Here is a 42577-nt window from a genome sequence, read left to right on the forward strand (position 1 = left end):
ATCGCCTTTTCCGGCGACCAGTCGGGCGCGCGCTTGTTCGGCATCTGTGCGGCGAGCACGTCCATGCCGACGGCGTTGATATAGGTCTGCGGAAAGAAATGCTGATGCGTGTCGATCTTGCCGAATGGCATGGCGTCGTATCCTGGTGGCGCCACCGCTGGGCCGCTGTCGCAACGGCCGCTCGGTAGCGTGCAAGGTTGGAGATGGGCCGGAGTGGCCGCTTACGAGATCTTGTATTGGCCGCCGTCGACCGGAACCGCCTGCCCCGTGATGAAGGCCGCATCGTCGCTCGACAGGAAGCACACAGCGCCGGCGATATCGCTGGGCTCGGCAAAGCGCTTGATCGCCTGTTGCTGCCAGGTCTGGCGCTTGACCTCTTCAGGCATGTCCTGGGTAAGGCGCGTGTTGGTAATCGCAGGCAGCACGGCGTTCACGGTGATGCCCGAATCCGCCACGTCGTTGGCCAGCCCGCGAACGAAGCCGATCACACCCATCTTCGATGCCATGTAGTGGCTCATGCCGGGGATCGCGATGCCGATCGAATTGGACGAGATGTTGACGAAGCGGCCCCAATTGTTGCGGCGCATCTGCGGCACGAACTGCTTGGCGCTCAGGAAATGCGAGTCGAGGTTGATTGAGAAGGTGCGCTTCCACTGCTCGAAGTCGAGTTCGTCGATGCGCTTGTTGCTGCCGATTCCGGCATTGTTGACGACGATGTCGGTCTGACCGAAGCGTTCCTGCACCATGGTATCGATACGCGCCCAGTCCGCTGCGCTGGTCACGTCGCCGGTGGCAACCAGGCTCTCGTCGCCAATCATCCGCGCCGTCTCCTGCGCTTCCTCGATATCGACGAGAACCAGCCGGGCACCGTGCGCGGCGAGCTTGACGGCGATCGCCTGGCCGATGCCGCGCGCCGCGCCGGTGACGATGGCAACACGGCCTTCATGGCTCAATCTTGAGTCGTTCATGGGAATGCCTTCGCGTTGGGAAAGGTGCGGCGCCACCCGAGGGGCAGCGCCGCCGTTTCGGTCAGAATGCGTATTGCGGCGCGTTCGCGCTGTGGCGGGCGTTGATCCAGATCGTGTCGCTGAAATCGTTCATGCAATCGGGGCCAGTGCGGCCCCAGCCGCTGTCCCGCACCCCGCCCAGCGGCACATGCGCTTCGTCGTTGACGGTGGCGGTGTTGACATTGACCACCCCGGCTTGGATGCGCGGCGCCAATTCTAGCCCGCGATAGCTGTCGCCGCTGAGGATCGAGGCGACCAGGCCGTAAGACGTGCGATTGGCGACGCGCACCGCATCCTCCACCGAATCCACCGGCTCCACGATCACGACTGGGCCGAATGTCTCTTCGTTCGAGATGGTCGCTTCATAGGGCACGTTGGTGAGAATAGTCGGGTGATAGACCTGCCCGTCGAACGTGCCGCCGGTCTCGATCTTCGCGCCCAGCGCCACCGCTTCGGCGATACCCTTGCTGACCTTCTCGATCGCCGCCTTGTTGATCAGCGGCCCGATCAGCGTTTCCGGGTTCGACGGATCGCCCATTGGAAGCTGCCGCGCGCGGGCGACGAACCTCTTGAGGAATTTCTCGTACAGCGGGCGGGCGATGATCACCTTGCGGGTGTTCATGCAGATCTGGCCCTGGTGGAAGAATGCGCCGAACGTCGCGGTGCGCACCGCAAAGTCGACATCGACATCGTCGAGCACGATCAGCGGGTTATAGCCGCCCAGTTCCAGCACGGTGCGCTTCAGCGTGCGGCCGGCCCGCTCGGCAAGGATGCGCGCAGTGCCGACGCCGCCGATCAGGTTGATGCAGCGGACATGCGGCGAGGCGAATACCGCGTCCGCAATCGCGCCCGCGCCGCCGGGGGCGTGCGGCACGACGTTGATGACGCCGGCAGGGAAACCCGCTTCTTCCGCAATCCGCGCCACCATCAGCCCCGCCGAGACCGGGGCGAATTCGGAGGGCTTGATGACCACCGAGTTGCCCGCTGCCAGCGGCCCGAGCGCGGCGCGCCACGACAGGATGTTGGCACCGTTCCAGGGCGTGAAACAGGCGACCACCCCCAGTGGACGACGGATGCTCATCGAGAGCCGGCCCTCGACATCGGTCGGGAAGGTCTCGCCTTTGGGCTGATGCACCCAGCCCGCCGCCGCTTCGAGGTTTTCGACAACGAGGGTTTGCTGGAACCGCGCGAAGGAAATCGTGCTGCCGGTTTCACGCGACAGAATATCTGCGATCTCGCCGGAGCGTTCGCGGTAGAGGGCGGCGGCCCTCAAGAACAAGGCGGCGCGCTTGGTGGGCGCCATGGCGGCCCATGCGGGAAACGCAGCCTGCGCGGCGTCGATCGCGGCCGTGGCATCGGCCTGGCCGCCAGACGCGATGCGCGCCATCAGCTTGCCGCTATAGGGTTCGTGCACGTCGAACGTGGCGCCGTCCGCTGCGTCTTTCCATTCCCCGCCCGAATAGAGGCGGTGGGTTTCGATCTCGCGCATGGTCTACCTTTCAAGCTACGCGGTTGCACGCTCCCGTCGCCGGAATCGCTGGTCGATCCCGCCGGGGCGATGGTGTGGGCGGCTAGGCCGCCGATAAGGGGGACGGTCAGGCGCGCGCGGCGCCCGACCGCGCGGGGATCAGAAGCCGCCGCCGCCCATCGCGGCCAGGAACGCCTGCGGGTTCCAATATTCGCGGTAGTTGACGATTCTCCCGTCGCGGAACGTTACGAAGGTGGCATAGCGCATCTCATAGGGATTGCCGTTGGCCAGCACCGTGCCCGATGCGCTCCAGTCGGCGATCGCCACATTGGGATCGTCGGTCGCGTAGATCTTCACGGTCGGCAGCGCGCGGATGTCGATCGCATCGGGATAGCCGCGAAGATAGTCGTACAGCGCGGCGCGGCCCTCGATCCGCGCGGGCGCGCCCGGGGGGGCGAAGGGGAACTCGGCGACGACGTCGTCGGCGCAAAGCTCGGTCCAGCCCTTCATGTCCTTGGCGAGGAAGGCGTCGAGGCTGCGCTGGACGCGCTGCGCGGAGGTGAGCATTTCGGTCATTGGTGTATCCTTGGTTTCGGGAGTGGCAGGTTCAGGCGATCGTGGAGGCGATGCGCTCGGCCAGCATCATCGTCGGGAAGGCGGTGGCGACCGAGGGAACATCCGGCCAGATCGAGGCATCGACCACGCGCAGCCCGGTGATACCGCGCACGCGCCCGTCGATATCCACCACGGCCTTCGGATCCTTCGATCCGCCCATCGGCACGGTCGAGGTCGGATGCTGATAGGTGAGCACCGAAGCGGCCAGCGTGGCGTTGATCGCCGCCCGGTCCTTCACCGCCGCGCCGGGGGCGAGTTCACCGCCGATCATGTCGGCAAACGGCGTGTTGCGGGCGATGTCGCGGATTATCTCGACGCCGTCGACCAGCCGCTCGCGGTCGCTCGCGTCCTTCAGGAAGCCGAGGTCGATCACCGGCGCCGCATGGGGATCGCGGCTGTTGATGGTGAGCGAGCCGATCGAGCGCGGGCGCACCAGGGCTGCGAACAGCAGGAACATCGGCGGCGCCTTGGGATCTTCGGGCAGGGTCGCGGTGCTGATATTGAGGTCGGCCTCGTCGCCCAGCGCATGGCCCGATGCGGTCCACAGCATCGCGCCGATCGGCGGATAGGGTAGCCCCACCGCTTCCTTGCGGATCGACCACACCGTCGGCACCAGCGGGTGGTCCTGCAACTGGCGGCCCACCGGCAGGTCGGCGACCACCGTTATGCCCAGCCCGCGCAGCGTGGCGGCCGGGCCGATGCCCGAACGCATCAGGATCGCGGGGCTGACATAGGTGCCCGCCGACAGGATCACCTCGCCGGCTATGACGATCTCGCCGCCCGCCAGCCGGACGCCAGTGGCGCGACTGCCCTGCATCACCACCGCATCGACCAGCGTCTGGTCGCGGATCGTCAGGTTCGGACGCGCACGCACCGCATCGCCCAGCAGGGTCATACCCGTGTTCAGCCGCACGCCCATCCGGGTGTTCATCACATACGGCCCGACGCCCAGCGGACGCTCGGTCGCAAACCCCGCCGAGCGCGCATGGCCGGCGGCGAGCGCGGAGGCGATGAAGGCGCGGTGCTGGTCGGAGATTTCCTCCTCGCCCAACTGGTGCAGCGGGAACGGGCCGTCATGCCCCTCGCCGCCGGTGCCCGAGGTGCGCTCGAGCGATTTGTAGAAGGGGTGCGTCGCGTCCCAGCTCAGTGCGGCGAGATCATGGTTGCGCGCCCAGCGGTCATGGTCGTTCTTCGGCAGGCGCATCGCCACCGCACCGTTGATCGCCGAAGAGCCGCCGAGCACCTTGCCGCGGTTGAGCGGGATCTTGCGGCCCAGCACACCGGGCTCGCTCTGGAAGCCCCAGTCGTGCTGCGCATCGCCGCCGACCAGATCTTGGCGGCGGACGGCATCAGGGTAGGCGTTGGGCGGATAGGCCTTGCCCGCTTCGATCAGCAGCACCCGGCGCGCCGGATCGGCGCTCAGCCGGTTGGCGAGCACCGCCCCCGCGGATCCACCACCGACGATGATAATGTCGAAGCTGACGCGCCCGGCGGTTTGTGCAGTTGCTTCGGCGGCTGCGGTCATCGCCAACGCTGCAGCGCCTCCAGCGAGAATATCCCGCCTATGCAGTCCCTTGTCCGATCTATTGGCAGCACTCATTTTCGGTTCCTTGGTCGTACGATGCGGGGAGCACGCTTCATCGATTCGGCGTTTGATGTTCGTTTCCGGGAACATGCGTGAGGCTATTCTCGGTTAAGGCTTTTCTCGGTATGCTTTAATGGTACGACGCGCGGTGCGGTCGAAGAAGCCGCTATTATTCGATGGAAACCATCGGAATGCCCGATACCTGATCCTCGCGATATGCTGATGCAGGTTGATGCTGTGGGGGCGGAAAGCGTTCGGCGATCGCGGCGCACCGTCGAGAACCCGCTTTGTAGCCTTGGAACGGCGAATTACGACACAAACCGCCCTGCGAAGTTTGGTGCCATGTCCGGCATTGTTGGGCCTTGCCGGAACGGCGGCTCCGTGAAGGACTGAGTACAGGATCGCAAAAATTTACCAGCAGAACTCTAGCCGGGTGGGGTGGGCGCCTCGCGCCGGTGAAGCGGCGCGACCGCGCTCTACGGCTCGAAGCCAGGCTTCTCGCCGCCGAGCCCCGTTGCCGGGTCTCGGCCTGACGGCAACGATCGGCTGGCGCGGGTCAGCGATGCTGACCTGATGGAGCGGGGCTGAGGACGCACACTGCCGGGCGGCTTCGCCTTGCCCGGACAGGGTGCGGCGCCCGATGGCGGCCCCGCAGGCACTCCGGCCTCTCGGTCGGGCGGTGCGCCCGGTTTCGCGAGGCCGGCGACGAGTGCCGCCCTGGCCACGGACACCCCGCAAAGTCGTACTTTGCGGGGCCCCTTCGCGAAGCCCGACCTTGCACCGCTCACCCGCCCGCGCCGGCCGGGGGCCATCCCTTTGCTGGCGGCGGCCTTGCCGCCGGAGAGTGCTGCGGTCGCCGCTCGCGCGGCGGCGCTGTCTGTGGCCTCTCCCGGTGGCGCGGGAGTGGGCGGCGCTCCCTGCTAGGCCCGCTCGCGTCCCCGGCAAGCCGGGCTGCGCCCGGCTCCTTCACTGCGTTGCGGCCCTGCGGCACCCCATCGCGCGAGCGCGATGGGGACCCCGGACTTGGGTGCCGGCGCCGCTCAAGCTGGCCTTTCCGGTCGCATCTTGCCGCCCACCCCCGCTTCCGGGGGAGGCCATGGGGGTTTTGGGGCGGTGCAGGAGGTGAACGATGCCTGTCTCCCCGACCGTCCGCGCGCGCGGCAAGCGTGGCAAGCACAAGGCGGCCAGTGCCGCTTGCCGGCTCGCAGCCATTGCCCGGACCAGTCCCGAACCGAGCCGCACGAACCTTTATGACGAGGTGACGGCGCGGATCATCGGCGAGCTTGAGGCGGGGCGCGTGCCGTGGGTGCAGCCTTGGGGGGCGACCGACCCGGACGGGAGCCCGCGCGGAACCGCGCCCGGACTGCCGCGCAACGCGCTGACCGCGCGCCATTATTCCGGCGTCAACGTGTTGATCCTGTGGGGCGCGGTGATCGAGCATGGCTTTCCCTCGCAGGGGTGGCTGACCTTCAAACAGGCGCTCGAAGCAGGCGGCGCGGTCAGGAAAGGCGAGCGCGGCACCACCGTGGTCTATGCTGACCGTTTCGTGCCCGAAGCCGAAAAGGCCCGCGCCGTCGAAACCGGCGGCGACACCAAGGCCATTCCGTTCCTCAAACGCTTTACCGTCTTCAATGTCGCGCAATGCGAGGGGCTTCGCCCCGGCCTCGCGCCCGATCCGGCGCCCCTCCCCGAACGCGAGATCGTGCCGATCGCCGAGGAAGTGATCGCGGCGAGCGGCATCGAGTTCCGCGTCGGCGGCAACCGCGCCTTCTATGTGCCCGCGCAGGATTATGTGCAGGTGCCGCCGCAACCGGCCTTTTACGAGCAGATCAATTATTACCGGACCTGCCTGCACGAACTGACCCACGCCACCGGCCACCCGTCGCGGCTGGGCCGCAACCTTACCACCGGCTTCGGCACCAAGGATTATGCGCGCGAGGAACTGGTCGCCGAAATGGGGTCCGCCTTCCTGTGCGCGGCGCTCGGCATCGTCCCGACCGTGCGTCACGCCGATTATCTGGCGTCATGGCTTGAGGTGCTGCGCGAGGACAATCGTGCGATTTTCCGCGCGGCCAGCGCCGCGACCAAGGCCGCCAACTGGCTGCTGGCCAAGCACGCCGCCGCCCACGCCGAACACGTCCAAGGCAACGCAAGCGACTGGAGGGCGGCATGATCCTGCTCACCCCCGAACTGCGCGCCGTGCTGCGCGCGAATGCCACCGACAACGACAGGCCCGGCCACGATCCCGCGCCCGCCGTCAAATTCTTCAATCCCGTCGGCGCGGCGACATGGCTTGCGACCGAACTTTATGACGATGGCGACACGCTGTTCGGCCTTGCCGACCTTGGGTTCGGCTGTCCCGAACTTGGCTGTTTCAGGCTTTCGGAACTGGCAAGCATCCGCTTGCCGTTCGGCCTCGGCATCGAGCGCGATATCGGCTTTTCGACGACCGCCAGCCTGTCGGTCTGGGCCGACACCGCGCGCCGCGCCGGGTCGATCCAACAGGCCCAATCGATCCTCTGGCGCATCGAGTCCGCGCCGGCCCCCGAGATTCCGACCGATCCCGAGCAAGGGAAAGGCGGATGACGCGCGGCGCGTAACGCCGTTTTGTAAGCCGGTCCCGCCAATCTTGGACGAACAACGGGACCGGCACTCACAAGGAGTGGTCCCATGAAACTCGATTTTATCCCGCTCGACAAGCTGGTCGTGAGCAAGGCCAATATGCGCTACGGCAAAAAGGCCCCGGACGTGTCCGATATCCTGCCGACCGTTCGCAGCCGTGGCGTGATCCAGCCGGTCATCGTCCGCCCGAACTGTGCCCCCGATGGCTATGAGATCGTCGCCGGAAGCCGCCGCTTCCATGCCGCGAAGATCGTCGCCGAAGAACGGCGCGCGGCGGGCGATGCGACACCCGAGCCGATGCCCTGCGCGATTCTCGACGACGGCGACGATGCCGCCGCCATCGAGGCGTCGATGATCGAGAATATGGCGCGGCTCGACCCCGACGAGGTGACGCAGTGGGAGAATTTCACCCGCCTCGTGCGCGAGGGCCGCAAGGTGGAGGACATCGCCGCGACGTTCGGATTGCCCGACCTCACCGTCAAGCGCGTGCTGGCGCTTGGCAATTTGCTCCCCGCGATCCGCGACCTCTACCGCAAGGAACGGATCGACGCGGCGACCGTGCGCCATCTGACGATGGCGTCCAAGAGCCAGCAAAAAGCATGGCTGGCGCTGGCCGACGACGAGAATGCCTATCTGCCGACCGGCCACCAGTTGAAGGCATGGCTGTTCGGCGGGCAGTCGATCGCGGTGAAACATGCGCTGTTCGACGTGGAGGCGAGCGGGATCGCGACCATCGCCGACCTGTTCGGCGAGGACCGTTATGTCGCCGATGCCGATGCTTTCTGGACGGCGCAGAATGCCGAAATCGAGGCGCGCCGCGCGGCCTATGTCGAACAGGGCTGGGCCGACGCGATCATCGTGCCGCCGTCCGATCATTTCTCGACGTGGGAATATGAGAAGGCGGGCAAGCGCAAGGGCGGGCGCGTCTATATCGACGTGCGCGCGACCGGCGAGGTGATCGTCCACGAAGGCTATGTCTCCGGCAAGGAAGCCCGCCGGATCGCCAAGGCGGAAGGGTCGGAGAACGGGACCGGCCAGAAAGCGGCACGGCCCGAGGTGACATCGACCATGCAGACCTATGTCGATCTGCATCGCCACGCCGCCGTCCGCGCCGCGCTGACCGGCCATCCTGCGGTCGCGCTGCGCCTGATGGTCGCCCACGCCATCGGCGGCTCGCATCTGTGGCGAGTCTCTCCCGAGCCGCAGTCAACCCGCAACGACGAGGTGCGCGACAGCCTCGATAACAGCAAGGCCGAGGCGGATTTCGACGGGCGCCGCCGCGCGGTGCTGGCGGTTCTCGGCTTTTCCGCCGAGGAACCGACCGTGACCGGGGGCAATGGCGACGACTATGGTGTCGTTGGCATCTTCCAGCGGCTGCTCGACCTTCCCGATGCGGTGGTGCTGGAGGTGATCGCCATCGTCATGGGCGAAACCTTGGCGGCGGGCAGCGCCGCGCTCGAGGCGGTGGGCATGGAGATCGGCGTCGATATGGCCCGCTGCTGGCAGGCCGACGACGCCTTTTTCGAGCTGATCCGCGACCGGGAAGTGCTGACCCGGATCGTCGCCGACGTGGCGGGCGAAACCGTCGCCAGCGCCAATGCGGGGGAAAAGACCAAGACCCTGAAACGCATCGTCCGCGATCATCTCGACGGCGTGGGCGGACGCGACCGGCGCGAGAATTGGGTGCCACGCTGGATGGCGTTCCCGCCCGCCGCCTACACGCCGCGCGGCGGTGTTGGCACCGTCGCGGCCCATGCCAAGGCGCAGGCGGCGCGCGAGATCGAGCGAGCACGGCACGGCGATGACGAGCCAGACCCGAGCGCACCCGGCGCGGTGATCGCGTCGGCGGAACCGGAGGACGAAGCCGATCCGGTGCGGTTGGCGGCGTGATTATCGAGGGGAGCGGCGAAAGCCGCTCCCCTCTTTTCCGCCCCTCAAAATCCGGCCGCGCGCCCTCGCCCTGACGGGCTCGGGCGCGCGGTTTTTTTATCCGGCACGTCCAACACACGCAAAGCGAAAACGAGCGGGCGCGCACGTTCGTTGACAGTATCTCCATACTGTGCTCATACTATGCCAATAGTGTGGAGGTACTGATGATTACGACTCACAAATTCCCTTATCGAAATGGCGAATTACGGATCGGCTGGGCATCGTGGGACGATGGTTCGATGACGGCGCGTTCGATCAAATACGCCTATCCCGATGCAAGCGGCAAGATATCGCGCGGCTCGCCCGAACTCCCGTTTGACATCCTCGTTGATATGCTTGTGCTCGCCGGCGACCAGAAGGAAATAGACGAGTCGCTGCCCACCCTCGGCGATCCGAACCTCGCCGACCCCGCGACGATGAGCGACCAGGATTTGAAGGACGAGAAGACGGTCCTGTCAACGACGCTCATCCGCCTGCAGCCGTTGGTGGTCGCGGTGCGCTGGGCGGAGTGGTCCGTTTATGATCAGATTGGTGCGCGGCTCGACGCGATCAGGGCCGAGATCGCGCGGCGCTGAATTATGCCAATCCTCCCCCACCAAGATCGTGTCCAACTCGCCTGAATATGCTTGTTTGCATGATGCCGGTCACGCCGACGCATCCCTGAAAGGGCGGCGCGACGGCGACCGGCAGGAGCGCGGCAAAGCGCGTCGGCAGACGGATAGCGATCATCGACATGGCGCTGGCGTCCATCGCCTTTCGCGCCAGGTCCGAAACCCTGTCCTGTCGTCAGTGGACATGCCGACAGCTATATAGGCGGCATCGCCGTGCGTGCATCGGGCAGATGATCCGATGGTGCGGAGCGGGTTTGCGCCGTCCCCGGCCGATCCATCGCGTGAGATGCATCAGCGGCATCGTCGTCATTTTTGCTGCCGCGTCCCGCGCCGTTTCCGGCTCCTCGGGCGCATGACCTGGGACGGCCGCAGTCCCGCGAAACCATCGCCGTGCGGCTTATTTCCCCGCCCGCCAAGGCGGGCTCCTCGCGGTCGCTTCGCTTCAAATAAGCCTTCGGCTCCGGTCCTCCGCTGCCGCTCCGGCCTGCCGGTTCGCAGGCCCGCTGTGACCGTCCTTCCGGTCCGCCCATCGCCCGGAAACGGTTCGGGGCGACTTTTCAGGAGACGAACAATGCCCGCCATCGGTTATGTCACCCGCGACGGAAACGGCTTCAAGGGCCAGCTCAAGACGCTCTCGATCCGCGCCGAGATCGAGATCATTCCCAACACCCGCAAGTCCGGCGACACCCAGCCCGACTACCGCGTGTCGGCGGCCGGCGTCGAGGTCGGAGCCGGTTGGGTCCGGCGCGGTGAAATGAGCGGCAAGGACTATGTGTCGCTGTCGCTCGCCGCCCCCGAATTCGGCCCGCGCCGGCTCTACGCCAATCTCGGCCGCGCCGCCGGACAGGATGATGACGACGCCTTCGCGATCATCTGGAACCCGGCCGATTGATAGCATCGCCCCGCGTCCGCCAAGGGCGCGGGGCATGAAGCGGTGCGCCGGATTTGCCATAGCTCGCGAGGGACTCTGCAGGCGGGGGCGTCTGCACCGTCCGCTTTCCGTTGCACGGATGAAAGTCCGTGCCACCCGGTTCAACCCACACCGCTTCATACCGAAATCGAGCCAAAGGAGCCCGGCCGACTGAACCCTGCGCCCCGCGTCCCGCAACGGCGCGGAGCATCGCTACCGGCCCGAAAGGAGGAGGGTCGGAATCGCATGGGTCGATTTGCGACCCTGCCGAAGATGGCCAGATCGATCCAATCCGCGCTCATCAGCCGGCGCACGATGCACCGGCCCAGATGGACCGTTATCATGGACGATACTGCCGAACGTGCGCAGGCCGCGCGCGAATCCTGCCCCTTCCTTACCGCTAAGCAGGCGGCCTTTCATCTCGGCCTCGCCTACTCGACGCTGAAGCGTCTGCGCCAAGCGGGAACGGGTCCGAAATGCCGCCTGCATGGCCGCACCTGGCGTTATCATATCGACGATATCGAGGCGTGGTCGGCGGCTCGCGCACGCGGAGGCGACCGTGGTTGAGCGCCGCGACCTGCCGCTTTTCGCCTGGGGCAACGCGCTGCGCGCCGCCCGCGCACGCCGCACAAAGCTGCGCCGCCGCGCCGGAGTGATTGCCGCTGGCATCGCCTGCCTTGGCCTCACGATCGCGCTGCCACCGCTGCCTCGGCTGGTCTGGAATGCCAGCGCCAGCGCGCCGATCGGCCTCTATGCCGTGTCGCCCGGTGCGCTGCTCAAACGCGGCGACATGGTGATCGCCTGGTCGCCGGCCGAAGCGCGGCAACTGGCCGCGAGCCGCCACTATCTGCCCAGCAACGTGCCACTGGTGAAACGCATCGCCGGCATTGCCGGGGACACGATCTGCGCGGTGGATCGGGTGGTGGCGGTGAACGGAAGGCCGGTCGCCAAACGGCGCGTCGCCGATGCGGCGGGCCGTCCGCTGCCGGCATGGCAGGGGTGTATCCGGCTCGGACCTGGCATGGTCTTCTTGGTCATGACCGAGACCCCGGACTCGTTCGACGGACGCTATTTCGGGCCGACGCTGGCGCAGGATGTAATCGGCAAGGCGACCCCGCTGTGGCTACGCTGAGAACGCTCGCGATCGTCGTCGCATTGCTGGTCGCGCACCCCGCGGCTGCCGATCCACCGAGAACAGACGCGGTATTACGCTGGCGTGCGGAGATCGCCGAGGCATCCGCGCGGTTCGGTGTGCCGGTGGCGTGGATCGAGCGGGTGATGCGCGCCGAAAGCGGTGGCCAGACCATGCTCGATGGGCGGCCGATCACCAGCCGGGCGGGCGCAATGGGCCTGATGCAATTGATGCCAGCAACCTGGGCGGCGATGCGTGCCGCGCACGGACTTGGGCGCAATCCCCATGATCCACGCGACAATATCCTCGCCGGGACTGCCTATCTGCGCGCGATGTATGACCGCTTCGGCTATCCCGGCCTATTCGCCGCCTATAATGCCGGACCGGGCCGTTACGAAGCATATCTTGCATCCGGCCGGACGTTGCCGGGGGAGACACGCGCCTATCTTGCGCAGGTGTCGGGCACCCGTTTGGGAATAATCGGAAATGCGGCTCTCCCGGCCGCCAGCATGTTTGTTGTGCTGGCGACTGCGAGGCAGCCTGCCGGCCGATCGCACGCCGGCGAGCCGCCACCGAGCCTGTTCGTCACCCTATCCCCGACTGCTCCTGACGGAGAGACCGGGGTGCGCTAGTGCGAGCCACTGCCCAGGAATCTCTTCGTGCGTGCGCGACTTTCCGCAGTCTCGACAGCCTCTTCTGCATGGGAGCACTCGTCGCCACGAACCGAGCCGTCCCGGCAGCCGGCGATGATCTTGCGGGCTTCATCAAGATTCGCGGCGAAATACTGTGTGCCGCGCGGACCCGCGATTGCCGTCGGGACGAGTCCCGCAACTGTGCCTGTCGGAGTCGGCGTAACCGGATCGATGACGGGCCGCAGCACGAACCCGATCACAAATCCTGCGATCAGCATGATAGAAGAAATGACGACGGATTTACGCTGCACCATGACGACGAAACTCGGCTGACGGTTAACTCTATCATACCAGAATCACTGGCTTTTCGCAAAACGCAGATGCCGCAGAATCGGATGAAGAAGGGGCCGATGCGGCACGCTATGATAGACAGCGCGCTTCGGTGAGGTGGGAGGGCTCGTCTCGGCAAGGCCCAGCATGACGGGCGCCGAAGCGGCTGTGCAAGGCCGGCGGCACCTCCAATTTTGCCGCGAAATAGAGCGTGCTTCGCACGCGCTTTTGTTCGTTCCTGCGCAACAAAATCGGTTCCTCCGCCGCCGCTGCGCGGCGCTTCCGGCTTCGCCTCCAGCGGCCCTGACAGCCGCTCCGCCACCCGTCTTCGGAGGGCTGTCCTCAATGAGGAGGATTTCAAGCAAAGGAGGCGATCATGTCCATGTTTCAACCCATCGGTGTAGCGTCGGACCGCGTGGTGGCGACGCTCGTGGCGGGGCTCGAAATCGAGTTCGGACGGGGTGCTGGCGAAGCGCTGGCGCAGCGGTTTCTGGAGGCCGAGGAAAGCGATTTCCTGTGGGATGCGAGGGCGTCGGAGCGTTGGCTCGGGGCGTATGAGAGCATCGACGAAGAGGATTTCGAACTCGATCGGGTGGCGATCATCGGTCGGCTGGATGGCCGCTGGTTCGTCGCGGTGAGCATCGTCGATGGCGATGGGAACGCGCATGGATTGATGGGGCGGCGTAGCTTCAGGAGCGAACGGCAGGCACGCAAAGCCTTTGCGGCGACGCATTGATCGGGGCATCGGAGACGCCGGGACAGGGTGCCGGACAGGCATCGTGTCCCGGCTTCTTTTTGCCTCGGCTCGGGCGAAATGAACGGGCAACAGGAAGGCGGAAATAGGCGGCAGGAGCGGCTCAGACGGGAGGGCAGCGTAAGGCAAGATAAAGCTATGGCACTGGCGTTCCATAACCCTTTGTCTGCACATCGTTTTTTGGACCTGCGACCGACACTGTCCTCTCGACACCAGTGCCGTTCCGCGCCGAAAGGGCGGCATTCCGCCCTGTACGGCAGCACCGGTTTTCATATCACGGGCTGCGAGGCATGCTTCCTCTTCCACGCCTCCGGAATCAGGAAAATGGCCGACGACGACAGCTTTGAACCGCGCCTCGGGCGCCAGCGCCAGCAAGGCGGCAAGCGCGCCCGGCGCTATCTCGGCCGCGTCCTTGCCGCCGCCAATCTTGCGCGCGGCGGCGCGGCTGCCCCCGGCTTCGCGCGGGGAGCATTCTCGGGCACCCGGATCGGGCGTGGCGCGGGCGTCGGCCGGATGCTCGCCAGCCGTGGCGGCCATGCGGCGTCGAACGGTCGCCGCGTCATCGTCAAGGCAAGCATCGTCAAGCTTGCCGGCAAGGGCGCGTCAGCCGCTGCCGCGCACCTGCGCTATCTCCAGCGCGACGGCACCACGCGCGAGGGCGAACGCGGCACGCTCTACGGGCGCGATGCCGATACCGTCGACGGCAAGGCGTTCGGCGAACGCGGGGCTGGCGATCGCCACCAGTTCCGCTTCATCGTCTCGCCCGAAGACGGCGATCAATATGACGATCTGAAACCGCTCACCCGGCGGCTGATGGCGCGCATGGAAGAGGATCTCGGGACCAGGCTCGATTGGGTGGCGATCGACCATTTCAACACCGGCCATCCGCACACCCATATCGTCGTGCGCGGAAGGGATGATCGTGGCGCCGATCTCGTCATCGCCCGCGACTATATGACGACCGGCATCCGCGAGCGCGCCGCCGAGCTGGTCGATCTCGATCTCGGCCCGCGCACCCATCGCGAAATCGCGCAGACGCTGCGCGCCGAGGTTGAGCAGGAACGCCTGACCTCGGTCGACCGGGCCTTGCTCAAGGGAGCGGACGCCGAGCGAGTGGTCGCGACCCATGGCCGCGAGGCCTTCGACCAGACGCTGCGCGCCGGCCGACTGGCGAAGCTGTCGCGCCTGGGCCTGGCCGAGCCGCTCGGTGCCGGGCGCTTCCGGCTCGCGCCCGACCTCGCCGATACGCTCCGCGCATTGGGTGAACGCGGCGACATCATCCGCACGATGCAGCGCGAATTTTCCCGTGCCGCAGTCGAGCGGGCGCAAGCCGACCAGGCGATCTACGATCCGACTGCACCCGATGCCCGCCCGCTGGTCGGCCGCGTGCTGGCGCGCGGGCTCGCCGACGAGCATGCCGATCGCCACTATCTGATCGTCGAAGGCGTGGACGGGCGCAGCCATTATGTGGCGATCGGCAAGGCTGTCCTGAGCTTCGTCGAAGGGGGCACGGAAAACGACGTCAGCTTGCGGCGTGGTGCAATCGTGCGGATCGATCCGGTCAGCCCGACAGTGCGGGAGGTGGATCGGACCCTCGCCGCGGTCGCCGCCGCCAATGATGGACGATACGATGTGGATGCCCATCTTCGCCACGATCCGACCGCCACGCAGGCCTTCGCTGAAACCCATGTCCGACGGCTGGAGGCGATGCGACGGATATCGGGTATCGTCGAGCGCGAGCCGTCGGGCCGCTGGATCATCGCGCCGGACCATCTCGATCGCGTGACAGCCCATGAGACGGCGAAGCTGCGGGACCGTCCCGTCGCAATCACCATGCTGTCACCGCAGCCGCTCGATCGGCTGATCGATGCCGAGGCTGCGACGTGGATCGACAGGGAGCTGGTTTCGGCCGCGCCCGAGCCTGCTCGCGATGCCGGGTTCGGCCACGATCTGCGTGATGCCCAGGCGCGTCGGCGGCAGTGGCTGGTGGCGCAGGGTTTTGCTGAGGAAACCGGGGGCAGCACTACGTTTTCGAACGGCATGATCGCGGCGCTCCAGCGGCGCGAATTGCTGCGGGTCGCGGGCCAGCTCGCCGACGAGGTGAAGATGCCATTCCGGGAGGCTGCCGAGGGCGCCCGGATCGAGGGCGTCTATCGCCGTTCGGTCGATCTCGTCAGCGGACGCTTCGCGCTGATCGAACGCGCCCGGGATTTCACGCTCGTGCCGTGGCGTCCGGTGCTCGAACGGCAGGTCGGCAAATCAGTCTCGGGATTGATGCGCGGCGACGGTATCACCTGGTCGATGGGGCGCGGTCGGAGCGGGCCGAGCATTTCGTGAACATTGGTGGAAGATGGCCTGTCCGCTTTGGAGCGGCTACTGGTCAAAGCTGCCGTTTGTTTATCCGGTCTGGAGCGGTTGAGCAGCGTCCACTGGGTCGTGCAGCGCGCGACGTCTACATTCTCGACCTGCGGTTGGGATCGGGTATCATCCCCGGTCAGCCGACAGAGGGGATCAAGGTCAAGCCGCAGGATTTCCGATGAAAGTCGGCGCCGCCTTGCTCTGATGCGCCCGTGACGATGCCGTGTTCGATGGCTAGTCGTGCTTATAAAGCCGAGGGGGAGATTCTATGGGTGGCATCTGGGGCTCGCGTGAGTTCTTCACCGACGCACTGACGGAGATCGCTGGCTACAAGGCTGGCGTCGTCCTCACCGACCGCGAACTGTTCGAAATCATGCACGACCAGGGCGACGTGGCGATGATCCTCGATCCCGATGGTCCGGGCGGTGGTCGAATTCATTCGAGCTCCTTCTCAGAAGCCGTCGTCACGTTACTGTTCCGCTTGGGGAACACGCCGACGGACAGCAACATGCCGATCACCATCGAGCTGTTCCACAAGCACCGGAATAGTGAGCTGGAAAAGGTCCAACAGGATCTGATGGAGGCATACCTGCGCTTCATGGAATCAGAGCTCAACAAGCCACAAGAGAATGGCATGATAGATCCGCGACCATTGATGCGGGAGATGCACGAGCGTCATGGTCTGCCGGGTTCACGTATGACCATGGAGCTGATCGAGGGTCTTGGCCGAGACATGCATCGCAGTGCGTGGGGGAAGGTGCGGAATGTCGAATGGAAAGACACGGTCGAACTGACTGGCCTGTTCAAGAGCGCTGGCCTTGTGACGCAGCACTCGCACTTCTTCGATCAGCGCTACATCGACTATCTCGCTCAGAACTTCGAGATGATCGACAGCATGCACTGGCGCAAGTTCGAGGGGTTCACGGCGGAGTATTTCGAGCGCGAAGGCTACCGCGTGGCTCTGGGGCCGGGGAGCAACGACGGCGGCGTCGATCTGCGCGTGTATCCCGCCGATGCGGCCCCGGATCGTCCACCGATGATCCTCGTCCAGTGCAAGCGTCAGAAGGCGAAAATCGATAAGGTTTTGGTAAAGTCGGTCTTCGCTGACGTCTTCGAGGAGGAGGCGGATTCAGGCCTCATCGTGACCACGTCGACGATGTCACCGGGCGCGGAAGCCACGCGGACGGCGCGAAGCTATCCGGTAGAAGCGGCCGACAGGACAACGGTCAAAACGTGGCTCGACAAGTTGCGGTCCTGAAGACGTGCCGCGACGGGCAACGGTTTAGATAAGCTAACCTGAGTGCAAGTGGCTAAAGCTCTTAATGAAGCCCTTCTGACCACAAACGTACGATCGCCAAATAATTCATCCGTTGTGGTTCTATCGGCGCTGATACGCAGGGATTCAGGCGGAATCGCCCGCTAACGGACGATTGGGGTAGCCGTGTCGCCCCTTGGGGATGGACGTTAATCCTTCCACCCGACAATATGCCGCGGACGGAAGGGGATAATTCTGATGACGGCTGGCCTGGGGACGCTGGTTGGGGGTGACGACCTCAAGTCGATCTATGCCCTTCGATCGAAGAAGTTCGACGAGAAGACAGTCAGCGCATCGAGCGCGACAGCACTTCAGATGAAGCGCGAGGCCGAGGAGCACGACGGCTGGACATTGGCCAAGGCGAACAAGCGCTCTCTCCGCATGCAGCGGGAGAAGCCCGTCGACCGCCAGCTTGAGGACGACGTCTGGGCGCTCTTCTTTCGGATGGGCTTCAAGGAGCTGAACGCCGACCGCAACTTCATGGTGACGGGCAAGGACGGGAAGGGCGGCCGCCAGCTCGACGTTTTCGCGAAAGACGACGAGACGGTGTTCGTTGTCGAATGCACACATTCACGGGATGGCGGTTCGAAGTCCATCAAGTCCCTTCTCGATAAAATTGAGGCCGTTCGCGAGGACGTGCTTGCGGCGGTCCAGGCGAAATATGGCCGCGAACCGAAGCTCAAGGTCAAGCTGGCCATCGCGACTAGGAATGTCGACATCCGCACCGCCGACAAGGAACGGGCGGCATTGGCGAAGGTGCCGATCATCACCGAAGCCGATCTCGAATACTTCCAGCGCCTTGCAGGCATCCTCCGCGACGCTTCGCGCTATCAGTTTCTCGGCCGTTACCTCCGCGACGAGAAGGTCGAGGGGCTCCGGAATAAACTGCCTGCGACGCGCGGTCGGGTGGGATCGACCACTTTCTACAGCTTTCTCATTTCTCCGCATGAGCTGCTGCGCATCGCCTACATCAGTCACATGGGCCGTACGTCGAACGACGACCTTGAGACATATCAGCGGATGGTGAAGCCCGCGCGGTTGAAGGCGATCGGCGCCTATATCGATGAAGGCGGCACATTCCCCACGAACATCGTCGTCAACATCAAGCGCGATGGGCTCCGGTTCGACGTGAAGGAGACATTCGGCGAGACCGCCACGGGGACGCTCGAGCTACCCGGGCAATATGGCTCGGCTTGGGTGATCGACGGGCAACACCGTCTATACGGTTATGCCTATGCAGGCCGTGATGCCGACGAGGACCGTTCCGTGGTGTCGGTCCTGGCCTACGAGAACCTGCCTGCGCGGGCCGAGATCGAGATGTTCGTCGACATCAATACGCAGCAGGTGAAGGTCGCGCGCAATCTGGTCAACGAGCTGATCTCGAACTTGAACATCGAGGATGATGATCCGAGGAAGAGGCTCGAGGCGATCTGTGCGCGGGCGGTACTCAACATGGGCTCGGACAAGGCGTCCCCGCTAAAGGACCGCATCCTCACGATCGGCAGCGAGAAGACGAACTGGAAGTGCCTGACGCTCACGTCACTCGTCGATGGCATGGAGGGCAACAACCTTGTCGGCACTATCCATCGACCATCCGGGCGCAACGGCTCGGCAGTTTTGCATCCCGGGCCGCTCGGCCACCTTTCGACCGAGCCCGCAGACTTCATCCGCAAGTCACAACGCAGCCTCCAGCTCTACTTCTCCCTGTTCGCCAATGGTGCGAATGATCACTGGGAACTTGGCGACGCGAAGGGCGGTTACCTCTGCACAAACCTCGGTCTTCGGGCGCTGTTGGTGCTGCTCACCAAGCTGATCGAGTTTGTGTAGCGGGACGGTACCCGCGTCGTATCGATGTCCCCAGAGGAGTTGATTGACCTTGTCGAGCCTTACGCTCGCCCGATCAGTCAGTTCTTCAGCCGCGCCAGCGCCAGTGAAGTTGCCTACTTCCGCAATCGTGGAAGCTCTCTTGCAAGCGTGGATCAGAATGCGAAGCAGATGATGGCCATAGTCGCCTCCGCCAAGCCCGAATTCGACCTGCCTGAGATCAAGGCGTATCTCGATTCCCAGGATGCTGCCGGCACCGAGCAGGCCCGCGACATGATCCTGGAGATTCACAAGATCCTGTACGACGACGTCCTCTCGACGCTGAAGTCGCATTACGGCGAGGTCAGAGATGCGTGGTGGATTACCGGCGTGCCCAAGCAAGTCAGGATCGACTGCGACGTTCGCTACAACAACGAAGGCGACACCTCGCGGGACCGGTGGCAGTCACTGAACCTGATCGATTACTCGCAGATCGTGGTCTACGAAGGCAATTGGGACCTCTTCAAGGACCGTTACAACTTCTACGGCAAGGGCGCGAAGGCGAAGCTCGCTCGCTGGATCGGCAAGATCAGCCGACTGCGCAACATAACGACCCACGTCGAGAAGGGACCACTCTCGCGGGATGAGGTCGATTACGTGCGGGAGGTCTATGCGCTGGTGAAACGTCACATCGAGGGTGATGAGCCAGTGGATGGAAAGACCCAGCTGCTGTTCGACGAGTCGGAAGAGCAGCGCGCCGCCGCATAGGTCTGGTGTCGATCTCGAGGCGACAGGCGCGCCTGGTCGTCTGATGGATCAGGCGATCTTGGAGATCATCCGGTCGACCAGGCTCTTCGCCGCTGCACGATTGACCGAACACTCGTAGATCAGCGAGAACATCTCCTCATACCAATCGCGCCGATCCTTGCTGAGCCGATCGAGCGGTGATGACTTGGGGGCGTCCGAGCCCGCCAGTTGTTCAAGTTGGTCGCGCAGGGCTGCGACGTCGTTCCTGACGCTACCGTCGGCGCCGTCGACGAGATCGGGTTCCCCGAGGAGCTTCTCCGCCCGCATGAGTGACAGTTCGACCGTCAACGCCATCCGATCGTGGCCGGCGGTGTTCAGCCCGCCTTGCGCTAGGACGGCCAGACCCTCACGAGCCGCTGCCTGCTCGAGTTCGAGATCGCGCAGACGCTTACGGTCTCGCGAACTCGTGCGGCAACGGTTGGCGACGTCCCGGCCCAATGGCGCGAGGTGGTTCTTCAGGTTGGCGAGGTGGACGTTGCGCTCGAAGTCGTCACGCCGGCCGTTTGGAATTATCCGGGGATCGAGGACGTGTATCTCGCCGACCGTCCACGCATCGAAGCGCGTCTCCGGGAAGATGTCGGCAAGGACCCCGGCCTCCCCGATCTGCACGTCGCCCGCGCGGACGCGCAGACCGCGAACGTGCGTCGAGGGATGGATGGCTCCTTCGTAATCGTGGTGTGCTACCCAGCCGACGGCGCCGATGCCGCCGTCGACGGAGGGTACCTCGACGAACGCGACTTCGCGCAGCCGCAGTGGACGTCCGCCCTCGATCGGTATTTCGTCGCGGAACGGTCGTGTCAGTGGCTCACCGCCATTGATCGTAATCTCCAGGTCGCCCAGGCCAACTGATCCGCCAAGCGTCTCGACGATCGACGCGGTCGGCGCGAAGCGCGGGTCAAGCGGAACAGGTGCGATCTCGGACAGGTAGTCGGCGACGGCACCGGGCGACATGACGCGATCGTCGCCCTGCCGTGCAACACCTTCGAGCCGGACCTCGAAGAATGGTTCGCCGGCGTCCTTGGCGATGGTCGTCATCGTGATGGCGTCGATGATCGACGCGAGATCGCGCGCGTCGGTCGGATCACGCAGGGCGGTGCGAAGCGCTTGGCAGTTCCAGGTCATCGTGGACACGTTGTCCTCGCCAGCGGCTCGCGATTGAAAGGTCAAGCCACGGGCGTAGGCGAGGCCCGACAAACGGCCGACGCCGCGGAAGCCACGCGCCCCGGTTCCGCGCTTGGCGCTCGCGCCGACAGATGTCAGCACGCGGCGAAACTCCGCCGCCGGGATTCCCGCACCGTCGTCGCGTATAGTGACCGTCCTTGCGGCCGCATCTAGCGAGATCGCGATGCTGCCTGCCTTGAGTCCCGACGCGCGGGCATGATCGACCGCGTCAGCCGCGTTCTGGACGTACTCCCGGTAGATTGTGAGCGGATCGACGTACATCGCGGTCGAGAGCAGCTCGAGGACATCCTTGCCGACGACCGCCGGGCCGCCGCCGACGACCTCGGACTTCTTGGCAAGTCGGATCGGCGCGCTCACGCGGCATGCCTTGCGCGGGTGGGTTCCGCGATGGCGATGATCGGCTCTTCGTCCGCGTCCAGCCCGGCATCCTCGACGCGTTCGTCCTCGGGCACGTTCATCGCGTGTGCGACCTGCTGCCAGTCCGCCTGGCGCCGCCAGATGTCGACAAGCTCGTGCTTGGGGCGGGGCATGTAGTGTTGGAGGATCGATCGGATCCCGGCATCGTCGGTCATGCCGGGCAGCGTGTGGTAGTGGCGAGGGTCGCAGGACGAGAGCAGCGTCTTGAGCTCGTGGCGGCGTTCGGGCGAGAGCCGGGATGCCTCGGAGATGTATTGGTCGTACTCACCGCGACCGTCGAACTTGTCATACCAGTCCCGGTTGAAGATCATGTCGTGGGGCATCATCAGGATCGTCTCGAACTCGGCGACGGTGTCGCCGAACGCGCGACGGAAGAACGTCGGCTCGCCGCTGACGACGCCGTGAGTGGCTTGCAGGATGATTTGCATCGACCGTAGTTCGTAGCGCGACCACTTCTCGCCGATATGGCCCCGATCAGGTCGGTTCGTGGGCTGGAAGCGCATTGGGAACGACCACACGCGGATGTTGAGCTCCTCGTTGAGGGTCACGTTGAGGCGCATCCGCTCGAACAGGTCTGCCGGATCGTCGTGGAAATTGTAGAGCATGTAGTTGGAGAGTTCGGTCAGGCCGTGTTCGTGCGCGTAGCGGACTGCCTGCTCGTAGGGCTTGCGCACACCGAGATGGTCGAAGGCGATCCGAAGCGGCTTCAGGCAGATCGTGGCCAGCTCGCGCAGATACATCGGGTCCTTGCAAAGGATGCGCGCGTCTACGCCTTGATTGAAGTCGACGCGCCGTTGTACAGGGATCCGCGATCCCGGCCGGGTCAGCTTGGCTCCGGGTGTGAAGCCAAGGTCGCGGATCTCGGCGATGATCTCCTTGAAGCGCGCGCTGGCCACCACGTTGTTGTCCATGAGGATCAGGTCCTTCTTGGGACCGTACAGCTCATCGATCGATCGGACGATGTCGGTGAGCGACTCCACGTCGCGCTGCATGCCTTCCAGCTTGGGCACGCCGCAGAACTGGCACTTCCGGATGCAGCCGCGCGACGTGTATGCGAAATAGGCATCGCGGACCGGATATTCGTAGTCGATCTGTGACAGGATGCTGTAATCGGGGACGAGGTCCTCGATCGCGGTGTTGCTGTAGTCGTCGGAATAGAGCTCCTCGGCGAAATCATCGAGCTGGAGCGCCTTGGCGGGTGGTCCGGTAAGTAGCCCCTTGATGAAGCGCACGCCCTGCCAGCGGCGCTCCTCGAGGAATCGCTCGTGCATCAGGGAAGCCGCGATGCCTCCGACGAACACCTTGTCGGCCTGACCGTTCGCCACCTTGAGCGCGTAGTCGATGCTCGTGGATATCTTCGGATATTCGAAGGAGAACAGGGTGGTGACGTAGATGCGGTCCCACGCCTGGGAGAGGACGGACGGATCCTCTCCCTTCACGAACGTAACGTGGTCGTTCTTGCCTTGGGGCCCATGGTACTGGGCGATCTTCATGAGTCCGAGCGGCGGATACTTGTTCTTGTACCCGGGCTCGATGAGCAGGATGCGCTTACCGGCCATCAGGCTGCCTGCCTGACGGTGAGGCGCGAGCGAATCTCGCGCAGCTTTGACGCCGCGGCTGCCACACCGCTCTCGCCGCCAAGGCCACGAAGCGGGCCCTCGGAGGACCAATCGACCTCGCCCGCTAGGTCAGCGAGCTGAGCGATCATCAGGTCCTTAGTCAGTGCGGCGCCGTTCTCGCGCCACATGTCGGCGGCAATCTCCATAAGCGCGTACACTCCGACACCTTTTGCTAGGAGGGAACCACGCGGTCGCGACCAGTCGTCACGCATGGCGATCGACACGGCCACCCAGAAGTCGAGGACGACGCGAGCCGCCTCTTCGGGTGTCCGCTGCTTGAGGATCGAAGACCGCTGTAGGAATCGACGCACCGCCTTCTGCAGCGTGCGCAGCGACGCCTTGCGCGACATTCCGGAGACGCGGTTGCCACCGACGTCGAGCTGTCCGCACCATGGCGAGACCGGATCGTTCGAAAGACACAGTGCGATGAACAGCTCGGGCCGATCATTGGCTAGGTCCTCGCAGAGGCGCGCGTCGTGGAAGTCGAGCAGGCTCCGGTTCAGACCCTTGGCCTTGCGGTTGATGACGGTGAACACCGCCATCTCCTCCTCGACGGTGAGCCCGACGAAGCACATGAAGGGTAGCTCAACGTCGAGGTCTGCAAGGTGGCCGAGGCGATGCTGGCAGTCTACCTGCGCCATCACCGGCCCAGAATCTGAGTCGATCTTCAGGAGTGCTGAGCGGTGCTCCGCCTCCAACAGCCGCCATGCGTTATCGTCGCGCGGGCGCAGGTTGAAGGTGAGGGGGATCGTGGTGCTGCCCTCCTCGCGGATGTAGCGCCGGAAGTCGAGGCTGTGGCTCGAGTTGAAGCGGCGCTGATACCCATCACCTGTTCGCTCATCTAGGATGTCGGGAAAGCTGATCGCATGGAGTTGCCTAGCCGGCGCGAAACCCAGAAGGACGCGTCGGTCGGCCGAACGCCCGGAATGGCAGAGGATTTCGATCGATGGCATGTGGCCTCCCCGCAGCGTGACAATGCGCAATGTGCATCGCAGCGATGCAGGTAGCGCAATGCCTCATCTCGATCTAGCCGGATAGTGTCAAGCGATTCGCTGCTTGGTCGGTGTGGTATCAGGACTAACGCCGCGACGCATGGATAGCCGTGGCGAACAGGGCTGGTCCTAACGTTACCTTGATCATTGGGGTAGACGCTTCTCCAGTGTCTCGCGAACCTCCTCGTAGAGCTCGATGTCCAGGAAGTCATTCAGGACCGACAGGGCAATTGACAGGAATTCTTCCCTAATCGCGCTTCTGAACTGACCATATTCCGACGTCTGCGGCTTCTCGAGGAGGCCGACGCGGATTTGGGTGACTTCTTTGGCGATTGCCTTGAAGCGCACCTGCTCGACGGCGGGTGCGCCACCGCTCGCCTTCTCGATCAACTTCTGGAGGCTGTCGCTGTCCTGCAGGAGCTTCTGCGCTTTCCTCATGCTGAACGGATTGGCGCGCGAGACCGTGAGGAAGTCTTTCCTAAGTTTCGCTGCTTTCTTGTCGAGCATCTCGACCGACATCTGGTGCGCCTTAGATACATCGCGCGCCTCACGTGTCAGCTCCGAGCATATGGTGCTCAGCTCACCCCTTATTTCCAGCCAGCGCGCATCTTCCTCGAAATTGTCGCGCCTTGCATTGGGGACCACCGCCCGCGGATCGACATGTATCTCCCCGACGAACCAGTTGGACCAACGACTGAACGGCTGGCGAATCTCGTTGGTCGTGGGGACCAGGGTTATGAGCTCGTTGCCGTCGATCTGGATGTTCTTCAGTCGGAACCGGATTCCGCTGATCTTTCCATCTTGATATTCACCAGGCTTGGTCTTGTGGCCGATCCAGCCCCACCACGCTCCGGACGCTCCATAGATCAGATCGACTTTTGCGATGGGCACGTCAGCCGGACTGTCGTTCACACCGAGTTTCATGCGGTATGGCTTGTGGACAAGGCGTTCGGGAGCGGTCTCGCTGCTCTTGATTGCCAGTGCGACCGAGGACACCGGGATTCGCTCGAGCATGGATGAGGCGTCATCCTCGAGCACGGTCCAGTCGGGCCGCTCTTGTAGCGGGTCGTCGTCTTCGTCCGCCTCGTCGACCTCGGGAATGGCGAGTTCTGCAGCGTCGCCCAGAATCTGATCCCGGTACTTCCGGAAGTCGGGATGATAGTCGACCGGCGCGACCTGGGCGAGAAAGCTCTCGAGCTGCAGCGCGTCCAGCGCTTCGACGGGAGCGTTGCGCAACCCAAGCAAGGATACTTCGAAGTAGTGGGCCTCCGCATCCGTGGCCTTCATCTGGTCGAACGTCGTGCACGACGTGATCAGGTCAACCGCCGGCTTCCTGCCGGATTCCAGCATGCCGCGTCGAAGCGCATCGCAATCGAACCACACGATCGTCTCGAGGTCCTCGCCGGCCGCCTTGGTTCGGAACTGAAGCGTTCGCGAGAATGCGATGCCTGCGAGCCGTCCGATGCCGCGGAACCCTGCCTGCCGGCCTCGTTCCTTACGCGACGCACCCACCGCGGTGAGCGTCCCGACAGCGATCCTCTGCGGCAGCCCGATGCCGTTGTCGTGGATGACGAGGCTCGCGCCATCGTCGCCCATGGTGATCGTTATTTTGCCCCTATCCGTTCGGAGAATCTTGGCGTCGATGGCCGACTGGATGCCGTCGAAACTGTTTTGCACGTACTCGCGGATGGCATTCTTCCGCTCGCCGTACATGCCCGTCGTGATCGACTCGAGCAGGAACGAGCCGATCAGCGGTTCCGGAACCGGGCGGCCTTTGGACTTTGGCGCTGCGCGTCGCGTGATCACCATTTTTCCATACCCCTTAATCTTCGTTCTCGACGCCAGCGAACTCCGGCACTCTGACCATCGAGTCGAGCTCCACGTCGGCGACGATCCTCTGTCTCGGCAGCAGAAAAAACCTTGAGACGATGTCGAGCAGCGTTCCCACCTCAACATCGAACGGTGCGGACTCGCGCCCTACGAGAGTACTCAACCGCAGCTGTTCCTCGTCTTGTATCAAGGTGAGTAGGTTCGTCCCGTCCACCTTGATCGCCACGAGGTCGGCATTGGACTTGTTGTCAGCGGACGGGTTTGAGACGACTTCGACGTCGATCGGGCCGTTCAACCCAATGGCGTTCGCGACGCCGAGCTCATTGAGCACCGCGGCCAGTCTTGCAACTGCACCGACCATCTCCGGCGCGGTCGACATGTCGAGCACTGTGATCACGATCCTGGCGCCAGATCGTGGAGCTGGCTTCAGCTCTCTGTCGACATAGAGCGCGCCCATAGCTCCGAAGCAAAGGGGAAGCCTTAGTGCGGCCGGGATTTCCGGTCCGAGATTCCTCAGATTGTCGATAAAAGCCGCGGCTTCCGGAACTTCGTTTGTGGCTAGTTCCGTCGCGACGCGGCCGAGCGCCACGAGGTCATGCACCTCCCACAGCGAAAGCGTGTCAGGCTCAAGCTCCGCGAAAGCCAGTGTCCTGGCAGCCGGTTTATCACCCGTGATGGCGGGTAGCAGATCTGCGGCATGAGGCGAGAGCGCCTCGGTGCTTCTAAGCATCGCGGCATCGAGGATGTCGACATCGAACTCCTCTTCGTCGTCATCGGTGTCGTCGTCCTGTCCCAACTCGGCGCCGAGGAGGCGAGCCGCCGAGCCAAATCGGGTCGCCCAGCTTCTCGCAGCCTTTTGCTTCGTAGGAGGATCAGGGAGGTGCGCATCGATCACGGCTGAGGCGAAATCTCTGAACGTCGAGCCTGCGGTTTCGAGCAGCACCGCGCAATACATCGGGTCAAGCAGGTCCAGCGCACCAGCCCCGAAATCGTGAGCTTCACGCACGAGCAATGGGTGGGCGAGCGGCACGGGGAGCGGGTTGCTGACCCGATGTCGGATGTCTTTGGTCAGGACTGAATCGTTGTTGTACTTCTCGAACCAGTCGTCCTTACGGTCCTTCGTGATGACGATCACCGCGCCGGCGCGCACGTTCTTCGCGTGCCTCAGCACTTCGCGCCAGAAGACGATGTCCCCGAAGCTGTTGTCCGCTTTCGCCGGGACATCCGTCGACTCCTTGCCCTTGTCGCCGTCGCGCTTGTGGGCATCCCTGAACCCTGGCGGTATGGCACCGCGGTTGCGGACGCGTTCGTCGGTTTCGATGTCATCGATAAGTTCGTCGAGCGACCCCGGCACTAGGAGATCGTCGATGTATTTCGCGACTTCCTGAACGCCGACCGCAGCCTCCTTCGACTTGCTCGCCAGGGTCAACATCGCGCGGATCGGTTGTATCGTGCGCTTGAACTCGTCGAGGAACATGGAGCCAGCGTCCTTGAACCCAAAGAGCTGGTCGGAGGAATAGGTGACCAGGCTGCCGTAGAGCTGCTTCGTGGCCTTGTCGAACCGGGTGATGTCGGTCGAGAGTTCCGTGAGGATGGTGTTCTTCAGCTTGTGCTTGAAGAACTCGTGCGCCGACCACAGTGGAACGTGGAATCTCTCGGCACCGACCGTTTCGGTCCACGCGAAGAACTGCTGTCGCGCTGGCTGGCCCAACTTCGCCAGGAGCATCAGGAACGACGTGTCGAAGTAGAGATGCGTCCGGGAATCCGCCGCCAGGACCTTGATGCGTTCAAGATACGCGTTAGCGACTTCGGGAACCCGTCCGAACAGCGGCCCATGCCATTCCCGCAGAGGACGTGCCCGAGGCGTAGATCTGTAATGTTGCCGGCTGTGGCTCTGATGTTGCCTCAAGTGCCGCAACCACCCATTCGCCCGGAAATCTCCGGCGTTATCGCTGATCTCATCCCCGCACCCCCCAAAAACTTCTATGTCCGGAGTCGCATCGTTTCCATCGATGCGGCAGCCCGCGATCGAGGCTAGGTTGAAGAGGAGATCACCGTCAATCGGTCTCTGCCTCCAATTTTCGCCACCGGGCCTGTGCCCGGTTTAAAAACCTCAAGATGTTACGATGACATTGGAATTCGAGCCATTTTGGCTGCTTTTCTCTTCGACATACCTGCGGAGCTGATGTGGTTCGAGTTCACGAGACGCACCTAGATGGAGAGCACTGCCACCGTGACGTTGTCACGACCTCCAGCCTCCAACGCCGCATCGACGAGCGCGCTGCCGGGATGTAGCGGCCCGCTGAGCAGGACGCCCGCAATCGCTTCATCAGTGACAAGATCGGAAAGGCCATCGGAGCACAGGATGATGACGTCACCCGGAGCTATGGCTACGGTCACGACGTGCGGATTCAACGTCCGCCGGTTGAGCGTGCCTCCGAGTGATTGCGTGAGCGCATGGCTACGCGGCGCGCGCGATCCGTCCGTGCTTGGCGTGTGATCGACTGTTTGCCGGGTCAGCCTTCGACCTCGAAGTAGATACGCCCGACTGTCGCCGACGTTGAAGAAGGTGCAGACGCCGGCGCCGAGGATGGCGCCCACGATCGTCGTTCCCATCGCGGGCCGACCCAGCCCAAGCGCCATCGCGTCGTGCACCGAACTGTTCGCGTCGCGGATCGCTTCGACGACGCCGTCCTCGCTTGTGGCGTCAGGCAACCGTTTCGACAGTGTCTCGACGGCGATCTCGCTCGCGATCTCGCCGGCTCCATGGCCTCCCATGCCGTCTGCGATCACCACCCAGCCACCGACTTGGGCAATCGTTCCATGCCAGTCGTCGTCCTCGCCGCTCGTGCGCCAATCGGCGGTACGGCACCGGTCTTCGTTGTGAGCGCGCAGATACCCGACGTGCGTCGCCGCATGTATGGAGACCTTGTCAGGCATTTCGACGCGCGCGCGTGGCATCTGCCGCCATCTCCTTGACCTTGGCCACCATTGATCGGTCACGGGTGACGTAACCATCGATGCGTTGGAAGCCGGACCGTCGGACCATCTCTCCAAAGAAGGGGCGGTTCGAGATCACCGCGAGATCGTCGTCCTGAATCAGGAAGAAGAAATCGGAACGCGGTGTGGTCACTAGCTGCATCCTGTCCTTCTGCGTCCGCTTGCTCAGATCCGCTAGAGGATCGTAGAAATCGCCTCCGCGCGGCTCAAGCTGGGGCTTCAGGAAAGACGCGACGGTGATCGATACCCGCTCGCCAGCAAGTCGGTCCAACTCTCGCATCATGTGCTGTGTTAGCAAGGTCGGCTGGAGGCCGGCGCTCGTCACGAGGAGATTTCTGCGCGTGTTCGTCACCGCCTCGTGCAGCAGTTCGTTTTGCTCGTAGCAGGCGAGGGGACGCAGCTGAACAGCATCGAGATCATGCATGGCGACGGCGTGACGTTCCTTCGCCGCGTTTAGGGCCACGACCGCAGGATTGGTCGTGCGTCGTGTTCCGGAGAGTTCGGCCGCGGGCTCGATGGAACGTATCTGTGCGCGAGCCTCCGCCTCTTCCTTCCGGTTGGCTGCCAGGCTCAGTGGATCGGGGAGTGACCGCACTGCGTCGCGTCCCACGAGACGTTCTAGGCGGCGACGGACACCGTCGTCGGAGATCATGCGGACGAATCCCATCTTCTTCGGACCACCATTCTCGGCGAACGCGCGTTCATGCGATTCGGAGAGCTTGCCGTCGATTGCGAATGCGACCTGGACCTCGTCGCCCTTGTCCGCCGCGAACACGAGCGCGACCGCCTCCCGGAACACGTTGTTGCGGCGCACGATGCGCTTCAGGGCGAGGACGTTGTGCCGGAAGTCGTCGCCGCTCTGTCGGCGGATTACCCTGCGGATCTCCGGAATCGAGAGCTCGCTCACGTTTGGCGGGTCGGAAGGGTATGGGCGTATCTCGACCGCGCCAAAAGTCTTGAGCTCGTTGGCGCGCACGACGTTTTCACCGGCCAGCTTGACCGGCATCCTGCGCATCGCGTCATAGTCGATGACGATCATCTCCTCCTGGACGACCTCTTTCGCCTCGACTTCGAGTCGTTCGTATCCCGACTGGGTCAGGGCGAAGCTGCTGAGGTTTGAGACGACCGCCGTCCGTGCGACGAAGCCCTCAACGACGAGCGTGTCGAAGGCGGCGCGTATGATGTCGTCCTTGAGACCGAGCATGCGCCCGATCGAGCCTTCGTCGGTCTCGCCGAGTTCCAGGCAGCGCATGGCGAATTCTTGGATCGTCGGGAGAGCGCGCGTGCTGGTGGTCACAGCCTCGATCGTCAGACGAAAGATCGGCAACCCGACCTCGGCGTAGTCTACCAGCGTGAAACCGTCGCGGAACTGCGCCTCACGGGCTACGTCCTCGGCCCTCACGAAAGCGTCTCCATTTCGCAAGTGTCCTCATGGGCGTCGAAGTAGTCGAGCACCTTGCGGAATGGATTCCTGCCCTTGGCCGATCGGCAGAACATCTGGTCGCCCACGATTAGGAGCGCGCTCTTGCCTCTCGACAGGGCTACGTTGAGGCGAGGCTTCTCCTTGAGGAAGCCGAGCCTGTTCTGTGGATTCGAACGCACGACCGAATAGATGCAGACGTCGGCCTGCCTGCCTTGGAAGGCGTCGACGCTGTTGCAGGTGACGTCCAGGTCGGGCCATTCCGCTATACCCCGCAAGACCATGTCGTTCAGCGCAGTGACCTGCGACGTGTAGCCCGCGATGACAGCCACGCTGATGCGCTTCTTCTGCGCCTTCGCCAGGAACTGCAGCTTGAGTAGCAGGCTGCGCACGACGGCGACCTCGGTCGGATTGTTGAACGTCTGTCCGTCTTGCCTTTCATAGGGCTGTTTCAGCGCATGCGTGGAATACCATGTGACCGACTTCGGTATCGCGGCCGAGAGTTTCAGCCCGTGGCTGGTGACCGGGCTGTCGAGATCGTCGTCATAGAAGCAGTGGCTCACCAGGTCGCCGATCGGCTTCACCATTCGGTACTGGTTGCGGAGTTTGTCGCGGCAGCCATCTGGCAGGCCGTCATCCGGATCGAGGAAGCGGTCGAGCAGCGTCTGCTTCACCTCCCTTTCATCGAAGGAGTCGAGCAGGTCGTCGCCCAGTTCCTCGAAGAACGGCGGTAACTGTTGCGGATCCCCTACCACGATCCATTTCCTGCTGCGGGCCATGGGGATCAGCGTTTCGGTCGCTGTGGCCTTCGACGCCTCGTCGATGATGCAAAGGTCGTAAGCCACGTCGTCCATGCCCTTCACGCCGGCGATCCCGACGCAGGTGCCGGCGATGATCTGGGCCGATGAGAGCATTGCCGCATTGAAGTCGGGGGATCGCCCGACGCGCAACTGCCAGTCCTCAAGGAGTACGAGACGATCTCGGCACGCCATGACCACTTCGTCACCTTGGAGAAAGTGCACCGCCCAGTCGGCGAGCTCGGCGGAATCGCCGCTCTTAGCAAGGTCCGCGGCGTAACCGCCCATACTGTCCATTTCCGCGATGAAGCTGCGCTCTTTGTTCCGCAGCTTGGTGATCTCGCGCTGCAGCTCACCGATATCGCTGTCGAGCTGTGTGGACTCCTCGTCCAGTTCTTGTTCGTCGACCGACGATGATTTCTCGTCGATTTCGGCTTGGACCTCCTCTTTCTCCGCCTTGAGATCATCGATCGCGAATTGCATCTCCTCCTGCCGCCTCCTTATCTGGAGAAGCCCCTCGACCTTCATTCCGGTCGCCACCGTCGCCCGATCGACGTTGTTCTCGGTAGCCCATCGGTTCATGTCTTCCTCGGCAGCGGCGCGCACCTCCGAGATCCACTTTTCCACCCGGCGTTCGAGAAGCAGTTCCTTGCTCGCGGCGGATATGCGCGGCTCATCGGCCCTGCCGATGCGGATCACGTCGAGGCTGGGGTCAAGCTGCGTCACGCGTTCAAGCACGTTGTCGAGCGCGATGTGGGTCTGCGACGAGAGCAGGATTCGGTGCTTGGGATGCTGTTTCAGCCACTGGACCACGATCTCGGTGATGAGTTTCGTCTTGCCCGTGCCGGGCGGGCCTTCGATTGCCAGGATATCTTGAACGCCTAAGGCTTTCTTCAAGATGGTCAGCTTCTCGTCGTCGAAGTCGGGATCGGTGGGACGCACGTTCGCGACCGGAATGCAGGGCGTTGCCGATTTCGGATCCAGTATGATCGGCTTGAGAGCTCCGTCCACGGCCCTGTCGTAGAGAACGGCATTCAATGCGTGGGTCTGGTGGGTGAGCGCTCGCTGAGCCGCTAGGGTATTGATTGAGAGTTCACCGCGCGGCGGGAGCCTGCTTGCGTCGCCGAACAGAACCTCCATGGTCACCAAGTTGAAGGTAGCCGCGACAATTCTTCCCGAGATCCTGCCGCCGCCCGATTCGACGATACGATCCTGGCCGACGATGTCTTCCGGCTGAGCGATCTCCGTCGTGAACACGACGCGGTCTATTCCGACGTTACGATGGACGTACTTGATCGCGTTCTTGCGCTTCGCCTCCCGGTCGGCGCGATCACGGAGGTAGCTTCCCCATACCCGGAATATCCGTTGGGTGGCGCGAGCGGCCCGCTCCTCGCGTAGCCGTGCGCCCAGTGAACTGGCTTCCGAAAGCAGCAGACTCAACTGCTGGCCGGCGCGCCGCTCGTCTTCCGGTCGGACGAAGCGTGCCCTTACGCGTCGGATGAGTCCGCCCTCGCGCAGATCCGCGGCCAAGCCGGCACCGATCTCGCTAGCGGATGTGATGTGGAGAAGTTCGTGTTGCTTGCCGGTGACCAGAGCTTCGAACTTCCAGGCGCCGCTGATCAGGTCTATTCGGGGCAACTCCCCGTCCTGTTCGGGTCGCGCGACGAGTGCGCAGGCCTCTCCCAGCTCTTCCGCGATGAAGCGCTCCACCATGTTGACGTCGTCCGTGTCGAGCCGGCGCTCAAGGGCGAACTTAGTCTTGTCGTTCATTCGGAGATGCAGATCGATTATCGAACCATCGCGCCCGTCGTCCGTGGCGCTGGCCTGGCGCAGTTGCTCCAGCAGGAGTGACGCCAACGGGGGACGCTGTGTCGCATCCGCGTTGAGGCACCGCTCGACGATGGGCCGGACGTTCACTGGAAGCGTCGCTTCCTGCAGCGCGGTCAGCAATTCTGCATCACTGTTGAAGGTCCGACCCGTGACGCATGAAAGCGCAACTGCAGCGAAAGCATAGCAGTCGCGCGCGAAGGCATGATCCTCTTCCGGAGACGGCGGCGTGTAACCCGGCGTTCGATCGAAACGGAATGTGATTCCGGCCACGGGAGCCCATGAGCCGCCATTGTCGAGCAGCTTCGCTATCCCGTAGTCGGCGAGCTTGGCCGTGCCGTCGTCGGTGACGAGTATGTTCTTGGGTTTCACGTCGCGGTGCGCGATCTTGCCCTTGTGCGCGAACGCGATGGCTTCGAGTAGCGGCTCGCCGAAACGATCCCAAAACACCTGCCAAGCCATCGCACCGTCGCGGATGATCACGTCCTCGAGGTTCATCGCAACCCAGTCGAGAACGAGGAACCAATGACCGTCGTCGTCCTGGTCGACGTCGATGACCTCGACGATGTTGCGGTGGTTGAGCCGCTGCAGCATTTCGACTTCGCGGTGAAAGCCTGCTTGACCGCGCTCATCGTCCGGGCCGAACTTCACTCGCTTTATGGCGACCATCTTTCCCAGTTGTGAGTCGAAGGCCTGCGTAACGGTCGCCTGCGCGCCCTTTCGGATGTTTTTGGTAAGGGTGTAGCGACCGACCAGCACTTCGGCTGGGGTTTGGGGAGTCGACGCCATCAGGCGGCCATCACAGGTAATATCGCCGCGTCTGCGACGCTCAATCCCCGGAACCTCACGTCGTGTAGCCTCCCCGATGGCGAATTAGGTCGCTCTGCCAGATCACTCGGCCGACCACGATAAGCGGTTACATTCGGCTAGCCGGCTAGCCCCCCGATTTTCGTGACTGTAACGAACGCGCTTGTCTCCGGCGAGCGAAGATCGCCGCCATTTCGGTCCGATTGTAAGTTCGCCACCAAGAGTGCGGATGTGCATCCAGGAGCACAAAGAAGCTCGTGTCCGCAAAGCGTTAACCATGTAGGCCTAGCACGGTGAGATTAGCTCCAAGGATATGCCCACGATGTCTATATCGCAGGCGCTCGCGGGCTAGGCACGATGGCCCTGCTGGAATGGGTACATTCCTGAGGTTCCCGTTGGGTTTGCAACCTGCGCAATCGCCAAATCTTTAGCGTCGAGCAGCACTCGCTCAATCGGAATCGGTCTTGCCGGATACGCCAGTTTGCTGAGCGCACAGCGCCTTTCCCGGCCTGTCACCCGAAAGCGGGCAGGCCCCAATCGGGAAGTGGGACGGGTGCCGCGAACGAACGAATATGGGTCATCGAGCGGTTGCGTGATCCGCTCCTGCGCATCGCCCCGACTAAGGCGCGGGGCCAGGTGGGCCATTTCTGCTTGCGGAAGGAGCTCGTCGCCTTCGGGAGGAAATGGTGGCTGTGTGTCGGCTTGCTGGATTCCATGCCAGGCGTTTCCACAACCTTTGTTCGCGGTGCAGCGATAGCAGACCCTTTTGCAGTTCGCTCTAACGCTCCGGGGTAACTTGCCCGCGCGCGGGCAAGGCTCCTTCAGATTTCGTGGTATACCAACGCTGCAACACCGGCGGAAGAAAATGAAAAGTCGAGCATTACGGTAACACTTCGAACTGCCGCTGGTGGCCTTGCACCATCTCCCGCAACCGGGCCGGCTGCAATACCTCGACCGACTTCCCCCACGAGTAGAGATGCCAGCACATCTCCAGATGTCCCGATGCGCGGAAGCGGACGAGCAGGGAGCCGTCCGGCTCCTCTTCAGTTTTCTGGGTCGGGTGGAAGACGAACCGACGGGCATGCGGTGCGGCCTCGGGCGCGAAGCGCCACACGACGTCGCCATGCTCGGCGGAGTTCTCGAAAGAGCCGAAGCCCTTCTCGGCGTGGCTGTGGATGTCGAAGCCCTCGTCGAGCTCAAAGCTCTGCGGGAGCACTTCCGCGGTCGTGATCTCCTCCACCCGGTAGTGCTGCAGTGGCGCTGAGGCTGCCTTCGAGGTGTCGCGTCCGATCAGGTAACGCCGGACGCCAAGCAACAGGCCGTGCGGAGCAACGACCCTGTCTGTGGGCTTCGGTTGCTTGCGGGTCTGATAGGGAAAACGGAGGAGGAAGGGCCCCTTTAACGCCTCGTATATCGCCGTCTCGACCGCGGTGTTGGAGGCTGGCCTGGGCCCAGGCCGGACCGCATGGCCGAGCGCCTCGGCCAGCGCCTCCTCGTCGACGGCGAGCCGCGTTCCTGCTTCGGGTGGGATCAGTGCCCGAACCTTCTGCTTCAGGCCCCTCACGGTGGTCGCCTCCGTAGTCAGGCCTGCGACCTCCAACTCGGTGATCGCCGTCGTCAGTGCGGCAAGCTCCTCGGCGGATGGGGTGAGCAGAGGGGCGATCGCGCGCGCGGGGATACGCCAGCGGCGCTTGCGGTCGTCGCCGTCGTCGGCCTGCGTCTGGGGGAACGCGGTCTCGAGCGCATCGGTCATCCGCTGCGCGGAGCGATGGACGCAGCCGAACTCTTCGATGATCTCCTCAAGCGACACGCCGCTCCGGCGCGTGGCCATCATCGCGAGCTTGAGCAGTTCCTGGGCCTTCGCGAAAGACATGGGATCACCCCGACAGCTTTTGTCACCCTTATGTGCTAACACGGAGGAAAGGGGAATGCGCGTGCGCAAGATTGACGAAGTCTTGAGGCTATCCGCCTCCGATCTGATGCGGTTCAAGGGTTGCCGTCACGCGACGACGCTCGACCTGCGGCTCATCGAGGTCGGCGACCTGAAGCCTGGGGCGGACAGCGCGGAGGCCGAGCTGCTGCAGCGCCAAGGCGACGAGCACGAGCTGGCGTTCCTAGAAAGCCTGAAGGCCGAGGGCCGCGTCATCGTAGAGATTCCGAAGGAGGGGATCCCGCTAGAGGAATCCGTCCGCCTCACTCTCGAAGCGATGGCGGCCGGGCCAGACGTGATATTCCAGGGTGCGCTGCTGGAGGGAGCCTGGGGCGGCTACACCGACTTCCTCGAGCGCGTCGAACGCCCGTCTGTATTCGGAGCGTGGTCGTACGAGGTCGTCGACACGAAGCTAAAGCGCAAGCCCGACCCCAAGCACGTCCTGCAGCTGTGCCTCTACAGCGACCTGCTCGCGACGGTGCAGGGCGTTGCGCCTGAGGCTTCGCACCTCCAGCTAGGGGACGGGACTCGCTTCACGGTTCGGCTTTCGGAGGTCTCCTCATACGCCCGCTACGCCCGGCGCATGCTCGAGGCGTTCCTCGTGGAGCGGCCTGAGACGATGCCCGAGCCGGTCTCGGCGTGCGGTCTCTGCCGCTGGAGCGACGCCTGCGGCGAGCGCTGGGACCGCGAGGATAGTCTCGCGCTCGTCGCGAGCATCAGCCGGTCACAGCGCCAGAAGCTCGAGGCGGCGGACGTGGTGACGATGGCCGGTCTCGCCGCGAGGCAGGAACGCATCCCCAGGATGGCCGCCGAGACACAGCGCCGGCTCGTCTCCCAGGCGCGCCTGCAGTCCGCCCGCCGCGCCGGCGGTCCTCCGTCGTTCGAGCTGCGCGACGCGGAGCCGGGCAAGGGATTCGGTCTCCTTCCCGCTCCCGACGATGGCGACATCTTCTACGACATCGAGGGCGATCCCTACTTCCCGGGTGGCCTCGAGTATCTGCACGGCCTCTGGTACCGCGAGGCGGGCGACTGGACGTTCCGCCCGTTCTGGGCACATACCAGGGAGGACGAGGGACAGGCCGTCGCAAACCTGCTGACCTTCCTCGTCGACCACATGCGGCGGCACCCGGCGGCGCACATCTACCACTACGCCAACTACGAGATCGCGGCGCTGCGCCGGCTGACATCGCAGCACCGCACGGGCGAGGCGGCGATGGATCAACTCCAGCGCGAGCGCCGCTTCGTCGACCTGTTTAAGGTCGTTTCGGGGGCGCTCGTCGCGTCGGAGAAGGGATATTCGATCAAGGATCTCGAAGCCTTCTACATGGAGAAGCGCGCCGCCGACGTCGCGACGGCGGGTGCGAGCGTCGTCTTCTACGAGGAGTGGCGCCAGACCGGAGAGCAACGCCTCCTCGACGAGATCCACGACTACAACCGCACCGACTGCGTCTCGATCCAGCTGCTCCTCGACTGGCTGGTCCGCGACGTCCGCCCGCAGGCAATGCCGTGGCCGACCCTCGGCGCCGTGCCCGAGGGGGGAGCGCTCTCGAACGTCGATGCGGAGGACGAGGAGATCGAATTGCTCCGCGCCCGACTGCAGCCCGTCCGCGATCGTCTCGGCGAGCAGGTCAGCGACCTGCTGCTCGACCTTAGCCAGTTCCACAAGCGCGAGGACAAGCCGACCTGGTGGGCGATCTTCGACCGTCTCGCGCAGGAGAGCGAGGAACTGCTGGACGACCTCGAGTGCATCCAGGGCCTGGTGGCGGTCGGCCCACCCGAGCAGGTGACCCGGCAGTCGTTCGAGCGGCCCTACAGGTTTCCACCGCAGGAGACGAAGCTACGCGCGGGCAAGGCCCCGTGCGTCAAGCCGGCCGCGATGCCCGAAGACGTCAACCTCCGCTCGATCGACCATGACGCGAACACGCTGGTGCTGCGCCGGTCGACGGCGAAGGGTCCGCTGCCCGACCGGCTCGACCTGCTCCCGCCGCAGCCCCTGCGCAACTCGGTGCTGAAGGATGCGGTCGCCGCGGTGACCGAACAGCTAATCGCCGACACCGGACGCCTGCCCGCCGTCGAACATCTGCTGACCCGGTCGTCACCGATGTTCGTCGACGGATTGCGTCCCGCGGGCGTGATTGCCGCCGACGGCGATTTGCCGGCCGAGACCAGCCGCGCGATCGCCGCCATGGCGGGCACGACGCTCGCCATCCAGGGACCGCCGGGAACCGGCAAGACATACGTCAGCGCGCTCTCGATTGTGGACCTCGTCCGCGTCGGCAAGCGCGTCGCCGTATCCTCCAACAGCCACAAGGCGATCGGGAACCTGCTCGAGGCGGTGGCGAACCGCGCGCGTGCCGAGCGCGTGAACTGCCGAGTAGTGCAGAAGGCGTCCGACGACGGCGACGACGACGCCCATCCCGGAATCGTCTTCGTCAGCGACAACGATGCGCCCGAGATCGCGTCCGGACACGTCGTCGGCGCGACGGCATGGCACTTCGCCCGCTACGCCGAGGCCGCGTACGACTACCTGATCGTCGACGAGGCGGGACAGGTGTCGATCGCCAACATCCTCGCCATGGCGCGGTGCGCCCGCAACATCATCCTCGTGGGCGACCCGATGCAGCTCCCGCAGCCCCTCCAGGGCAGCCATCCCGGCGATAGCGGCCGCTCTTGCCTGGAGTACCTCATTGATGGACACCGAGTTGTGCCGTCCGACCGGGGCGTGTTCATCCCGGTCACCCGCCGCATGCACCCACGCGTCTGCGGCTTCATCTCCACTGCGGTCTACGAGGGCCGACTGAGCAGCGACGAGGCGTCGGGTATGCAGTCGCTCACATCCGTGGCGGGAGCCGACCTGATCGGCGCGGGCATGCGCGCGGTCGCCCACCTCGGGCGCTCGCAGGTTAGCCCAGAGGAGATCGAGGCGATCGCGGCGCACGTGGGGGCGCTGCTCGGCGCGAACTACCGCGACCGGGAGGGCCGCGAGCGGCAGATCGGTCACGCCGACATCCTCGTCGTCGCCCCTTACAACGCGCAGGTGAACGCCTTGAGGAGCCGCCTTCCCCAAGCGGTCCGTGTCGGCACCGTCGACCGCTTCCAAGGACAGGAGGCGCCGGTCTGCCTCGTGTCGATGACAACCTCGAGCGGCGAGGAGCTGCCGCGCGACATCGCGTTCCTATTCTCGCTCAACCGGATCAACGTCGCCGTGTCGCGGGCTCAGGCGTCGGCTGTGGTGTTCGCCAGCCCGCACCTGCTTGAGACGCCCTGCCGTACGGTCGAGGAGATGTCGCTGGTCAATACGCTCTGCATGCTGCGCGAATACGGGGGTGACAGCTTCTGACGCCCACGCGTGCGAATGTGCATCCATCGAAGCACAGGAGACGCGAAATGGCATTCTGGGACATCGGCTTGCGCAACATCGTGGACGTGGACGGTCAGCTTCTGGCGATCGACGCGGACGTCATCGACCCGACCGCTTTGCTGGCAAAGGCGAACAGACCGGTCGATTGCCAGCTGTGGCTGGTCCGCGCGGGTGAACGGCTCCCGCTCCAGGCACGGCAGCTCGTCCGCCTGTCGCAGGATGAGGTTCTCTTCTTCGAGACCGAACAGGTTCGTCGGCAGTGGATTCCCGAGCGCCTTGCGGCGTGACGGTCCGGCGGGACGCCTCGGCGAAGTCATCCGGCAGCCGGGTCGGGCGTTCCTCCCCCTGTCACTTCGACATCGGCGCCGAGGTCATCAGCCATGGCCAGTAGCACGTAGCGGATGACGAACTCGAGGCCGCTGAAGAGTGGTGCCTTGGCGAGCGCCTTGGCCATTTCCTTGTGGGCCACAACTGGTTGGCCGAACTGCGCCTCGTATTCGGCGTGCAGGTTGATTCAGCCGCCGGATTAACAATCCGAGTTGACGATGCGACTCAGCGGGTCGCAGGCGGCCGTGATGCTGCCACGAAGTCGCCCCGCCGAGCGCGGTCAACGTTCGGCACGTGCTTGAAGTCGACCTCCTCTTAAAGCCGAAGTCGCGATGCGCCCAGGCCCGAGGGAATGTCGGCAAGATTACGGAAGCCTGACAGCTTCTGTCACCCCCATGTGTGATCATCAAAAGTGCAGTCCTCCTCCGGGCGGTGGTCGATTCGGGGACTGGGCGGCGCCAAGAAGATGGAGAAGTTGATATGGCGAAAGGTGGTGGCTTCAGAAGCGCTGGATCCGGGCGATACGTGAGCGCGAGCTATGGACGCTCACACCCCCGCACCACGGTTCACGAGGCGGCGGGCACGAGCGGCAGCTCGGGCGCGCACTATCGCAGCGCGATAAGTGGTCGATACGTGACCACGAAGCATGGCAAGGCCAGCCCGGGCACCACGGTGCGCGAGGAGTGATCGGGACGGGCCGTCGCCACCGCGACGGCCCGCTCCAGTGGAAGGAAACTGGGATATGGAGTTCGCCGTTTACGCGTCGCTGGTACTCGCGCTGGTCGCGGTAGTGCTCTGTGTGCTGATCCTGCTGAAGGTCGGGCGCCCAGCGACTATCCCCGAGGATCTCTCGACCCGAATCGCGGCGCTCGAACAGATCGCCAAATCCCTACCGGACACCCTGCGGGACGAGTCCCGGATCGGCCGTGAGGAACTGCGCGGCATCTTCGGCACGCAAACCGAGGCCCTCGAGACGCGGTTTTCCGCCGTGGAGACGCGCCTCGGCGAATTCGGCAAGGCGCAGACAGAGCAACTCTCCGGCATGCGCACTGAGGCAGCGGACGGACGCGCGAAGCTCGAGGAGGCCGTCCAGCGCAACGCGGAAGGCTTCGCCACGACGCAGTCCGAACGTCTCAAGGAGACCAATGACGGAGTGCGCAGCCTCTCCGATCGCCTGCTCGCGGCGCAGCGCGAAGGGCGAGAAGAGCAACGGGTCGCCCTCGAGGGCGTGACGGGCAAGGTTGGCCAGCTCATCGATACTAACGACAAGCGTCAGGAGGCGTTGCGCCAGACGGTGGCCGACGGACTCGACAAGATGCGCATCGACAATGCGGACAAGCTCGAGAAGATGCGTGCGACCGTCGAGGAGAAGCTGCAGGGGACCCTGGAGAAGCGGCTCGGCGAGTCCTTCCAGCTCGTCAGCGACCGGCTCGAGCAGGTGCACAAGGGGCTGGGCGAGATGCAGAACCTCGCCACCGGCGTCGGTGACCTCAAGCGGGTGCTGAGCAACGTCAAGTCGCGGGGCGGCTGGGGCGAGGTCCAGCTCGGGATGCTGCTCGAGGACATGCTGACCAAGGACCAGTTCGCTACGAACGTGCGCGTCCGCCCGGACTCCGGTGAGGTCGTCGAATATGCCGTGCGGCTGCCCGGTCGCGGTGAAGACGATACGCCGCTCTGGCTGCCAATCGACGCCAAGTTCCCGCACGAGGACTATGACCGGCTGCTCTTGGCACAGGAAGCTGGAGCGGTCGAAGAAGTGGAGAAAGCTGCTCTTGCACTGGAGCGAGCGATCCGCGTGCAGGCCAGGGCGATCTGTGACAAGTACGTCCATCCGCCCCACTCGACTGACTTCGCGATCATGTACCTGCCGACCGAGGGTCTATTCGCCGAGGTCATCCGCCGGCCGGGCCTCGCGAGCGAGCTGCAGACCAAACACCGCGTGATGATCCAAGGACCGACCACGCTGGCGGCGCTGCTGAGCAGTCTCCAGATGGGCTTCCGGACGTTGGCGATCGAGAAGCGGTCGAGCGAGGTCTGGCAGGTGCTGGGAGCGGCGAAGTCGGAATTCATGAAGTACGGTCAGGTCTGGGAAAAGCTTGGCAAGCAGCTCGAGACCGCGAAGCGCACGGTCGACGAGGCGGGACGCCGCACCCGCGCCGTCACGCGGCAATTGCGCGATGTCGAGACCCTCGATCTGCCGGAGCTGCCGGCGCTATTGGACATTGTGTCTCCCGATCCTGATGAGGAGAACGCGCCTGAGGCGGTCGACTGAATGACAGCAAGGCGCGTCGAGTGGCCGGGCCTCCTGCTCCGCGAGCAGTCAGAGCTACCCACCCCTTTTCGTTGTTCACGTTTCGTGCTAGCTGAGCCGCATGGCTAGATGCACAGCACCAGTAAGAGGCCATACACGGGGCGGCGGAGCGGACTGCCCAGTGTGCGGCCCCCGCTATCGCGGCTATAGGTCGTCTTACACCCCATCCTACAGCGCGTCCAACACACCTTCCTATTCATCGTCCGGAAACAGTGGGGGCGGTCGGAGTCGCGGTGGCGGGTCTCCTCGTACCGCAAAACCACGCTGGTCAGGAGTTGGCTCGGCTCAGTTCTACACGTCAGAAGAAGTGCGGGCGCTCACGCCGATCCGCGAAACCGTAGAACGACGAGCGCCACTACCCGATCTTCGGCACATCTTCTTGTGTCACGCATGGGACGACCGGCAGGGATCGGCCAAGGAGCTGAACGACCTTCTTGTAGGGCGAGGTGTGTCAGTCTGGTTCAGCGAGAATGACATCGGACTTGGCGAGCCGTTTCTCCGCGCCATCGACAAGGGGCTGGCGAAGTCGCGAATTGGGATCGTGCTGGTGACCCCCTCACTGCTGCTGCGCCTTCCGTCAGGGGGCGTTGCGGACAAGGAGCTTTCGGTGCTCCTGCAGCGTGATCAACTTGTTCCCGTCATTCATAACACCACCTACGACGCTCTCCGCGAAGTCAGCCCTATGCTCGCCTCGCGGAACGGCCTGGACACAGCAGAAATGCCGATGTCGGATGTCGCGGCCAAGCTAGCTGGTAAGCGGGGTCTGACGGCCACCTTGCACGCCGGGCCTCCGCCGGGATGATTGCCGCTCTTTGAGCGGGGTGGCGGGTGTCGGACGAGATCGAAGATTCAGTGAGCGGTGCAGCGACTACTCATAGG

General features: G+C 64.1%; 34 protein-coding genes (1 of these 34 running past the window's edge). 17 read left to right on the plus strand and 17 right to left on the minus strand.

Annotation, left to right across the window (positions count from 1 at the left end):
- From WC704_RS11980 to WC704_RS12000, 5 genes are all read right to left on the minus strand, one after another.
- A protein-coding gene (locus WC704_RS11980; RefSeq protein ID WP_372890141.1) for an amidohydrolase family protein crosses the window boundary here: on the minus strand, positions 1–131 show its 5' portion. 799 nt of this gene lie to the left of the window's left edge; the window shows 131 of its 930 coding nt (coding positions 1–131); its start codon is at positions 129–131; its stop codon lies beyond the left edge, outside the window.
- A 90-nt stretch (positions 132–221) separates the two neighbouring features.
- Complete coding sequence (locus tag WC704_RS11985) at positions 222–968, minus strand: SDR family NAD(P)-dependent oxidoreductase (RefSeq protein WP_372890142.1); 747 nt, start codon at positions 966–968, stop codon at positions 222–224.
- Between the two features lie 61 nt (positions 969–1029).
- Entirely contained in the window at positions 1030–2496 is a 1467-nt protein-coding gene (locus WC704_RS11990; protein ID WP_372890144.1) for an aldehyde dehydrogenase family protein, read from the minus strand.
- Between the two features lie 138 nt (positions 2497–2634).
- Positions 2635–3051 carry a nuclear transport factor 2 family protein gene (locus tag WC704_RS11995; RefSeq protein ID WP_372890146.1) on the minus strand — a complete coding sequence of 139 codons (417 nt, stop codon included), beginning with the start codon at positions 3049–3051 and terminating at the stop codon, positions 2635–2637.
- Between the two features lie 31 nt (positions 3052–3082).
- The gene (locus WC704_RS12000; RefSeq protein ID WP_372890148.1) at positions 3083–4615 is read right to left on the minus strand and encodes a GMC family oxidoreductase; all 1533 of its coding nucleotides are present in this window, start codon (positions 4613–4615) and stop codon (positions 3083–3085) included.
- 1189 nt (positions 4616–5804) lie between these two features.
- Between WC704_RS12000 and WC704_RS12005 the strand changes: the two genes are divergently transcribed.
- From WC704_RS12005 to WC704_RS12020, 4 genes are all read left to right on the plus strand, one after another.
- Positions 5805–6848 carry an ArdC family protein gene (locus WC704_RS12005; RefSeq protein ID WP_372890150.1) on the plus strand — a complete coding sequence of 348 codons (1044 nt, stop codon included), beginning with the start codon at positions 5805–5807 and terminating at the stop codon, positions 6846–6848.
- The gene (locus WC704_RS12010) at positions 6845–7261 is read left to right on the plus strand and encodes a DUF2958 domain-containing protein (RefSeq protein WP_372890152.1); all 417 of its coding nucleotides are present in this window, start codon (positions 6845–6847) and stop codon (positions 7259–7261) included. The genes WC704_RS12005 and WC704_RS12010 overlap by 4 nt, the downstream gene beginning before the upstream one ends.
- Positions 7262–7345: 84 nt before the next feature.
- Positions 7346–9187, plus strand: coding sequence for a ParB/RepB/Spo0J family partition protein (locus WC704_RS12015; protein WP_372890153.1), 1842 nt, complete (start codon positions 7346–7348; stop codon positions 9185–9187).
- A gap of 278 nt (positions 9188–9465) precedes the next feature.
- Entirely contained in the window at positions 9466–9801 is a 336-nt protein-coding gene (locus WC704_RS12020; protein ID WP_372890155.1) for a hypothetical protein, read from the plus strand.
- Position 9802: 1 nt separating this feature from the next.
- On the opposite strand, the gene WC704_RS12025 is transcribed toward WC704_RS12020, so the two are convergent.
- Positions 9803–9976 carry a hypothetical protein gene (locus tag WC704_RS12025; RefSeq protein ID WP_372890157.1) on the minus strand — a complete coding sequence of 58 codons (174 nt, stop codon included), beginning with the start codon at positions 9974–9976 and terminating at the stop codon, positions 9803–9805.
- A gap of 432 nt (positions 9977–10408) precedes the next feature.
- Between WC704_RS12025 and WC704_RS12030 the strand changes: the two genes are divergently transcribed.
- The 4 genes from WC704_RS12030 (at position 10409) to WC704_RS12045 (ending at position 12511) form a co-directional block, all read left to right on the plus strand.
- Positions 10409–10729, plus strand: a complete 321-nt coding sequence (locus WC704_RS12030) for a DUF736 domain-containing protein (protein ID WP_372890159.1) — start codon at positions 10409–10411, stop codon at positions 10727–10729.
- 360 nt (positions 10730–11089) lie between these two features.
- A complete protein-coding gene (locus tag WC704_RS12035; protein ID WP_372890161.1) occupies positions 11090–11314 on the plus strand; it encodes a helix-turn-helix transcriptional regulator in 225 nt (74 codons plus the stop codon).
- A complete protein-coding gene (locus WC704_RS12040; RefSeq protein ID WP_372890163.1) occupies positions 11307–11879 on the plus strand; it encodes a S26 family signal peptidase in 573 nt (190 codons plus the stop codon). Before WC704_RS12035 ends, WC704_RS12040 begins: the two co-directional genes overlap by 8 nt.
- Positions 11867–12511, plus strand: a complete 645-nt coding sequence (locus WC704_RS12045) for a lytic transglycosylase domain-containing protein (RefSeq protein WP_372890164.1) — start codon at positions 11867–11869, stop codon at positions 12509–12511. Before WC704_RS12040 ends, WC704_RS12045 begins: the two co-directional genes overlap by 13 nt.
- On the opposite strand, the gene WC704_RS12050 is transcribed toward WC704_RS12045, so the two are convergent.
- The gene (locus WC704_RS12050; protein WP_372890166.1) at positions 12508–12825 is read right to left on the minus strand and encodes a hypothetical protein; all 318 of its coding nucleotides are present in this window, start codon (positions 12823–12825) and stop codon (positions 12508–12510) included. The two genes, WC704_RS12045 and WC704_RS12050, sit on opposite strands and share 4 nt — an antisense overlap.
- A gap of 392 nt (positions 12826–13217) precedes the next feature.
- On the opposite strand from WC704_RS12050, the gene WC704_RS12055 reads away from it, so the two are divergent.
- The 5 genes from WC704_RS12055 (at position 13218) to WC704_RS12075 (ending at position 19839) form a co-directional block, all read left to right on the plus strand.
- The gene (locus WC704_RS12055) at positions 13218–13577 is read left to right on the plus strand and encodes a hypothetical protein (protein ID WP_372890168.1); all 360 of its coding nucleotides are present in this window, start codon (positions 13218–13220) and stop codon (positions 13575–13577) included.
- A 342-nt stretch (positions 13578–13919) separates the two neighbouring features.
- Positions 13920–15932 carry a relaxase/mobilization nuclease RlxS gene (rlxS, locus tag WC704_RS12060; protein WP_372890170.1) on the plus strand — a complete coding sequence of 671 codons (2013 nt, stop codon included), beginning with the start codon at positions 13920–13922 and terminating at the stop codon, positions 15930–15932.
- A 289-nt stretch (positions 15933–16221) separates the two neighbouring features.
- The gene (locus WC704_RS12065) at positions 16222–17211 is read left to right on the plus strand and encodes a restriction endonuclease (RefSeq protein ID WP_372890172.1); all 990 of its coding nucleotides are present in this window, start codon (positions 16222–16224) and stop codon (positions 17209–17211) included.
- Positions 17212–17466: 255 nt separating this feature from the next.
- The gene (locus WC704_RS12070) at positions 17467–19095 is read left to right on the plus strand and encodes a DGQHR domain-containing protein (RefSeq protein ID WP_372890174.1); all 1629 of its coding nucleotides are present in this window, start codon (positions 17467–17469) and stop codon (positions 19093–19095) included.
- A gap of 39 nt (positions 19096–19134) precedes the next feature.
- Entirely contained in the window at positions 19135–19839 is a 705-nt protein-coding gene (locus WC704_RS12075) for a hypothetical protein (RefSeq protein ID WP_372890176.1), read from the plus strand.
- A 48-nt stretch (positions 19840–19887) separates the two neighbouring features.
- On the opposite strand, the gene WC704_RS12080 is transcribed toward WC704_RS12075, so the two are convergent.
- The 9 genes from WC704_RS12080 to WC704_RS12120 all read right to left on the minus strand — a co-directional run bounded on the left by WC704_RS12080 (position 19888) and on the right by WC704_RS12120 (position 35642).
- Positions 19888–21417 carry an ATP-binding protein gene (locus tag WC704_RS12080; RefSeq protein WP_372890178.1) on the minus strand — a complete coding sequence of 510 codons (1530 nt, stop codon included), beginning with the start codon at positions 21415–21417 and terminating at the stop codon, positions 19888–19890.
- Positions 21414–23036, minus strand: coding sequence for a radical SAM protein (locus WC704_RS12085; protein ID WP_372890180.1), 1623 nt, complete (start codon positions 23034–23036; stop codon positions 21414–21416). The genes WC704_RS12080 and WC704_RS12085 overlap by 4 nt, the downstream gene beginning before the upstream one ends.
- A complete protein-coding gene (locus WC704_RS12090; RefSeq protein WP_372890182.1) occupies positions 23036–24049 on the minus strand; it encodes a DGQHR domain-containing protein in 1014 nt (337 codons plus the stop codon). The genes WC704_RS12085 and WC704_RS12090 overlap by 1 nt, the downstream gene beginning before the upstream one ends.
- Before the next feature lie 183 nt (positions 24050–24232).
- Entirely contained in the window at positions 24233–25897 is a 1665-nt protein-coding gene (locus WC704_RS12095; RefSeq protein ID WP_372890184.1) for an ATP-binding protein, read from the minus strand.
- A 13-nt stretch (positions 25898–25910) separates the two neighbouring features.
- A complete protein-coding gene (locus tag WC704_RS12100) occupies positions 25911–27836 on the minus strand; it encodes a PIN-like domain-containing protein (protein WP_372890186.1) in 1926 nt (641 codons plus the stop codon).
- A 293-nt stretch (positions 27837–28129) separates the two neighbouring features.
- The gene (locus WC704_RS12105; RefSeq protein ID WP_372890188.1) at positions 28130–28879 is read right to left on the minus strand and encodes a PP2C family serine/threonine-protein phosphatase; all 750 of its coding nucleotides are present in this window, start codon (positions 28877–28879) and stop codon (positions 28130–28132) included.
- The gene (locus WC704_RS12110) at positions 28851–30320 is read right to left on the minus strand and encodes a hypothetical protein (RefSeq protein WP_372890190.1); all 1470 of its coding nucleotides are present in this window, start codon (positions 30318–30320) and stop codon (positions 28851–28853) included. Before WC704_RS12110 ends, WC704_RS12105 begins: the two co-directional genes overlap by 29 nt.
- On the minus strand, positions 30317–33751 hold the full coding sequence (locus WC704_RS12115) for an AAA domain-containing protein (RefSeq protein ID WP_372890192.1): 3435 nt from the start codon (positions 33749–33751) through the stop codon (positions 30317–30319). The genes WC704_RS12110 and WC704_RS12115 overlap by 4 nt, the downstream gene beginning before the upstream one ends.
- A gap of 898 nt (positions 33752–34649) precedes the next feature.
- Positions 34650–35642, minus strand: a complete 993-nt coding sequence (locus WC704_RS12120; RefSeq protein WP_372890194.1) for a helix-turn-helix transcriptional regulator — start codon at positions 35640–35642, stop codon at positions 34650–34652.
- A 55-nt stretch (positions 35643–35697) separates the two neighbouring features.
- On the opposite strand from WC704_RS12120, the gene WC704_RS12125 reads away from it, so the two are divergent.
- Both WC704_RS12125 and WC704_RS12130 read left to right on the plus strand, forming a co-directional pair.
- Positions 35698–39039 (plus strand): TM0106 family RecB-like putative nuclease, encoded by a 3342-nt coding sequence (locus WC704_RS12125; RefSeq protein ID WP_372890196.1) that lies wholly within the window; start codon positions 35698–35700, stop codon positions 39037–39039.
- 47 nt (positions 39040–39086) lie between these two features.
- On the plus strand, positions 39087–39347 hold the full coding sequence (locus WC704_RS12130) for a hypothetical protein (protein WP_372890198.1): 261 nt from the start codon (positions 39087–39089) through the stop codon (positions 39345–39347).
- A 26-nt stretch (positions 39348–39373) separates the two neighbouring features.
- Here WC704_RS12130 and WC704_RS12135 read toward each other — a convergent pair whose 3' ends face one another.
- Entirely contained in the window at positions 39374–39514 is a 141-nt protein-coding gene (locus tag WC704_RS12135; RefSeq protein WP_372890200.1) for a hypothetical protein, read from the minus strand.
- Between the two features lie 615 nt (positions 39515–40129).
- Between WC704_RS12135 and rmuC the strand changes: the two genes are divergently transcribed.
- Together rmuC and WC704_RS12145 are read left to right on the plus strand one after the other, a co-directional pair.
- Complete coding sequence (gene rmuC, locus WC704_RS12140; protein WP_372890202.1) at positions 40130–41659, plus strand: DNA recombination protein RmuC; 1530 nt, start codon at positions 40130–40132, stop codon at positions 41657–41659.
- Between the two features lie 346 nt (positions 41660–42005).
- Complete coding sequence (locus tag WC704_RS12145) at positions 42006–42500, plus strand: toll/interleukin-1 receptor domain-containing protein (RefSeq protein WP_372890204.1); 495 nt, start codon at positions 42006–42008, stop codon at positions 42498–42500.
- Positions 42501–42577: the final 77 nt, after the last annotated feature.

The organism is Sphingomonas sp., assembly GCF_041661885.1.
GTDB lineage: Bacteria > Pseudomonadota > Alphaproteobacteria > Sphingomonadales > Sphingomonadaceae > Sphingomonas.

Excerpts from the sequence above, each read along its gene's own strand:
- WC704_RS12125 (WP_372890196.1), top strand. The coding sequence starts at position 35,698 with ATGCGCGTGCGCAAGATTGACGAAGTCTTGAGGCTATCCGCCTCCGAT.
- WC704_RS11990 (WP_372890144.1), bottom strand. The coding sequence starts at position 2,496 with ATGCGCGAGATCGAAACCCACCGCCTCTATTCGGGCGGGGAATGGAAA.
- WC704_RS12135 (WP_372890200.1), bottom strand. The coding sequence starts at position 39,514 with ATGGCCAAGGCGCTCGCCAAGGCACCACTCTTCAGCGGCCTCGAGTTC.
- WC704_RS12030 (WP_372890159.1), top strand. The coding sequence starts at position 10,409 with ATGCCCGCCATCGGTTATGTCACCCGCGACGGAAACGGCTTCAAGGGC.
- rmuC (WP_372890202.1), top strand. The coding sequence starts at position 40,130 with ATGGAGTTCGCCGTTTACGCGTCGCTGGTACTCGCGCTGGTCGCGGTA.
- WC704_RS12070 (WP_372890174.1), top strand. The coding sequence starts at position 17,467 with ATGACGGCTGGCCTGGGGACGCTGGTTGGGGGTGACGACCTCAAGTCG.
- WC704_RS11995 (WP_372890146.1), bottom strand. The coding sequence starts at position 3,051 with ATGACCGAAATGCTCACCTCCGCGCAGCGCGTCCAGCGCAGCCTCGAC.
- WC704_RS12010 (WP_372890152.1), top strand. The coding sequence starts at position 6,845 with ATGATCCTGCTCACCCCCGAACTGCGCGCCGTGCTGCGCGCGAATGCC.
- WC704_RS12005 (WP_372890150.1), top strand. The coding sequence starts at position 5,805 with ATGCCTGTCTCCCCGACCGTCCGCGCGCGCGGCAAGCGTGGCAAGCAC.
- WC704_RS11985 (WP_372890142.1), bottom strand. The coding sequence starts at position 968 with ATGAACGACTCAAGATTGAGCCATGAAGGCCGTGTTGCCATCGTCACC.
- WC704_RS12015 (WP_372890153.1), top strand. The coding sequence starts at position 7,346 with ATGAAACTCGATTTTATCCCGCTCGACAAGCTGGTCGTGAGCAAGGCC.
- WC704_RS12065 (WP_372890172.1), top strand. The coding sequence starts at position 16,222 with ATGGGTGGCATCTGGGGCTCGCGTGAGTTCTTCACCGACGCACTGACG.
- WC704_RS12130 (WP_372890198.1), top strand. The coding sequence starts at position 39,087 with ATGGCATTCTGGGACATCGGCTTGCGCAACATCGTGGACGTGGACGGT.
- WC704_RS12050 (WP_372890166.1), bottom strand. The coding sequence starts at position 12,825 with ATGGTGCAGCGTAAATCCGTCGTCATTTCTTCTATCATGCTGATCGCA.
- WC704_RS12035 (WP_372890161.1), top strand. The coding sequence starts at position 11,090 with ATGGACGATACTGCCGAACGTGCGCAGGCCGCGCGCGAATCCTGCCCC.
- WC704_RS12120 (WP_372890194.1), bottom strand. The coding sequence starts at position 35,642 with ATGTCTTTCGCGAAGGCCCAGGAACTGCTCAAGCTCGCGATGATGGCC.
- WC704_RS12025 (WP_372890157.1), bottom strand. The coding sequence starts at position 9,976 with ATGGACGCCAGCGCCATGTCGATGATCGCTATCCGTCTGCCGACGCGC.
- WC704_RS12115 (WP_372890192.1), bottom strand. The coding sequence starts at position 33,751 with ATGGCGTCGACTCCCCAAACCCCAGCCGAAGTGCTGGTCGGTCGCTAC.
- WC704_RS12090 (WP_372890182.1), bottom strand. The coding sequence starts at position 24,049 with ATGCCATCGATCGAAATCCTCTGCCATTCCGGGCGTTCGGCCGACCGA.
- rlxS (WP_372890170.1), top strand. The coding sequence starts at position 13,920 with ATGGCCGACGACGACAGCTTTGAACCGCGCCTCGGGCGCCAGCGCCAG.
- WC704_RS12105 (WP_372890188.1), bottom strand. The coding sequence starts at position 28,879 with ATGCCACGCGCGCGCGTCGAAATGCCTGACAAGGTCTCCATACATGCG.
- WC704_RS12055 (WP_372890168.1), top strand. The coding sequence starts at position 13,218 with ATGTCCATGTTTCAACCCATCGGTGTAGCGTCGGACCGCGTGGTGGCG.
- WC704_RS12000 (WP_372890148.1), bottom strand. The coding sequence starts at position 4,615 with ATGACCGCAGCCGCCGAAGCAACTGCACAAACCGCCGGGCGCGTCAGC.
- WC704_RS12085 (WP_372890180.1), bottom strand. The coding sequence starts at position 23,036 with ATGGCCGGTAAGCGCATCCTGCTCATCGAGCCCGGGTACAAGAACAAG.
- WC704_RS12020 (WP_372890155.1), top strand. The coding sequence starts at position 9,466 with ATGACGGCGCGTTCGATCAAATACGCCTATCCCGATGCAAGCGGCAAG.
- WC704_RS12095 (WP_372890184.1), bottom strand. The coding sequence starts at position 25,897 with ATGGTGATCACGCGACGCGCAGCGCCAAAGTCCAAAGGCCGCCCGGTT.